The organism is Streptomyces sp. NPDC006872, from assembly GCF_040635845.1.
Taxonomy (GTDB): Bacteria; Actinomycetota; Actinomycetes; order Streptomycetales; family Streptomycetaceae; genus Streptomyces.
In genome coordinates this window covers 1-56,780 of sequence record NZ_JBEYIL010000029.1, presented here as the reverse complement: position 1 = coordinate 56,780, position 56,780 = coordinate 1, and the positions used below count along the sequence as shown (strand labels likewise).

Here is a 56,780-nt window from a genome sequence, read left to right as displayed (position 1 = left end):
TCGTGCGTCTGGGCAGTGAGGCGATTGCCGTGGGCGCCTACGCCGCCATCACCGCCGCCCTGCTGGCGGCCCGCATCAGCGACCCACACCTCGCTCAGCGCGCAGCGGCAGGAGGCAGCGGGGCCGGCGCGGCGTACACCGAGGTCTTCCACCTGCTGATGATCTCTCTGGCGATTCTGACTGTGCTCCTGACCGTAGTCATCAACATGCTCCATCGAGCGCACAAGCGGCCGGTGGAGATCGACGTCGCCGCCCTCACCGACGAAACGCACGACAATGCCGCCCAGCCCAGCGCGCGCTGAACACTCGTTGCCTGGTGCGTGACCGGAGCACACGGAGGCCGCACCACGGCGTCCGGCACCGACGTCAGACGGAACCGCACAGCAAAGCCGCCCGCACCCGCAGGCCCGTTGGGGGCTGCGGTGCGGCGGCAACGGTCGATGGATGGCATTGCAGTTGTTAGCTCATGATGTAAGTTTACATCTGTAACCTTAGTGTCCACGAACCCCGAGGAACCCTCATGACCACGCATGCGCGCCGCGCCCGCATCACCGTCGCCGCCATGGCGACCGCGGCAGCGGCCGTAGCCGGAGTGACCGTCACCGGTCTTTCGCACGCCGGTGCCCAGGCGGACGCTCCGATTTCCAAGACCGTGAAAACAGTGAATGAAGGAGAGGCGCAGCCAGTGACTTACCACCCCCATGACACCCGGCTTCCCCGTATGGTCGCCGCCTGGGCTGACGCCTGGAACACCGCCAGCCCGCGAAAGATGGCCGCCCTGTTCACCGAAGACGGCGTCTACCAGGACAACGCCTTCCAGGTCGCCATGACCGGTCCGGCCGGCGCGGCCCAGTGGGTGACCATCACCGAACAGAGCATCAAAAACGCACACGTGGACGTCGTTGACGCCTTCCGCGAGGGCAACAAGATCGCCGTTCGCTGGAACTTCTCCGGCGCCGACACGGGAGCATTCGCCAAGGACCGGCCCGCCACCGGCAAGTCCTTCAACGTTCCCGTCACCACCGTGATGGACCTCGACGGCGGCAAGATCCAACATCTCACTGACTACTACAACCTCGCCGATCTCCTTCGTCAGGTCGGCCTTCCCGCCGGCGTCTGGACCCCGCCCGGCACTACGGCGCCGGCCGCTTGACCTGCCGCCGAAGAACCCCCTCGACTGGTCCTGCGGTGCCCGCCCGGCACGCCACAGTTGAAGGCTGGTAGTCACCCTGGCCGTGGGCGGCTGCTGTCGGGGCGGCCGCCTGGATTGTCGGCGAGGCCGCTCGGGCGGTGCAAGGCATGGCGCATCCGTCCTTGGCTGCTGTCACGCCCGCGGTTCGGCCTGCGGGGCAGACCTATGCGTCGTCGAGGTGGGCGAGCGTGGTGATGATGCGTTCGGCGATGTCCGGCGGCCACGGAAAGGCAACGGTTGCCGACCGCTGGTGGGCGAGCCCGTGCAGGCCGAGCCACAAGGCGACGGCGTCGGCGGTCAGGTCGGTACTGGTCGCGCAGCCCGCAGAGACGCAGTCGCCAAGGGTGTCCGCGAGCAGCGCCAAGCTCGCGCTGCCGAGCGAGGACACATCGCTGCCGGTGACCGACCCGTTGCCGAGGTCGGGCATCCAGACTCCGCCGAACATCGTGCGGTAGCGCCCGGGATACTTGTCCGCGAAGCCCAGGTAGGCGCCGCACACGGCAAACAGCCGTTCCCTGGCACCTCCGCCGGCGGTGTCCAGGGCGCTGCGCAACTCGGATTCAAGCATCGCGAAAGCCTGCTGAACAACGGCCAGCATGATGCTCGGCTGGTCGGCGAAGTGACGGTAGATCGAGGGGGCGGCGACTCCCGCACGGCGGGCGATGGAGCGCAGAGTGACGCTGCTTTCGTCGCCGGTCTCCTCGAGCAGCTCGACCGCCGCGGCCACGATGTCGTCGCGCAGGCGACCCCCCTCCCCCCTGCGGTTACGGGCCCGGGCGGTCCCCGGCGGAGGCGAGGTCGGCGTCGGGGCGGCTTCTCCCATGGCGTCATCTTACGCAGAAAAACTTACATGTGTTCTCGTTTGCGACAGAAGAGTTAACAGGCGTATCCTTACAAATGTTAGGTAATTGATGGACCTGGAGCCAACCGTGAATGTCAGCACCACCGCCACTGAGATTCTTCTGCCCGGGAAGGTCGAACCGAGCGGCCTCGATGTCCGCCTCCGGGAACTCCCTGCCCCGGCCGAGGGAGAGGCGGTCCTACGGATGGACGCGACCGGCGTCTCGTTCGCCGAGCAGCAGATGCGCCGCGGCAAGTACTTCGACCAGCCGCCCTTCCCCTTCGTCCCCGGGTATGACGTGGTCGGCACGGTGACCGCCGTCGGCTCGGAATCAGACACCCTCCTGATCGGGCGCCGGTTCGCCGCAGTCACCAAGGTCGGCGGCTGGGCCAGTCATCTACTGATCGACACCGCGGACCTGGTGGCCGTGCCGGACGCAGTGGACGCCGCCGCCGCGGAGACCGTGCTGGTCAACGGGATCACCGCCTGGCAGATGCTGCACCGCACCGCCCAGGTGCCCTCCGGCGCGACGATCGTGGTGCTGGGCGCCAACGGCGGTGTCGGCTCCACCCTCGTGCAACTGGCCCGACACGCGGGCATCACCGTGATCGGCACGGCGTCGGCCCGTCACCACGAGGCCGTGCGCGACCTGGGCGCCATCCCGGTCGACTACCGCGACCCGGACATGTACCAGCGCATCCGCGAGATCGCCCCGGACGGTGTCGACGCGGTGTTCGACCACGTCGGCGGGCCCGGCCTGAAGGAGTCGTGGCGGCTGCTGCGCCGGGGCGGGACGTTGGTTTCCTACGGCACCGCCGCCACGAAGGACGAGGACGGCAACTCCCACTTGCCGGTGCTGCAGCTGTTCGCCCGGCTGGTGCTGTGGAACTACCTGCCCAACGGCAAGGGCGCGCACTTTTACAACTTCTGGGCCGGCAAGCGACGCCTGGACGTCTTCCGCAGCCGGCTGCGCGAGGACCTCACCCAGGTGCTGGGGCTGCTGGCCCAGGGTGTGCTCGCCCCGCAGATCGCCGCGCAGTTCCCGCTGGCCGAGGCCGGTGCGGCGCTGGCTCTTGCCGAGTCCCGGACCGTGGCCGGCAAGGTCGTCATCATCTCGGACCCGCACCGGCAATGAGCAGATCCGTCGGCTTCACGGGAGACGATCACCCGAAGAAGCGCTGCGGCGCGGGACGGCTGCTCCGCGCGGAGATCCGGTCCGCCGCCACCGAGCTTCTCGGCTGCCGACGGTGACCAGAAGGCGGGGACGCCGGGCGCCGTTGTTCATAGGGCCGGAACTGCCGGTCTTCGACCTGCCGACACCTCTCCAACCGGACGGACCTGGTGGGGGCGGCACCTGGTAACCGTCCCGCCTGTCTGCTCTATCTCGTATGCCCGTCCCGAAAGAACCGCACCGTCTCCCGCGACTCGCCCATGGCGCTGGCTCAAGTGGCGTGCGTACGTGTCGAGTTGGCCAGCCATCACCCGCAGATGCTGCACCGAGGTGGTGCCGGTGAGGACTACCGGCGACAAGTGACTGGGCGACCCGTCAAAGGTGGCGGGCGAGGGCCCCTTCACCAGGGGGCCGATGTCGCGCTGCCGGCCGGGGCCCGGACCGGCGTCTCCTCCGTCCGCCGCAGCGCGCAACTGGCGGCCCCCCACACCTGGAGTGCGTACCGTTTCGAGGCGACGCCAAGCGGCGGCTGGCGAAGCTCGCGACTGTCGAGGCGGACGCGCTGCTGCTGGCGGCGGCCGGTCTGGAACGTATCGGCTGCAGCGACGCGATCACCGAGGTGCTGTCCGTCGAGAGGATGACGCCGCCGATCGGCGCCGGGATCCTGGCCCTGCAGTGCAGGGAAGGAGACGATGAGGTAATCGCCGCGCTGAGCGACCCGGAGCAGCTTCGGAATCCGCCGCACTCGCCTCCGCCGCTTGGCGGTCGCGCAGACCTGGGCAGGACTCGGGAATCTTCGCCCGCAACCTCCACCGGATGACCGTCCTCGGCCGGTGAACAACAACGGCACCCCGCCCCCGACATCGGGGCCACTCCGCAGCAACGACCCCCGCCACCAGGCCAAACCCCTTTCCAGGGGCAAGTAGCTAGGCGAAACGCTGAGGTGACAGCGGTCCCAGGTGTTCGGGCACGCGACCCGTCGCGAGTGTTTCCGCGACCGCGGCACCGGTGGGAGCCGCCAACGTTATCCCGAGCATCTGATGGCCCGTCGCCACCACGACGTTCTCGTATCCCGGCAGGAAGCCGATGATCGGGAGGCCGTCGGGCGTCATCGGTCGATCGCCGGAGAACGTCTTCAGCGGGGCCGTCGTACGAACCCAGTCGCCGAGCGCCGTTGCGCCGGCGTCGCGGATGCCCGCGATCCGCGGAGCGGAGATGCGACCCGGCCGTGCCCCGATCTCCATCGTGCCTGAGAGGCGGATGCGACCAGGCGTGGGGGACACGGCGACCTTCCGCTCGGTCAGATAGACGGCACGACGAAGAGTCACGGCTGGTGCAGCCAGGTCGATTCCGTATCCCTTGCCGGCGAAGACGGGTAGGGAGCGGCCGAGATGCCGCACGATCCGATCGGTGGTCGCACCTGTTGCGATGACGATCGCATCGCCCTCGACCTCGGTGTCATCGCTCAGGCGGGCGACACTCCAGGTGCCTGCAGACGCACGCATTCCTACGACTGTCGCCGCAAACCGGATGAGGACGCCTGCAGCCGTGCAGGCATCGGCCAACGAACGGACCAGGGTCTCGGGAGCGATGCAGCGCTGCTGGTCGCAGAAGACTCCTCCGGCGAACTCACCGACGAGGGCGGGCTCCAGGTCGCGCAGATCTGACACGTCGAGAAGCTGCGCCTTTGGATCGTGGTGGCGGTGGATCTCCTCAAGCATGTGCCGGGCCTTCTCGCGGTCCGTGCTCGTGAGGATCAGGCCGTCCTTCTGCGACGGCGCGTAGGTGACGCCCTGCGCTCCCCATTCGTCGAGTTCGGCGATGCTCGACTGCGCAAGGGCCGCGAGTGCTGCCACCCCTCTCTCGAAATGGTCGACCGTGCAGTGGCGAGCCAGCTGATAGATCAGCTTCACCGTGCGCGGGTTCAACGTCGGCCTGATGTACAGGGGGCTGGTGCGGTTGAGCATCATCTTGAGGCCCGCCGCGACCATTCCCGGCGCAGGTACCGGATCTGCCATGACGGGCACGACCCATCCGGCGTTGTGGACGCTGGTTCCGCCGAGGCTGTCGGCTGCGGCCTCGACGACGGTCACCCGATGGCCGTCGCGCGCGAGCGCCAGAGCTGAGGCAAGGCCGATGACCCCGCCCCCCACAACCACGACTCTCATGGATCCTCCTCAGCTCGGGGGTGCCGCGACGGGCACGTGCCTACGGTCAGTGTCGGTTGATGAAGTTGTCGATAGCGGCCAGATAGAGCTCAGCCTCCCGCTCGAGCATGTTCACGTGGCTTGAGTTGCCGAAGATGACGAACTCGTTGTCCGGGATGCCGTTCGCCAAGGTTTGGCTGCACGCGACGGTCACCTCGTCGTGGAGGCCGCAGAGAATCAGGGTGGGGGTCGAGATCCGTCCTAGCTCGGCGGTCACGTCCCAGTCGATCAAGGGGCCGGTGCAGCAGAACTCGTTGGGCCCCCACATGCGTTCGTACGCCGCGCCCGGAGTGAAGAGCCCAGCCTCCTCGAGCTTCTCGAATTCCCGCACGGAGCGTTCGAGGGAGAAGGGCCAGGCGCGACGGAGGTGGGTGGCGTTGAGCTCGCGGATGACATCGAGGTATTCAGGGTCGTCGAAGTCCTTCGATGCCTCGGCCTTCATGAGGACCCGATGCTTGTCGACGCCGAGACCGACACGCAGCGCCTGCACGTTCGCGAGGTATTCGGCGATGCTTGCCGAGGTTCCCGAAAGGATCAGCGTTCGGAGGTTCTCCGGATAGGCGAGCGCATAGCTCTGGGCAAGCCAACCACCCCAGGAGTTCCCGAACAGATCGATCTGCCCGAGTCCGAGACCGGTGCGGACGGCTTCCACCTGTTCGACGCACGCGTCGACCGTCCAACCGTCGTACGACTCGGGCACCACCGAGACGCCGGCACCCAGTTGGTCGTAGAACACGACCGTGCGATCGCTCGTGGCGAGCCGATCGAGCGGCTGGAGGTATCCATGGGGCATGCCGGGTCCACCGTGCAGCGTCAACAAGGACCGCGCCCCGTCTCCGTAGGACTTCCAGTACACCTGGTTGCCGTCCGCGTCGACCGGTAGCCAGCCATCGCGCTGCGGTTGAGCCGGCGCGGGAGCATCGATGATGATGTCAGGCATGTAGTACTTCCCTTCGGGGGGCACGTTGGACTCATCAGAGTGGTCGGGTGGGCGGTAGAAAGCTCACCTCGCAGGGGGCGCCGGAGTCCCTCTCATGCGGTTGACATGAGGACAGATTCCGACAAGGCCCTGGCGATGGCCCAGTCCTGGATCGCGATCCCGACCGTCTTGAACACCGTGACGCGCGAGCGTGCGAATCCTGCAACCAGGACGTGTCCGAGCTCGGCCAGATCGCGCTCGGCCAGCACGTTCGCGTGCACCGCATCGATGATTTCCCCCGACTCCTCGAGGACGGCTGCGCGCTCGTCGACGACGACGGTGGCGCGGGCCAGGAGATCGACGGACAGCTCTCGCATGGTCGGCCGGAAGGCACCGATGGCATTGACGTGGGTGTCGGGCGCGACTGCGTCCGCGGAGAACAGCGGGACAGTCGACGTCGTCGCGCAGCAGATGATGTCGGCGCCGCCGACGACCGAGTTCGCGTCCGCGCACACCTCGATCGTCGTGTCGGGCAGCTCGCCGGCCAGAAGCTCCCCGAGCACGTTCGCCCGTGCAGGGTCCCGGTCCACGATCGTCAGCGTGCTGAGCGGCCGTACCTCGTGCACCGCCCGGATCTGGTCGGGAGCCTGCGCCCCGGCACCGATGATGACGCAGTTTCGTGCCCCGGGCGGCGCCAGAAGATCCGTCGCGACACCGGACGCCGCACCGGTTCGCAGTGACGTCACGGCGCCGGCATCCGCGATCAGGTGCTCGGCGTGCGCGACGTCGCTCCACTCGACTGTTCCCGCGATTGCCGGCTGCCGGCCGGCGAAGTTCAGGCTGAGCGTCTTGAACATCGCCGTTCCCGAGGGACGGTGATGGGCGGACATGACGAGGAACTGTCCGTCGCGCAATGCTGTACGGATCGGCATCTCGAACTCGCCTGCCGACAGCGCCACGAATGCGTCACGCACTGAGTCGATCGCGGCGCGCATCGGGACGATGGACCGGATCTCTTCCGGGCCGACAACGGTCACCTTGCTCATCTCGAGTAACCCTTCATACGGAGGACACAGGCGCGGCGAAAGGACGGATCACTCACCGCTGCTCGCGGCCCTCGTGATGATTGCCGAGTGGTCCACGTCGACGTTCTTGGGCGCGTACTTGTGACGGCCGGCGAAGGCGTAGTAGATCGCCCCCATGATGAGCGGGATGCCCACGATCCAGTACGCCGCGCGGATCCCGAAGTGCCAGACCGGGTTGATCGAGTCGCGCGGCCAGAACAGGGTCAACGCGACGAGGAGGGACGTCACGAAGGCGAAGACGGTGATGGGGAGACCCCAGCGACCGAGCGAGAACGCCGCGCGCTCGCCCGGCCATCCGCGCAGTCGAGCGATGATCACGAACACCATCACCATCACGTAGCAGAGGTAGATGGTCGCCGTGGCGCCGATCGTCAGGACCGACACCTGCTGCGAGACGAAGAACGGCAGGCCGGTAAGGACTGCGACGACGACGATCGCGGTCAGGGGCGATCCGTTGCGTGTGCGCGAGAGCTGCTTCGCGAACGGCAGGTGACCGTTGCGCGCCATCGAGAACAGCTGTCGCGAGGTCGCGGTGAAGATCGCATTCGCGTTGAGGATCGTGACGCCGGCGATGAGCGCCAGGAAGAGCTTCGAGAACTCGTCGGGCAGGGCGTGGTTCACGATGTCGGTGATGGGCGTTCCGCTCGCCATGTTCTTCTTGATGTCGGGGGTCGAGAGGATGAATGCGCCCAGGAAGTAGAACCCGACCACGACCGAGCCGATCCACGCACCGATGATCGCCCTGGGAGCAGCACGACGTGCGTCGGCCGTCTCCTCGCCGACCGTGCCGCCGGTTTCGAACATGTAGAGGACCCACAGCGACACCATGATCCCGCCTGCGAACAAGGTCGGGAGCCACTGGTGCAGGCTCGTCGCTGTTCCCCCGGAGGACAGGAAGACGCTGGGGGACTGCGAGTGGCCGAAGATCAGAACGAGCGACGTGATCCCGACAAGCACGATGAGTTCGGCGATGACGCCGAGTTGCGAGGTCCGTCCCAATGCCTTGACCCCGAAGCCGTTGACGAGAGTCGCGACGACGAGCGCACCCAATGCGATCCCTAGCTGCCATGGAAGCGTGTTCGGTAGGCCGAACAGCGGAATCAGCGAGAGCGGCAGGACGAAGTAGACCGCATTGAGAACGGCGATCTGCGCGAACAGGTAGAGCCATCCGACCCACCACCCCAGCCGTTCACCGACCAGCCGCGCGGGCCACTGGTACATCGACCCGGCGAAGGGATAGTGCGACGCGAGCTCCGCGAAGACGAGGACGACCGCGCCCATCTCGATCGCGACAAGCAGCCACCCCCAGATGAAGGCCGGACCCGACGAGCTCAGCGAGAACCCGTAGAGACTGAACAGACCTGCGGTCGCGCCGCAGCTCGCGAACGCGACCGCGGTTGCGCCCCACTGCGTGAGCCTTCGAAGCAGGCCCGTCTCGTTCGCGGCACCTGCTGTCGTTGCCCTAGCCATGGTGTTCCCCTGTCTCCAGCGGCACGCAGGTCGCCGCGCCAGATACGGCGTGTGCCATTGCGCTGTAATATTGCACTGTAATATTGCACAGGTTGCTCATCGTAGGAAGGGGTTCGCTATCCCGCTCGCCACCTGGCCACCCCGAAGAGCGCGCTCGCTACTCTGTCTCCCCCGGAGGTATCTGTGAAAGGTCGTACGGTGTACGCGAGCGTCCCGGCGGAATCGCTGCAACTCGGCACAGTCTCGCGCGTCGGAAGCCTGCGCGAGCAGGTCTCGGCCGCGCTGCGTGCGGCACTGATCGCGGGGCAGCTGCGTCCTGGCATCGTCTACTCGGCACCGACGATCGGCGAGATGCTCGGGGTGTCGGCGACCCCAGTGCGTGAGGCGATCCTCGACCTCGTCCGTGAGGGACTGGTCGAGGTGCAGCGCAACAAGGGTTTCCGCGTGACAGACCTGAGCGAAGAGCAGCTCGACGAGTTCGCGCAGGTCCGGTTGATGCTCGAGGTGCCGACGATGGGTCTCGTCGCGTCCTTGGCCCGGGACTCGGCAGTCGCGGCGAATCTCGAGGGGCTGCGCCCCGGAGCCGAGGGGATCGTCCGAGCGGCCGCCGCGAGCGACCTCGTCAGATTCATCGAGCTCGACACTGAGTTCCACGCCCACTTCCTGTCACTGGCCGGCAACTCCGAGGTCGTTCGCATCGTCCGGGACCTCCGCAACCGGAGTCGGCTCTACGGTCTCGAGGCCGTCGCGCGCGCGGGCATTCTGGGTCGGAACGCCGAAGAACACAGCGAGATGATCGACCTGGCGCTGTCGGGAGATCGCGAGAACTTGGAAGCTCTCGTCGCGCGGCACATCGGGCACGTCAGGAACCTCTGGGCCGGCGTCGCGGACAAGTCGTAGTCACGCGCCGGGAACGGTGGGTGAGGCCGACAGCAGCCGACCTGCCGCATCGACGATGACCTACTACGCCGAGCCGGGCTCGTCGGACATGGCGGCGCCGACCCGGCTGAGAGCTACCGCGGAGCTGCGCACCGACCGGTGACCGGTCGGTGCGGACTCGGTCCACCGGTTCGCGGCTTCGCGAGAGGCGATCCGGTTCGTGCGACCGACCGCGCGGCCCACCGCGTTGCGCACCGCGAGGCCCGGCCGGGTGCGGGGCACCATGAGCCTGGAGAGCAGACCGACGCGTCGCTGCCGCGGACCTACCTCACGGCGGAGCCGCGACTCGTAAGCGGCGAAGGCGCGGGCGTGATCACCGGGATGGGCGGCGAGCTCTTCTGCGAGGGCGTACGCGCCCGCCATCGCCATGCTGGACCCGTCACCCAGCAGGGCTGTCGCCGCCGCAGCGTCCCCGAGCAGCACGACCCGTCCGCGGGACCACGAGGGCACCCGGATGGCGGTCAGGGGGTCGAGGAACGGAGCCGGGTGGTCGAGGAACGCCGCCACGAGTTCCGGTGCCCGCCACCACCGCACGTCGGCGTAGGCGTCGGCCACGGTCTGCTTGTGAAGGGCGATGTTCTTGCGGTCGTGGGGCGCCGGCTGTGCGGCCCGGAAGGTGAAGATCGCGAGCGGAGTGGTCCGCGAGGGGTGGACGACCAGCATGCGGTTCGGCACAGTCAGCATCGTCATCTCGCTCGGGTCCTCGATGGCGTCGGGTTCCAGCGGCACGGTCGCGCCGTACAGGCCCAGGTCGCTCACGAACTGCCGCTCGGGTCCGAATACCAGGCGCCGTACGGTGGAGTGCATCCCGTCGGCACCGACTACCAAGTCGAAGCGCCGCGGCGCGGACCGCCGGAAGGTGACGTCGACCCCATCTCCGTCCTGGTCGAGAGCGGTGACCGTGTCGTCGAACAAGAACTCGGCCTCGGTCTGCGCCGACCGGTGGAGCACCTCGGACAGGTCGGCTCGGGTCACCTCGACCGTCGGCGCCTCGTCCGAGGTGAGCGGGAGTTGCAGGATTCGCCTGCCGTTGGGGTCGAGCAGGGTCAGTGACCGATTGCGGGTGGCGAGCCCGCGAAGCTGCGGGAGGATGCCCATGCGGTCGGCGACCGGGATCGCGGGCCCCTTCACGACGATCGCGCCACCACCGGAGCGCAACTGCCGGGCATGTTCGACGACCGTCGGCCGGTAGCCATTCCGGGAGAGCCAGTACGCGAGTGCGGGCCCTGCGATTCCGGCACCGACTATCAGCACCTCGGGCTTCTTCATGACGATGACCTCTCGGAGTGTCGATGACCAGATCCCCGGCGAGTGCCGGGGACGGGTCTCTGGGCGCGGCGGCACGGGGCAGCACAATCGGACCAAGGTACGAAATATTTCGTACCTCAGTGGAGCACATCCTTCAGGTATGATGCAAGTCGTACCTGAAGGGGGTGCCGCGTGACCGGGAAGAACCTGGTCGGCCCGGAGGCCGATGCGCTCGATCTGGGTGCGGTGTTTCGCGCTCTCGCCGACGAGCACCGTCGTTCGGTGTTGACGCAGTTGGCCGCCGACCGCAGCGACAACGAGCGGGGCTGCAACTCGTTCGATCTTCCGATCTCGAAGCAGACCCAGACCCACCACTTCCGCGTCCTGCGCGAGGCAGGTCTCATTGACGAGATCGCCTACGGCAACCGCAAGGGCATCCGTCTACGACGCGCGGACATCGAGAAGAGATTCCCCGGGCTGCTCGCCCTCCTGGGGGCAGAGCCTCCGGGCGATACCGCTCCTCGCTAACCACAGGTGAGCACAAGTGTTCGCCCTGTGGTCCCTCGGCTCCGGGATTGCGTGCTTGATCCGTCTTCGCGCAGACAGCGCCTGTTACGGCGAGAGTCGTACGCCTTGTCACCGCTGACGTGACCGGGCCGGATGCGGGCCTGCTCGCCCTGCGGGCGAATACTGCAACTCTCGAATACTGACACTCCACCAGTGCCTCTACCCGGGCGACGATCCGGCGGAGCTCATCCCTCGCATCCCACGGGCAGTTCACACGTACGGCGTCTTCTTACGGCACCCACCGCCTTGTGCATAGGCGGTCAGTGACCAGTCAGTGGTGCCGGGGATGCGGGGTAAGTGCGTGGAGGTTGATGGTTCCGCTCTGCAGTTTCGCGTCGTGGGGTGCGTTGAAGCCGGCATTGGCGATGAACAGCTGGTTGCCGCGTACGGCGGTCGTGGTGGGTGAGGCGAGGCCGTCGTCGACGGTCAGGGCGGTCTCGTGGGTCCCGTTCGGGTGCACGACGCTGACCCGGTCGGTCGGGTCGTTCTGCGCGGCGAAGACGGTGTCGGAGCGGTTGTTGAGGAAGGCGAAGTCGTCGAAGTCGGGGATGTTGTCGGCGACGGTGTGGATGCGGCCGGGCGTCCCGTGGGCGGTGACCGGGATGCTCAGCAGCTTGCCCTGGCTGTAGTTGCTCACCCATACGGCGCCCTTGTGGAAGCGGACGCCGTTCACGCCCAGCGGCAGGGAGCCGTCGGGGTCGGCTGCGAGGGCCGGGCCGCTCAGCCAGACCCTCGCCGGGCCGCCGGAAATGGGCACGGCCCACACCGTGCCGTTGTAGCTGTCAGCGGCGTAGAGGGTACGGCCCGCCCGATCGATCGCCAGGCCGTTGGGCAGGCCATCGGGAAGGGCTGCCAGACGCTGGGGGCGGCCGTGCGGGGGCAGTTTCCAGGTCCCGTTCCGGGAGGCGTCGTCGGAGTCCACGTTGTAGTAGACGGTGCCGTCGCTGCCGCGGGTGTTGCCGGTGATCTGATCGCCCAGGTGCCCGTCGACGAGGGTGGTGCGCTGCCCGGACGGCGTGATTCGTATCAGCTTCGGCGGCTTGTTCGCGGGGACGCCCAGCAGGGACACGGTCAGTGAGCCGTCCGGGTTGACGTTGATGTTCTCGGGTGAGTCGCCCGCGGCGAAGTCGAACGCGGCCGCGGTCTTCACCTGGGTGATGACCGGCTGCGCGGGGCTCCCTCCGGGGGCCGCGGACGCGGACGGGGTCGAGACGAGAACGGCCGCGAGAGCGGGGATGGCTGCGGCGTGAGCCAAGCGAATGCGCATGGTGTTACTTCCTGTGAAAGCGGCTGGAGGACGACGGAGTGGTGCCGTACGTCTCCGGGCCGAGCGGTGCCCCGGCCGACCACCTGGTGGCCGGGGAAGGGACTGCGGGCGGGTGACTACCGGAGGAAGGCGCGGCGCGGCAATCCAGGACCACGGAGTCCAGGACCACGTCGGCTGCGGGCAGCGGAGTCTCCAGATGCTGGAGCGTGCGCGGGCCGATGAGGACCGAGACGACCGCGGGATGGTCGCCGGACGGGGAGGGCCCGGCTCCCCAAGCGGTGTCAGCTCCGCGCTGATTTCGTCTTGCGGTGGGAGGCGGCCAGGAGGCCGAGGGGCAGCAGGGCCGCGAGGGCGAAGGCGAAGCCGACTATCGACGGGCCCTTGAGGCCCAGGCTGGAGGTCAGGGCGATGCCGCCGATCCAGGAACCCGTGGCGATGCCGATCTGGAACGCGGACGTGGCCACGGCCATGGGCAGGGACCGGCCAGCTCCGGCGATGCGGACCACCTCGCCGACCACGATGGGGTTGTTGGCGAAGCCGGCTGCGCCGAGCAGCACGACCAGGACGACAGCCGCGACGCTGTTGGTCGCCCACAGGGTGATGGCGCCCAGGATCGCGGCCGTGAGGGCAGTGGCCGGGATCAGCGTGGTGTAGGGGCGACGGTCGCCGAGGCGTCCGCCGACGGTGGTGCCGGCCAGCGCGCCGATGCCGAAGCCGAGCATCGCCAGCGGCACCACGGCCGTCGCGATCCCGGCCCGCTCGGTCAGCAGCGGGGCGACGTAGCTGTAGGCACCCATGATGCCGGCCTGGATGAGCGCGGTGGCCAGGTAGACCAGCCACAGGCGCGGATGCTTGAGCGCGGCCGTCTCGGCGCGCAGGGAGGTGTCGGCACGTGTGGTGTCGGCGGGCACTCGGCGGGCCACCACCACGGCGGCGGCCACGGCGAAAGCGGCGAGCATCCAGAAGGGGGTCTGCCAGCCGCCCAGCTGACCGGCTGCTGTACCGAGCGGGACGCCGACGATGTTGGCGAGGGTGATGCCGCCGACCATGACGCCGGTGGCGCGGGTGCTGGCGGCCGGTCCCGCGGCCGCAGTCGCCACCACCGCGCCCACGGCCCAGAAGGTGCCGTTGCCCAGCGCGGAAGCGAGCCGGCCGACGATCGCGAGCCCCATGTTGGAGCTGAGTGCGCTGACGACGTGGCCTGCGGCGAAGACCAGCAGCGCGGCGACCAGGGCCGAGCGACGCGGCAGGCGCTGAGTCGCAATCGACATCACGGGCGCGCCGATCATCATGCCGACGGCGAAGGCCGTGATCAGCATCCCGGCGCTGGAGACGCTGACACCGAGAGTGACGGAAATCTGCGGCAGCAGGCCGGAGACGACGAACTCGCTGGTGCCCATGATGAAGGCGATGCCACCCAGCAGCCACACCACCGGCGGCAGCTTGACCTTCCCGGCAGGCGCTGCCGTGCCGCCGTCACCCGTGAGGGGTGCGGCGGCCGAGGGGTCCGGCTTCGTGGACGAGGGGGAACTCACTGACGATCCTTTCAAGAGAGCTGGCGCGGGCCCCGGTCATCCGGAGGCGTTCCGGCAAAGCGGCATACGCGCCGAAAGTCGTGCGAGCGGAGCACTTCAGGCCCGCCGCAATCCACGAAACCAGCAGCCGAGTCCGGCAGACAGTCACGCTTGTGAGGGGTAACAGCAGGGACCCCCTTATGCCGAGAGCGTGAGCGTGTACACGGCGAACCGGGGTAAACGGCCGCGGCACGGGAAGTGGGCGGTCTCGATGGCCGGAGCTGACGCGACGCCGGGAGCGGCGGGCGTGAGATGCAGAGGGCCGACCGGCGTGAGGGCGGTGCTGAGGCGGGGAGTCCCGAAGGTGCTGGCTGGGGTCAGTGCTCGGTGTCGGCCTGAGAGGCGGCCGCGTCTCGGTTCTGGCTCGCTGCCCAGCTGGCGAGGAGCTTCAGAGCGTCTGCGGCCGGGGTGCTGGGATCGGCGCTGTAGACGGTGATGGACAGTCCCTGTTCGCCGGGCAGGTCCAGACTTTCGTGGACCAGCTCGATCTCGCCCACTGCCGGGTGGTGGAACCGCTTGGTTCCCTCGGTGAAGACGTGCACGTCGTGCGTGCCCCACAGGGTGCGGAAGGCGTCGCTGCGGGTGGACAGTTCACCGATCAGGTTCGACAGCTCCCGGTCGTAGGGGTTCTTGGCGACCTCGACCCGCAGCACCCCGACTCCGTCGCGGGCCACGCGTTCCCAGTCGGGGTAGAGCCGGGTGGCGCGGGGGTCGAGGAAGACGAAGCGGCAGGTGTTGGCCGGCTCCATCTCGAACACCTCGCTGAGCAGAGCGCGGGCGAGCGGATTGGCCGCCAGGAGGTCCATGCGGTTGTTGCGCACGTACGCCGGCTGGTCGTGCAGGCCCTCGACGATGCGCAGCACGCTGGGCCGCACAGTGGCCTTCTTCGGGCGGCGTCGGACCCGGGCCGGACCGGTGTTGGCCGCCCGGGCCAGGGCGTAGAGGTGATCCCGCTCGGTGTCGTCCAGCCGCAGCGCCTGGGCGAGGGCGTCCAGGACGCTGTCGGAGACCCCGCCGAGATTGCCGCGCTCCAGGCGCGTGTAGTACTCGACGCTCATCCCGGCGAGCATCGCAATCTCACCGCGGCGCAGCCCGGGCACCCGCCGCTGCCCGTACACCGGCATGCCCGCCTGCTCGGGTGTGATCTTGGCGCGGCGGGACTTGAGGAATGCGCTGACTTCGGCCCGGTTGTCCATGGATCCCAGCGTAGGAAGACGAGGCGACCAGTGGGGGTCCCTGTCAGTACCCCTCACAGCACAGACCCCATTCTCCTCCCTCCCAGGGCCGTGATGGTGGTTGTGCGGCCCTCGAACCTGGTGGCGCCCGCATGGGTGAGCCGGACCGGCTAGCCGGCGCAGACGGATCGGCGAGAGTGAGGGCGAACGGTCCAGTCGGGGAAGCGAGCAGCCAGCCACCGACCGGTTAGGGTCCGCGGGTGTTGAGCAGACCCAGGTGGACGGTGCACTTCGTGAGCCGTGACTTACCCGTGCCCACGGTCGTCACTGACGAACGGCGCCTGAAACGGATCATGGAACGGGAAGACCCCGCCGTCTATCCCGGCACCTACATCACCTGCGTCCACGACCACAGCAAGGCACTCTGCGAACGAGCCCGCAGAGGCCGCTTCGAAGGGCTGCCCGATCACGGCCAATGCCAACCCCTCGCCTGCCGGAACGTCGCTCTGACCAGCAGCAACACCGAAGCCTGGCAGTCAGAACTCGACCGCATCGACCGACGCCTGGCAGCACGACCGCCGCTGCCGCCCCTCATGCAGCACCGCCTCGCGTCACGACGGGCCGAGATCACGGCATTCCTCAGTCGCAACACCAGCAGCCCGGAGACCACATGACCCGCCGCGTTGACGCACCCCCCGAATCCCGGGTCCGGGCAGCACTGGACGAACTCCGCCAGCGAGTGGGCGACAACGGCACCCATCTGAGCGTCCTGGCCCTGGCAAGCAAGTTCGGCATGAGCAACACGACCTTCCGCCGCCACTTCCCTGACATCGCACAGGAGATCGCCGCCTTCCGATCAGCACCGCCGACGCCAGGAGCCCCAAGCGAACCGACCCGCTACGACAGGCTCGTCGCCCGAAACGCCAGGCTCAAGCGTCACAACCGCGAGCTCACCGAGACCCTCACCCTCGCCGCCTGCCACATCCAGCGAATCACTCTGGAGAACCAGAAGCTGAGAGAAGAACTCGAAGCCGCCACGGGCGTCGCTCGCCTGACCCCGATCCCCTCCAGGAGGTCGGCAACTAGCTGAGGAAGCGGTCAACGGTCAACCGAAAACCCTGGCCACAAGCACCCGGACCACCCGTGCGGCTGTGAGTGGGAAGGCGCCTGGCGCCTGGTCTGGGCACCCGAGACCGAACCCGGCGCCGTCCCGATCACCGCCATGCGACACCCCGCCGCCCCGGCGGCGGCTGCCGGCCTTCCCAACCCCGATCACGACGTGCACTCGACCTGGGCACCCTGAGCCTGAGCAACCGAACCCAAGAAGGCCCGTCTCTCCGCCGTTCAAGGCGGGGAGACGGGCCTTTTTGCGTTTCAGGGGACCCCACGGCAGATGCTTGTCGTCCGGCCTCGCCCGTAGGCCTCGCAAGCTCTGGGTGCTTACCGGGTAAGCACCCAGACGTAGAGGAGCTAACGTCAGGACGGGTGAATACTGGACCATTCTGACGTCTGCCGATCTCCAGCGGCAGTATGCTGCCGCGCATGGCATCTCCGACATCGGGAGGTGAGCGGGAGAAGCTCGTGTCAAAGCTGCCCGCCTCCCTCCGACAAGCCCTCAAAGTCCGGGCGGCGCAGCTCAGTACAGACGTTCAGGACGCCGTCACTGCCGGCATCAAAGCATGGCGTGCCCACCCGGATCCGCTCCCCGCAGTCGACACGGCAGGAGCCGAGTCATTCGGAACCTGGCTGCCCGAAGGCCTGTACGACGACTTCAAGCAGGACTGCATCGCCCGTAGCGTCTCCTACATCCAAGGCCTCGCCCAAGCCGTCGCCCTCTGGCTTGAGCAGAACCCGGCAGACGACGAGACCGCCCCCACGCGGCGCATCATCGTCTGCAACCAAAAAGGCGGAGTGGGGAAGACCGCCGTCACGGCCGGCCTCGCCCAGGCGCTCGCAGAAGACCCCCAGCATTGGTCAAGCAAGGCCGGCGATGCAGAGGACCTAGCCCGGTGGGCAGCCCGGCTAGGGCTTCGCGTCCTCATGGTCGACTACGACCCCCAAGGACACCTCTCCCACCAACTGGGCCTCAAAGCCATCCCCGCCGGCGGGGAAAGCCTCATCACACACATGCTCAACAGAGAGCAGGCGCGCACCGCCCTGATCGACCTCACCGTCGTCATAGACGAGCCACGCTTCGGCGACCGGCTCCGCATCCTGCCCGCAGCATTCGACGCCTTCCTGCTCGACTCCGGCCTCACCATGTTCCGAGGCCCCCGGCACGCCGCCCTCGAACGGGCCCTGGCGCCGCTGGAAGAACACTTCGACGTCATCGTCATCGACTCCCCGCCCAGCCTGGGGCTCGCCATGGATGCCGCCATCTACTACGGCCGACGCCGCGACGGAGAAAAGCCCAGCTCCTCCGGCCTGGTCATCCCTGTCGAAGCCGAAGACACCTCCGCACAGGCCTACGGCATGCTCATCAACCAAGTCGTATCCCTCGCCGCTGACTACGACATCGAGGTTGAGCAGCTCGGTCTCGTGGTCAACAAGTACGACTCGCGCCGCGGCTACATCGCCACTTCCTCACTCGACAAGTGGAAGAGCCTCGGAGCACCGCCCGTCCTCGCGGTCATCGGCGACCTGAAGGAGCAGCGGGAAGCCGTACGTCTTCAGAAGGCGCTTCTCGCCTACTCTCCCGAATCTGACCAGGCCCACCACATGCGAGAGATCGCCCGGAGGCTGACATGAGCAAAGCCGACGCCCTCGGCGGCTCCGCCACGTTCGACGCCGTTGCCCAGCCCATGAGCAGCCGCGCCGCCAGTTTCGCCGCCTTCTCCGGACAGGCCAGCACACCCGTCACAGGCCATAGTTCACCCCAGACACCGAAGGTCCCCGTCGACCAGCTGGCGGCGAACCCCTACAACCCCCGCGCCACCCTTGCGGCCATAGAGGAGATGGCGGACAGCCTCGCAAGCAGAGGCATCATCCAGCCCCTCACCGTCGTCACTCGCGAAGCCTTCCTGGCAGCACACCCCAACCACGCCTCAGACCTCGCATCAGCGAACTATGTCGTCGTCGACGGCAACCGCCGCCTCGCTGGCGCCAAGCTCGCGGGTCTTGACGACGCCCCCGTCCATATCGACGACACCCTCGCCCAAGACGCCGACACTCTGCTGGAAACTGCCCTCACCGCAGCCGTCCAACACGAAGACCTGGAACCGCTCGACGAGGCCAAGGCACTTGAGCGGCTCGTTGAAGTGCACGGTTCACAGCGTGCGGTGGCACGGACGCTGGGGAAGTCCAGTGGCTGGGTCACCCAGCGCCTCGCCCTTCTGAAACTCACCCCAGAGCTGAAGAAAGCCCTCGAGGACAAGACGCTCCCTGTGAAGGTTGCCCGCACGGTCGGCCAGCTCCCCGAACAGCAGCAGCAGAGCGCAGCTGACGAAGCGCTGGCGCAGCGAGCGAAGCAGAAGAGCGAGTCCGCAAGGAAGCCGAGGAGTGCTTACCCGGTAAGCACTCCTACGGCCTCAAATGCCAGTGCTCCTCAAAGCAAGACTGCCAGCCCTCCCGACGGCACGCCCCCGGAAGACAACCTGATGGCCCTGGCCACAGAACTGAAGCGACGCCTCACCCCCCAGCAGCTCGAAGAACTGGCTGAGCTGCTCCTCAGCTAAGGATCGTGGCCAGCACGAGGACAACAAGATCAACAGGTGCTTACCCGGTAAGCACCTAGGGGAGCTGCAGACACTGAACGCCAAGAACAGTGAGGGGCGGCAGCCGGAAGAATTCGGCTGCCGCCCCTCAGCGTGAGGGCCAGGGCCGGGACCAGCCGAGGTGCAGGCGCTGGTGAAAGCTGTGGCGCCGGGCGAGGGCGAGGCGGTAAAGGCCATCGATGCATGGGGACAGCGACGACTTCGTTCTCACTCCCGCGTCAGCCGACGCTCTTCCCCATCTCGCTGCACGCCGCACTCAGCGATCTGCCTGCCGACGAACTGCCATGTGGGCTCTCGCTGGCCCTCAGGCACGGGCCTGCCCATCAGCCCGGCGAGCAGATCGAGTGCTTCCTGGCTGACGTAACGGTCGGGGTCGGGAGACTGGAGGTGACGGCGCAGCAGGTCCGCGTCCAGTCCTTGCTCCTGGAGATACGCGGCCAGGGTGCCGATCAGCAGGAAGTTGTAGGCGAGAGCGTCGGTGAGGGCGTAGAGCACCAGACGGTGCCAATCCCCCGGCCGTTCGATGTGCTGGTGTGCCGCGCGGACGGCGTCATCCAGGTGTCGCTGGCCCCAGCGAACAAAGTCCTGGACAAGGGCGATCAGCTCTCCCGGTACAACCGTCGCGCTTGCCTCGCTGCGCGGCACCCTTGCCGCGGTTCGGGCCTGCGGAGTGGGCGGGAGAGTGTTGCGGATGTCCTGCAGCGCTGCCCGACGGTTCACCCCAGTGAGACTTTCCTGCCGTCGCGCCGCGTTCTTCCGTGCGTGTGATGCCATCGTGGTCCTCGTGCGCGATCCCATGACATGGCGCGGACAGTGGCTAGCCACGAACCCTCTGCTGCGATGACGCGGCGCGTCTAGGGCCTACAAATCCTCCGGTCATGGGCCGGAGGATCTCAGCCGGGCACCGTCGCGGCAGCGTCAGGCGGCACCAGCGACCTCAACGAGCTGATGCCGCATGGGTCACGGAACCCGAGATTCGAAGTAGAGGCCTGGCGTGTGGCGGCATGAAGGATGATCGGGCCATGCCCAAGAAGCCGCCGCCCCCTACTTACGTCGACCAGCTGCTGTCCGAGCTGGTGGACATCGAGACCTCCTATGCCTCGATCCTGGGCGACTCCCAAGTGCGAGAGCGGCAGTTGGATCTAGGGGCGGTGCAGGTCTTCGGTCATCCATGGGCCTGGGTGCCAAGCACTCCCGAGGTCGAGGCCAGCCGGATGGAACTCCTGCGGCAGGTACGCGACTGGGCACCGCGGTTCCGGCTTCTCTTCCCTCATCCCACGCCAGCTGTACAGCGCAGCATGGACGACGGGATCCGGCTGCTCGAGGACTGGCTGGTCCGCGAAGGCAGAGTGAAGAACCGCGCGCCCAAGGACATCCCCGGAGCAGTGACGCGGCTAGGGGAGACCATGGCCGCACTGCGTGGGCTCGTTGAGCTGCTGCCGCAGGACGACTGGCCGGTGCGGCTGGTCGTTGACACCAACGCCTTGATGGATGACCCCGACGTCACGGTCTATCAGGACGTCGTCGATAGCCCGCGCTACATGGTGCACCTCCTGCCCGTGGTGCTCCGCGAGATCGACGACCTCAAGCGCAGCAACAACCGCCCCGAGCGCCGGGAGGCCGCGAAGAAGGCTGACCGGAGGCTGAAGGCGATGCGCGACAACGGAGACGTCCGCAAGGGTGCCCGCGTCGCGGGCGACGTCTACGCCGTCTTCGAGCACATCGAACCCCGCGCCGACGGGCTCCCCACCTGGCTGGACTTGGACGTCCCCGACGACCGCTTCATCGCCTCCGCACTGCTGCTGCAGTCCGCACACCCCGGCTCCAAGCTGTACGCCGCGACCAGTGACATCAACCTGCAGACCAAACTCGCGGCGGTCGGCCTCCCCTACGTCGAGGGTCCTGCCGCCACGTGAACCGACGGCTGACTGTCGTCAGGACGCCTACCTGACCACCATCAACTTCGAAGGAGCAGCTCTCGCATGGGCGAACCGATCCCCACGGATCGCGATCGGGCGATCTACCACCGCACCGGCCACTACCTGACCGACGTCGCCGAACTCCTCCTGCGCGACGGCTACCCCGTGATCCATGCAGGCTCCTGCCAGCCCGAGCACATGAACGACCTCGAAGATGACGGCGGCGGGTACGTCGACCTCGCTCCCGAGGTCCTCGCCCAGGTGAACGGGGCGCAGCAGAACGCCATGGAGCTGCACCTTGCATGGGACACCAGCAGCGGCTGGGCCCTCGTCACGGAGATCCCTAAAGCCAAAGACGTCACCCGCTGGATGGGAGCCGGCCTCACCCCGGCCCCCGCGAAGGTGGCTGGGTTCTTCCTCGCCGGCCTCCTGGACTTTCACAGCGCTGGCAGCGACGAACGCCCCTACTACCGGAAGCCCGGCCACGACCTCGACGGCCTGGCCGAACGCCTCGCGCCCTTCGACAGGAAAGGCTCCTTCAGGGATCGCTTCCACCATGCGCGGAACGCCGCAGCCGAGCGCCTGGCCATCGACGCCATGCTCTCCGAAGACACCGTCGTCTCCATTCCAGTGCGCGCCGGGGAACTCAAGGCCCTCCAGCAGCTTGCCCAGTTCGTCGATATGAGCGAGGCACTGCGCGGTGTCGCCGTACAACTCATCGCGGACCTGAAAGCCAGAGCGTCCTCAACGAGCGACGAGGGCCAGATCGAGTCCGTCAGGTCACACAGCACCGGGGTGGCACAGGCCAAGGAGATACGTCGGATAGGGCGCGGTCGTGGCTGATCCTGCCGCAGCGCAGTATTCGCACGGACCGAACCCAGCCGCGTTCGGTCCGTGCGAAGCGCTCCAATTGGTGGGCTCCTCTTCGCCCTGAGCTCAGGGGCACGACTCCGCACGGGGCGTTGGCCACCCGTCCACGGCTGGCGTGACGGCCCGCCTGACGGGCGTGGCAGTAAAGATCTGGTGATGGTCTCCCGCCCGGCGGGAAGGACCCCGGATCGCGCTTTTTCGCACGTCAGCGCCGGGGTTCCATGGGCCGATGATCAGCCAAACGAAGATCCGTCCGGGAGACGGGCGCTATCTCTTCTGCGGCGTGATGGTCGGAGACGGCCACCGTGCTGCGGGCACGTCGCTGCGCGCCGCCCAGGACGAAGCCGGTGTCCCGCCCGGGATCTGGAAGGGCCAGGGCCTGGCCGCAGTCGGTCTCAAGGCCGGGGACGTGGTGACCGAGCGGCAGGCCGAACTGCTCCTGGGGGAAGGCCGGCACCCGGACGCCGACCGGATCGAGTCCGAGCTCCTCGCGCAGGGCAAGAGCCCGTCCTATGCCCGGCGGGCGACCGTGCTGGGCAGGCCCATCGAGCACAACCGCTCACCCGAGACCGACAAGGCCAAGGAGCGGATCCCCTGGCTCGGCATGCACCTGGTGTTCCGGCCCCCGCCGACGGCCCACATCGCGTGGGCGCTGATGGGTCACGAGATCCGCCTGGTGCTGGAGCTGTGCCAGGACATCGCCCGGGACAAGACGCTGGCGTGGCTGGAGGATGCAGTCGCTCAGATCCGCTGGAAGGGCGGCGGCAAGCACCGGGCCGGTGTCCGGGACGGGCTGATCGTCGCGGTCTTCCGGCACTACGAGTCCAGAGCCGCGGAGTCGAAGCCCCTTCTCCACGATCATGCGCTGGTCTCGATCCGTGTCCGGCGGCCGGACGACAAGGGAACGTGGGGCAACTTGTCGGCGGATTCGATGCTGGCCCACATCGTCGCGGCCGACACCCTCTACACCCTGTACTTCATGGAGGAGGTGTCCGCCCGGCTCGGGTGGGCGTGGGAGCCGCGCGAGGTGACGCCCGGCCGCAGGCCCGTCATGGAGCTGGCGGGCATCGACCAGCGGCTCATCGACTGGCAGTCGACCCGCCGCCAGCAGATCGAGGACGCGCTGTCCGTCCTCACCGCCAACTACGAGAAGAAGCAGGGGCACCCGCCGGGGGAGCGGGCCGCCTACGCACTGGGCTGCCAGGCCGCCGACCGGACACGTCCGCCGAAGCGCACGGAACTGCTGTCGCTGACCGAGCTGCGCGAGCGATGGCGCGACTCAGCGATCCGGGCCCACGGCGTCGACGTCATCGACCGGCTGGCGGAGCGGGCGCGGGCGGTGGCCGCAGCGGTGTGGGCGCGGGTCCGGCCGGTGGTCGACATAGCGCTGGCCGCCGTCGACGTCGTCGCCGTGGTGTACGTGATGCGCGGCGCGTTCAAGCGCCACCACCTGCTCGCCGAAGCCCGCCGCCATCTCTCCTACGTCATGCGCGGCCGACCCCACCGGCCCGGCGTGGACGAACAGATCGTGCAGACCGTCGTCGACGACTACACCCGCCCCGTCGGCCGGGGCCGGATGATGACCGCCGACCTGCGCGCCCTGTACCCGCGCGACACCGAGGACCAGGCCGTGCTGCGCCCGCTGACCCGCAAACGGACCGCCCCGCCGTACGAGCGGGCCCGCCTCGCCGCCGGTGCGCTGAGGGCCAGGGTCCACGCGGTGCGCCGCGCTGACCGCCTGGGCTCCCGCTCCAGGCCGCACGCCGTCGCCGTGTCCGCTGCCCCAAGGTCTCCTCTGCGGCCGACCCGTACGGACCGGAAGGCCGGCCGCGTCCCCGAGCAGGCGACTGACGTCGCCGCGATGGATCAGACCCGCCGGACGTTCGAGGCCGCCGCCGCCAAGATGGCCGCCAAGCTCAACGACGGCGTCCGGGAACGCGCCGTCGCCCACGGCCCCCGACCGCAGCCCACCGCGCCGACGACCCCGCCGACGCACACCCAACAGCCCGGCGCTCAGCCCCCGCCGGGCCCGACCCCAGGAGGAGTCGCATGAGCACCCCGGAACAACCCAGCTTCGAGGACGCCCTCGCTCGCGCCCGCGAAGCCTCCAAAGAACTGGCCGCCGTCCTCGATGAGCCGCCGCCGTGGGAGCCGGTCTGGAAGCGGCCCCGGAAGCCGAAGTCGAAGGCGGAGAAGAAGCGAGAGCTGCGCAAGCAGCGCAGGCGGCTCCAGGACGCCGGCCGCCGCCGCCTCGCCGCCGGAGAGTCCCGCCGGCCCCGCGCCCGGCAGGGCCGGATCGGCAACGCCGCCGCACGCCGCGACGCCCGCGCCCTGTCCCGGGTGCGGCACTCCACCGCCTGGTTGTGGTGACGATGCACGACATCGTCCACCGAGTGGAACCCGCGATGTCCGGCATCCAGTGGCGAACGACATCGAGTGGAGCCCACTCAGTGGAGCCCACCGAGTGGACTCCACTACTTCGGTGCGCACCGTCGATGTCCGCCATCGCACCCGGTGCGCACCTGCGCGCGGCGCCGCACCGGATGCGCACCGCCCGACCTGGGTGCCCGGCCCGACCTTTACCAGGTCGGGCCGGGCACCCGTTTTTTCTAGACCATCCTCGCTACCCGGCACGTTTCCCCTTGACAGCTCCCGCCACAGCCGCCGAAAGGGTCACGGACAAGGGGGTGTGTGATATGGGCACCCGGCCGGGTTCCGGTGCGCACCAGGTGCGGTGCACGGTGAGGCTGGTGCGCGAGTGCGGTGCGGACGATGCGCACCATGCGCCGCACCACCTGGGAGTGGCGCGCACCCGATGCGCGCGGCGCGGCGCACGGTGCGCATGGTGTGCCGCGCCGCCCGGCGGTGGGGCGCACCATGCGCGCACCACCGCCGTCCCGGATGCGCTCTACGCGGTGGTCCGGCGCACCGGGTGCGCTTCCATCGCCTGCTCCATCCCGACGGCCTCCAACTGGCGGAGCACGTCGGCGACGTCGCCGTGCTCCTCGGTGAGGATGTTCTCGGTGAAGCGGACGATGGTCTGGGCGATGCCCGGCGGGAAAGCCGGGCAGGCGCCGTCGCCGTGGCACAGGACCTCCAGGAGCAGTCGCCCGAGCGCCGCTGCCAGGAAGGAGTGCGCACACGGCTCCTCGTCACGGTCGTCCACGGCGGTGATCGGGATGAAGATGCGCGCGGCTACGTCCAGGAGCAGCCGGCGCATCTCTATGCCCGTGTCCTCGATGACCGCGCAGGCGGTGTCGATGTCCCCGGCCTGCATCGCCCGGATGTAGGCGAAGGCGCTGGCGATGTCGTCCGGTGCCATCGGAGCGAGCGGCGTGGTGACGGTGTTCTCGGGCATGACAGCTCCTCACGTACGGGCCGCCCCGCTGATCGCGGCGACCTTGGAACCGATGCTCGGGTCGCGGCCCTGTGGACAGAGTCCGCGCACCGTCGGTGAGCGCCACCTTGTGGCTGTCGCGCCGCGTTTCTCCTTGACCTGGTCCGCTACGTGCGACATACCGCCCATTTTGATTGGGGAGAAATCTCCGTCCCGGCACGCTGAGCGACGACCGAGGAAAAGCCGCTGCCGGGCGGGGCGCGCCGCTGGGAGACTTCGGGGATGACCACGCAGCGGCTGCCGTTCCCGGTCCCGGACGAACGCGCCCACCTCTTCGTCGACAGCTACGCCGACATGCACGACCTCGTTGAGGACCTGGTCGTGCCCGCCGGCGTACCCGAAGCCGCGGCGACGGTCCTGCACACGGCCCGCGAGCTGCTGCGCCAGTCGTACTACTGCTACGAGTTCTCCACCGTGGCGGTCAGCACTCCCTGATCGCGGTGGAGATCGTGCTGCGCGACCGCATCCCGGACGCGGGCAAGAAGCCGCTCTACCAGGTCATCAAGCAGGGGGCCGATGACGGGATCCTGACGGCCCGGCAGGCCGAATACCTCGACTACGGCCGCCAGATCCGCAACGGCATGGCACACGGCCAGACCACGCACACGGTGATGCCCCCGGCCATGGCGGTGCCGATGGTGACCACCTCGTTCACGATCGTCACCGAGCTCTGTACCGCGCCCGCCTGATGATCACGTCTGGGTAAAGGCGTCCGATGGAATGTCACACGAGCATGATCATCCGGACCTTTATGAGGTGACAGCGGATCTCTGTCGGGAGAGCCGCGCACCTGATGAGGAGCTCCACCGTGACGTACACCAGCAGCGCCCGGCAGCCCGAACCGGAGCCGCGCCCCACCTCGACAAGGGGTGCTGAGCACCCGTTGGGCGGCGCGGGAAGCAGTGCCGCGTCCAGTGCCGCGAACGATTCCAACGTCGTTCCCATCACCGCAGCTCACACCGCCCGCCAGGGTCTCCACCGGCACGCCGACACCTCTCTCCCTTCCCCTGAAGAGTCAGCGAAGGGGAAGAAGTCCACTCCCACGGCCGTGAAGGTTCGGGCCGACGCGCTGCGGATGCTGGGGTGCGTGCGGATAGCCACGGTGCAGCAGATGGCTCAGGTGATCACGGCAGAGGACAAGGACGGCCGGTCGTACGTGCGCAGGGCGATGTCGAAACTGGCGGAGCTCGGACTGGCGGAGACGAACGGCAAGGACGGCAAGCACCCGATCTGGAACCTGACTCCGGCGGGGCAGAAGGCTCTGGCCGACGGCAACGAGCTGCCGTCCCGCCCGAAGGCCGGCACCGGAGCGAAGGCCGTTCGCGCCGGGTTCGGCCCGCACGGCGTCGCGGTGACCGACACGATCCTCGCCTACGGCAACCGGCGCTCCCTGACCGACTGGCAAGTGGAGGTGAACCACGCCATCAAGGAGATCGGCCTGAGCTTCAACACCGACGCAGTCCTCGCCCAGCCCACCGCGACCAGCGAGGTCCGCCTCTTCGAACTCGACAACGGCACCATGTCCCAGGCCCGCCTCGCCCGTGAGGTCTGGGACTACGAGCGCTACGCCGGGCACCGCGTCTGGGAGGGAGCCCGCGGCACCAACGGCCGCACGTTCCCGTTCTGGCAGCGCCACCGCTACACCCGCTCCGAACGCTTCCCGCGGCTGCACGTCGTCCTGGCGGGCAAGGAGGAGCACCTGCTCGACAACCGCCGCCAGGCGCTCACCGCCGACGTCCAGGGCATCGCCATCGCGGTGTGGGTGAACACCCTGCCCCGGCTGCAGCGCGGCGAGCCCTGGTACGAGATCGGCGTCGACGCCCCGGACCGGCGCCGCGAGCGATACCCCGAGCCCGCCGGCCGCTGACGCCGCACGCGACGCCGGGCACGCCCTCGCTGCGAAGGGGGCTGTCCGCTGTCCGGCCCGGCGGGCGGAACGGGCACCGAAGTCACCGTGCCACCGCGCGGGACGACCGGGATCCAGGCACGCACTGTGCCCCGGCCACGGCGTACCAAGGAGACGTCGACGCAATAGCCAGCTGAGGAGACCCGTGAGCATCAGGCGCAACAGGCGGGACAAGCACGAGGACATCGGGGCCGCGGCTGCCTGGCCGTACGGCCCAGGCACCTACATGTGGAACGCGCTGGCACGGCTGCGCAGTACGCACAGCGACCCTGTCGTCGGCCTCGAGCCGTTCGCCCTGCCGGCGGGTGCCCTGTCCTTCGTCCAGGCACCGGACGTCGTCCTCGCGTCGCGGATACAGCTGACCGGGACGCAGACCACCAGCGACCTACACGACATGATCTCCACCGCCACGCGCGGCATCAGTTGGGACGCCCGGACCCTCGGGCCCGATGTGGCGCTGGACATCATGGTGGGCAGGCGCCACGACCTCGCCCTGCACAAGGACCATCTGACCGGCCTTACCCGGCTCCTGCTGGACGCCGCCGACACCATCGGCACGCCGGGAACTGCCCGTTCGGGCCGCTGTTTCCACTGCGGCGGGAGCGGGCTCGCCCGCCCGCTGTGGAAGCGGTAGTTGTCAGCCGGTCACGACGTCGCGTAGTTCCCGTACGGCGCGTTCGCGGTGGTGCTGGGCGGGGATCGCTTCGTACAGGTCCAGGGCGCGGCGGCGGACCAGGCCGGTGCGGTAGTCCACGGGCAGTGCGGTGAGGGCGTCGACCGTACGGCGGCACGCCTGCTCGGTGTCGCCGTCGTGATGGGCACAGGCGGCGCCGTCGATGTTCAGCAGAGTGCGCGTCATGGCGCTGGTCGGCGCGGACAGCTCCAGGGCGCGCTGATGGCTCTCGTTCGCGCGGCGGGTGTCCCCGAGGGTGGTGAAGGCGTGGCTGAGGTGGACGTGGTGTTTCTGCTCGCCGTACGTCAGCCAGGTGTCCGACCGCTCGCTCTCGGGGAGCCGGTTCATGAGGGCGTCGGCGGCCTCGAGCGCGGCGCGGGCCTGCTCGCTCTGGTGGTTGAGGGCGTAGGCGCGGGCGGCGACGGCGGCCGCCAGGGTCGCCGCAGCGGTGGGCCGGTGCCCGGCGACGTGACGGGCCCGTTCGGCGAGGCCGGCCGCCGCCTTCGGGGCACCGTAGTTGAGCGGGACCATCGCCTCGCGGGCGAGGACCCAAGCGTGCAGCTGGTCGTCGCCGGATTCGGCGGCGGCCTGGGCGGCGGTCGCGAACCAGGCACGGGACTCGCGGCGGCTGCCCAGGTCGTGTAAGACGATCGCGGTCATCCCGGCCATCTGTCCGGCCGTGCGGCACAGCCGCGCCCGGACCGGTGCGGGCTGCGGGACGGTGAGCAGCGGGCGCAGGGTTGTGAAGTCCGTGACCAGGTCGGCCAGCACGCTGTTGGGCTGCTGGCCGTGGTAGCCGTACCCGTAGCTCTCGGCAGCGGCCTCCAGGTCGGCCAGGTCCTGGGGAACGTCGGGGGAGATGATCTGGTCGGCGGCGGTGAGGGCGGCGAGTGCCGGTGCGGTGAGGCCGGCGGCCAGTGCGCCGCGCAGCAGGTTGCGGCGTTTCATGGGGTCATCTCCATGGTGGGACTCCGTTGAGAGCCGTAGGTGCTCACTCGGTGTCGGTGTAGTCCAGGAAGTCGGCGACGGCGGGGATGCCGCGACGGCGGGTGAGCTTCTTGCGCAGGTCTTCCAGCGTGCTGGTGCCGCGCGCGGAGGTGACGCCGCCCATCCGGTCGACGGCATCGTGCGCGGTGGCCACGGCGGCGTCGACGTCACCGAGACCGAGGTGCGCTTCGGCGAGCCGGGCCAGGTAGATGGCGTGACCTCGCGGGAAGGCGTCGCCGTTGTACGCCTCCTGGCTGGTGTGGACAGTAGAGGCTTCCAGGAAGTGGACGACGGCACGCTTGGGGTTGCCCAGATTGAGGGCGGAGCTCCCGATGAGCTGGTGGGCCTCACCGAGGTTGTACCAGTACACGCACGGCAGATCGTCCTCGATGGGAGCGGCGCTCTCGTAGGCGTCCAGGGCGGCGTTGGCGGACCGGTCGGCGGCCCGGGCGTCGCCGGCGTGCGCGTGGGCCCGGCAGGCGCGGGCGTGCAGCATGGAGGTCAGGCGGGCTGAGCCGGTCTTCGGCGCCTGCGACAGGGCGGCTTCGACGAGGTCGACCGCGCCGCGGGGGTCGCCGGTGGAGTAGTGCTGGATGGCCCAGAACGCGAGGGTGTTCGCCGCGACCACGTGATCGTCGGCGCTGGCTGCGGCCCGCAGGGCGGTGGAGTAGTGGCGTTCGGCGGCAGCCGCCTTCCCGCTGTCGTAGGCCGTCCAGCCCGCGCTGCGGGACGCTTCGGCCGCCGCGGCGAACAAGCGGCGCTCCACACCTTCGCCGAAGGACGCGTTCTTGAGGGTGGCCCTGATCATGCGGAGTTCGGTGCGGGCCGCGTCGTAGACGTCGCCGGATCCGACGGTGTCATCGAGCCGGCGCAGGCTCTCAAGGCGCCGCTCGAAGTGGTCGGGGACGTCCGTGCCGATCCGGCTGCCCGCAGTGGGGGCAGCCCCCGCCGGTGCGGCGGCTGACCATTGGGCCACGGTGGTGCCCAGGGTGACGGATGTGGTGATCAGAAACTTCCTGCGGTCCACCGGACCTCCTGTGATCTCCAGTGCCTGCACCGCCCCCGAGGTCGTCCACGGGAGGGTGAAGAGGGTGTGGTCCGGCACGGCCAGCAGCAGCCAGCCCGGCCAGCCATGGGCGTGGATCGCCTCGGGCGGGATGCCTTCCAGCGCGGCCATGGCGAGCTGGGTGTGGTAGCTGGGCGCGTAGACGCCCGCGATCCACCGGGACGCCTTCTCCTTGCGGTACGCCATCTGCCCGTACCCCATGCGCTGGTGCTGCTCGGCAACACGGAGCAGGTACGCCTCGGCCTTCGTCCCGCGCACGGCCAGCAGGTAGGCCAGCGGGTGGCGTTCAGCTGCGTCAGTGGTCACGGACCCATCCCTTTCGCGGGCGCGGGCGACACCAGTCTTCCGGCTCCCGGCGGGCGGGGGAAGGCCGCCCGGGGTGAACGGCAACCGGCGGCAACGACCCGCAACAGGCGGCAACGCCACCGCTCTGTGAGGCAGTTGGCGCCTGCGGTGTCCTTGCACGGCTGCCCGACAGGGCCGCGCTTCGACGACGTGTCAGGAGGACCCGATGGCGACCACATTCCCCGCAGCCGTCACGGCGGCGCAGACCGGCCCCGGGCGGGCGGAGGTGCTTGACCAGGTCGCCCGGCTGGTCGACCTGGAGGAGTCCGCGATCGAGCAGATGCGGGCTGAGGCGCTGGGAGCGCCGACGCGCGGCGTCGTCGCGTACGGCGAGTACCAGTCCGGCGGCTGGTGGACCACGTCGCTGATGAACCACTCCGACTCCGGTGACCCGCACGACGTCGTCATCGGCGACGGACGCCCCCAGCCCACCTCCTTACTCAAGGAGATGCCGGCCACCGCGCGGTTCCTCGACTCGCTGGGGCTGAACTTCATGTACGTGCGCCTGGCACGCCTGGAGCCGCACTCCTACCTGTGGGAACACCGCGACTACGCGGAACTTCTGGAGACCGACCGGCACCGCCTGCACATCCCGCTCGTCACCAACCCCTCCGCCGTCCTGGTCACCGCCGGCGCCCGGGTCCACATGGCGGCCGGATCCCTGTGGCGGCTGACGCCCTCGCAGGCCCACGGAGTCTGCAACACCACCGGCCCGGACCGGCTCCACCTGATCGCCGACGTCTACGCGGACGACGCCTACCAGGCCCTCGCCGCCCACCCGCACCTGCGCGACGGGGACACCGCCGACCTGCCGGAGATGACGGCGGCGGAGCGGGCCGGGCTCCTGGAGAAGGCCGGACAGCTCGCGGAGCTCGGCTTCACCGTCGCGGCGGAACAGACGCTGCTGCGCGCCTTCTACACCCACGCCCTGCCGGAGGGCGGCGCATACGACCTGATCGCCGAACTCCACGCGGGCTGCCGCGCGGACGCCGACGTGAGCCGCTGGCGGGCGGCGAAAGCGCACCTGCTCGCCCGCCCCTGACTCCGCCCCGATCCCTTCACCTGAGAGGACACCGCATGCCCACCGCCGTTCTTCCGCCCACCGAGCTGACACCGCTGGAGGAGCTGGCTCACGCCCACCGGCCTGCGCAGCTCGCCGTCCTGGGCGACCTGGTCCAGGCCCTGTCGGCCACCACGGCCGTGACGCACCTGCTGGTACGCGGCTCGCTCGCCACCGGCACCGCGGACCGGTTATCCGACGTCGACCTGGTCGTCGCCGTCCGCGACGACCGGCTGCCCGCCCTGATGGACAGCCTGGACGCGCTGATGTCCACCACCTTCGGCACCCTGCTGCCCGGCTGGCGGGACACCATCGTCGGCAACCTGGGCGGCGCCGGGTTCGTCTACCTGCTGCCCAACGACGGCCACCTGCTGCAACTGGATCTGTACCTGTGCCCGACCAGCGGGGTCGGGGCGCTGCGCCGCAGGATCGGCCCCCGCCTGCTGTGGCAGGGCCCCGGCGCCGACGACACCGCCGACGCCGACACCCAGCAGCGCACCGCGCAGGAACTCGCCCGCGCCGCACAGACGCCGACGGACTGCGGCCATCTGCTGGTCCAGGCGATGGTGCTGCACGCGATGCTCCGCAAGCGCCTGGCCAGGGGCCAGCAGTACATCGCCTACGGCCTCCTGCACGACCTCAACGCCACCTGCCGGGACGTGATCCGCACCGCGCTGGTCCCGCACTCCCGGCACCACGGCTGGTACCACCTGCCCGACGAAGTCGGCCGGACCGCCACCGGCCGGGAGTGCCTGACCGAACTGACCGAGGCGCTGACCAGCCCGCCGGTCCCCACCGTGGCGCAGGCAGACGACGCCCTGGACCGCATCGTGCGCCTCGCGCAGCGGATCGCCCCGCACGCCACCGACTTGCTGACCAACGAGATCACCGCCTACCGCGCCTACCAGCAGCACGAGGAAGGACTGGCATGACCCGCATCGACCACGCCCCGGACCTGACCGTGGCCCTGTTCGCCGGGGTCGTCCCGCCGGACGGCGAGGAACCGTTAGCGCAGGCTGCCGGCGCCGCCCTGGCCCAAGCCGGGTACGCCCTGCGGCACGGCGGCTACAACGGACTGATGGAGGCCGCCGCGCGCGGCGCCGCCCGCCACCACGTGCCGGTCACCGCGATCACGCTGGCCGACCGGCCCGACTGGGGAGCGCTCAACCCGTTCGTCACCACCACCGTGTACTCCCCGACCATGGGGGCCCGGCTGCACGCCTACCTCGATGACGCGGACCTGGTTGTCGCCATGGGTGGCGGCGTGGGCACGTTGCACGAAATCACCGCCGCCCTGTACTACGCCACCACGATCCGCTCCCTGCCCGTACGGCTGCTCGGGCCCGCAGCGTGCCGCCTGAGCACGTTCCTGCGGGCCGAAGGCTGGCTGACCGAGAGCCCCACCCGGCCCCTGGGCTTCCTGCGAGAGCTCCCCGACGCCGAAGCGCTCGCCGCCGATCTCAAGGCCCTCGCCGCCAGGCGGTGCGCGTCATGAACCCGCATGCCACCGCCCCGTTCGCGGAGAAGATCGCCACCGTCGCCTACCGGCCGGGCCCCTACCGGCTCCCCGACGGCGGCACGCTCGACAGCTACTTCGACCCCTACCGGCTGGCCGGCGACCCTCAGCTGCTGACGGAGACCGCGGCCGCGCTCGCGGATCTGCTGCCCGCCGGCACAGAGGCCCTGGCCGGTCCGGCGCTGGCCGGGGTCCCGCTGGTCACGGCGGTGTCCCTGCACACCGGTCTGCCCGCCGCCTTCCTGCGCCCGGCACCGAAGGACCATGGGACGTCGCAGCAGATCGAGGGCGCCGACCTGGGAGGCCGGCGGACCGTCCTGCTGGACGACACTGCCCGCAGCGGCGCCAGCCTCCTGTGCAGCGCCCGCCTGCTGCGCATCGGCGGCGCGCTGGTCGGCACGGCCGTGTGCGTCCTGGACCGGGACGCGGGCGCCGCCGCCCTGCTCGCCGACCACCACCTGGTCCTGCGCGCCCTGGTCCGAGACCCGGACGGTGCCCGGTGACGGACTCCCGTAGCGCGGCACTGTTCGACCTGGACGGGGTGCTCCTGGACAGCGCCGACGCGGTGTGTTCCACCCTCGCGGCGGTCGCCACCTGCGCTCTCGGGCGCCGCGTGACGCCGGGCGACCTTCCGCCCGGCGCGCTGCGCCGCCCCCGCATCGAGGTCCTGGCGCTCCTGGACGTCACCGATCCCGACGACGCGTGCGACCGCTGGTGGGACGGCGCCATGTCGGCCACCCCCATCGAGCCGTTCCCCTGCGTGCTCTCCGGCCTGCTGGCCCTGCGCGCGCAGGGCACGGCCACCGGCGCGGTCACCCTCCAGGACCCCGACCGCCTGCGGTGGCTGCTGCCGCCGACGGTGGCCGAACTGCTGGACGTCGTCATCACCCGCCAGGACACCCGGCCCAAACCGGCCCCGGACGGACTGCACGCCGCCCTGAGCCAGCTGGACGTCCCACCGGAACGCGCGGTGTACGTCGGGGACAGCCCCACCGACATGACCGCGGCCCGCGCCGCCGGAGTCGTCGCGCTCGGAGCAGTGTGGGGCTGGCACCCTCCCGCAGCCCTGCGCGCCGCCGGGGCCGATCACCTCCTGCCCGAGCCCGCCAGCATCGGGCCATCCCTGCTGCACCACCTGCCCCTAATCGGCAGCACGTGACCCAACCGGGCCACTACAGTGGAGGGGCGCCCCTGCGGGCGCCCCTTTGCACTTCTGATCCAGAGGACACAGGCGAATGCGCGTGATGCGGCGACGAGCACCCGGCGTCGAGCTGGAGTACTGAGGACCTCGTTCCTCAGCCCGACTCGCGGTCCGGCTCGGCGCGCACCCCATCACCCCGCCACCCGTTTCCCGGACCTCTGAGAGCTACCCCGATGCCTGTACCGCCCACCAGCGGCCGTCTGCAATGGACCGACGTCCCCACGCCCCTGCGCGCCCGCCTCGAAGACGCCCTCGGCGCACCCGTCACCGACACGGTCACCCCCTCCGGCGGCTTCGGCCACCAGCTCGCCGCCGCGCTCACCCTGGCCGACGGCACACGGGCCTTCGTCAAGGCGGCCCCCGACGACGACCCGCTGACCGACGCCAACGTCCACGAGGCCGCCGTCCTCGGCTCGCTGCCGCCCGGCGCCCCGGCCCCGGACCTGCTGGGCATCCACCGCGCCGCCGACTGGACCGCCGTCGTCATCGCCCACCTGGACGGCCCGCACCCCGACTTCTCCCCGGCCTCCGGCGACGCCGAACAGACCTGGGCGCTGCTGGACAAGCTCACCTCCAGCCCCGCCCCGGCCCCGTACGCCGCAGCGGTGAACAGCACGCCCTCCACCACGGCGGCCCTGCACGGCTGGGACGAACTGCTCGCCGATCCGCCGGCCGACCTCGCCCCCGCCGCCCGTGAGCGCCTGGAGCAGTTCGCCGAACTCGAGGCGGCCTGGCCCGGCCTTGCCCACGGCGACCGCATCGTCCACGGCGACCTGCGGGCCGACAACATGGTCCGCGACCACCACCTTGGCGTGACTTTCGTGGACTGGGCACACGCCACCACCGGTCCGGCCTGCATCGACGCGGCCTCGCTAGCCCCGCAGCTCATCCTCGCCGGACACGCGCCCGCCGACGTCGCCCGGCTGCTCCGCGACCACCCCGCCACCGCTGGCAGCCCCGAGACCACCACCGCATTCCTCGCCGCGCTCACTGGCCACTGGCACCGCAACGCCCGCCAGCCCGCACCCCCCGGCGCCCCCGGACTGCGCACCTACCAGCACCGCGCTGCGGCAGCCGGCCTCGCGCTCCTCAGCTACCGCTTGGGCTGAAACCGCGGCTGTCACGCTCTCGTGTCAGTGGCCAGTCGGCCCCGTGTCAGCGACGTGGGCATCTCGTGTCAGCAGGGCGTCAGCCCACCCACCCGATGTCACGGACCTCGATCGCTCCGGCGTTCGGCATGAACTGGATCCAGCACCGCCGCCCAAACGCCTCCCGGATCTCCTCCACCGAGCCGACGTCGCGCACATCGGGCCAGGCCCGCGGATCCAACCGTGCGACCTCCACCAGCGCCATCACCTCCCGCCGGGCCCGGTCGTCCGGAAGCTGCGCCATGACCTCCACAGCGAGTTCCTCCACCACCACGCCGTACCGCATCCCGCACACCCCCGTGTGATCGACTGGGGCAGCAGCGTACGAAGGAACCGCCGATCGCGTTCCGGCCTGTGGATAACCCGCGTCCGCGCTGTTCAACGGCCCGGAGCGCGGCCTTGATGGCGGCGACGTGGGGCCGGATGAACGCTTGCGCCCGCTGTTCGGCCTGAGCGTGCTCTTCGTCGCACAGGACCCGCCGTACGCGCAGTTCGGTGATCTCGACTTCGTACGTGCGGTAGTCGTCTGCGGGCCGGAGCAGCGGCGAACATCGCCACGACGTCCGCGTCGAGGCGAGGGTCGCCCGGGGCCGACTATCGCTACACATGGCCCGATACCGCTAAGAAGGGACCCGCGCCGCGTCGCAGGACGGACGCGAACTGCGGCTCGCCCCGATGACGTCCTGGACCCGGTCGTGCGCGCGGCCAGCGACCAGCTCCAGACCGTGGTCACCGATCGCAGGGCGACACGGTGACCATTCCGCCCGGCAGCCGCTTCACCTCACAAGGCCCCGTGTTGCGCTAGGTGTTGCGGTAGAGGTTGCGCCAAGTGTTGCGCTGAGTGTTGCGGTAGGTGTTGCGCCGACCTCCACAGCACCCTGGAGTCCGCGCAGGTCACCACGGGCGTACGGCGTGGTCGGGCCGCTGACATCCCCGTTGCGACCCCCTTCGACCATGCCCTGGCTGGAGTTGAGGATGAGGGAGGGCGGGATTGGGCGGCGCGGAACGTCCCGGGGATCGGGGCGCGCTCAGCCGGTTGCGCGTCGGCGGGGCCGCCGCGCCTGGCCGCCGTCAGTGCGGCGATGACGTCAGGCGGGGGACGTCGGCGGGGGAGAGGTCGGGCCGGGCACGGTGCCAGCGTGCGGGATGTCGCCACCGGCCAGAGGTGTCGCGGGCGACGTCGACGCCGACTTCTACCACCAGCTCGGGTTCCACCAGCGTGACGACCAGTTTTTCCTGGCTGCCCCACCCGGCGGAGAACGACCAGCCTGTCCACGGATGACCACGTCGCCCGGGAGCGAGCAGGCCGGCGACCGCAGCACCCGCCGTCCGGGCGAGGGTGGTGGTGCGGCCGACGTACTGAAGGCGGCCTTCGGTGCCGTACCTGCCGAGCAGCAGCGTGCGGGGAGCGCCCAGGGAACCGGTGACCGCGCCGACGATCGCCTCGCTCGTCTCGCGGACCTTGTATTTCTCCCAGCCCCTCACCGACGGGCGGTAGGCGTCGTCCAGCCTCTTGAAGACCACGCCCTCCATCCCGACCGAGGCCCACGTCAGCCACTCGCGCACGACGTCGGCCCGGGTGGTCGACGGGCACAGCGCCCACGGGGCAGACAGCCGGCGGGCGGCGAACACGGACTCCAGCGCGGCCCTGCGCCGCCGGTACGGCCAGGAGGTCGTGTCGGTCCCGGACTGCCGCAGCAGATCGAACGCGACGAAGTGGGCCGGCCACTCTTCCGCAGCCCGGGCCGCCCCGCCGCCGCGCCGGGCAAGCCGGTTCTGCAGCCGCTCGAACGCGAGGCGGCCCGCGGCGTCCCATACGACCAGCTCGCCGTCCAACGCGGTCGCGTCCGGCAGTTGCACGGCCCCGGCCACGACCTCCGGAAACGACGGACCCATCTCGGTACCGCGCCTCGAGCGGAGCACCACCCGGCCCGCGTCGACGGAGACGAGAGCCCGAAATCCGTCCCACTTCGGCTCTGCAGCACGGCCAGGCTGCAGATCGGGTACGGGCACGGGGGTGGTCAGCATCGGCTCGGGCAGCGTCCATGTCACACCCGATCCCTTCCACCAAGAACTCCGATGCTGTCCTGCTGCTACCACCAGACCCAGCTGGAGCGTGCACGTTGCGTCTCCCGGCCTTCACGCTGAGCAAGCCGGGATGATATGACTACGTTGCGTGATCTTGCGGGACGGATCAGTGTCGGGGGGCGGTGAAGTGTGGCTGGGGAGCTGGAGCCAGGCAGTGATGGGACGAGGCCAGTCTTCGAGAACATTCCGGAGCCGGCCTCGCCTCCGGTGGTGGTCACCACTCCGCAGGGCGCTCCTACTTTCACCCCGCAACAGCTCCTGGCCCACGTCTACAAGGCCGACGACTGGGAGGACTTCACGGTCGAATGGGTCCGGGCATTCGGCCTATGGAACGGGCGCCCCTATCTGCGGGTGAAGAGAATGGGCGGGGCTGGCGACCGAGGAGCGGACGTCGCGGCCTGTCTGACTCCGCAGGGCACCGCCGGTGAGTGGCATTGCTACCAGTGCAAGCACTACAGCAAGGCGCTGACGCAGAGCGATGCGTGGCCCGAGATGGTCAAGATTTTCGTGGCGAAGGTGCTGGGCGAGTACGAGCTGCCCACTCGGTACGTCTTCGTGGCACCGAAGATCGGCCAGACCCTTGATCGGCTCCTTCTCCATCCTCCGAAACTGAAGAAGGACTTCCTCGAAGCCTGGGACAAGGCGGACTCCAAACTCGGGACGGACCTTGACCCGGCCGTGCGGCAGGCGGTCGGGGACCTCGCTCGGCAGACGGAATTTTCGATGTTCGAGGCCGCAGACATCGACAACATCCTTGAGCTGCACGCGACGACCCCGCACCATGTACGGCGCTTCCCGGAGCGGCTCAGGCCGCGTCCAGATGCCGATCCGGCGCCTGCAGAACAGAGAGCCGACGAGGCCGTGTATGTGCAAAAGCTCCTGGACGTCTACAACGAGAAGTACGGCCTCAGCCTGGAGACCCTTGCCCAGGCTCGCGAACACGAGCGGATCAACCGGCACCTGGCTCGCCAGCGCGAGGCGTTCTTCCACGCAGACGCGTTGCGGGTCTTCGCCCGCGAGAGTGTCCCCGAGGCCACCTACAAGAAGATCGAAACGAACCTGTACAACGCCGTAGTCGACATCGAGGACCGCGACTACAACTGCGGACACGAGCGCCTGGACGCCGTGCTGGACGCCGCCGCAGCCCACCAGCCCAACCCACACAACATCCTCGCCCCCGTCGTGGAAGTCCTCGACCTCAAGGGCCTCTGCCACCATCTGGCGAACGACCACAAGCTGACTTGGTGCAAAGAGGAGTCCGCGTGAATCCTCTCAACAGCCCCCTGGAAGTAGGCGTCCGCGCCCTGGTCCTGCTGTCCGAGACCTTCCCCCGCCGCCTGGACGTCGCCCAGCTCGTCTACCTCGACCACGCGATGCTCCACAGCGGCGACCTCACCGACGGCCCGTCCAGCCTCCACCCCGAGCTTCCCATCGGTCCCGGCGAACTCGGCATGCGCCGGCGCCTCATCGAACAGGGACTCGTCGTGCTGATGCGAGCCGGCCTGGCCGACATGACCGCCACCGACGACGGCTTCCTCTACGGCGCCACAGAGGAAGCCGCCAGCTTCCTCAACGTCCTGGAAGCCCCCTACGTCGGGCTGCTCACGGAACGGGCCTCCTGGCTAGTCAGCACCTATATGCACGAAGAAACGGACGTCCGCGACGGCATGAAGCAGATCACCCAGCGCTGGTTCGACCGCCTCACGGCTGACACTCCACACCCAGCCGAAGGGGACGTGCTGTGAACAGGCTGACGCTGGTACACCTGACATTCCTCGGAGTGGGCAAGCCTCCCGCGACTGTTGAGTTCAGCCCGGGCCTGACGGTCATCTACGGCGCTTCTGAGCGTGGCAAGTCCTACGTAGAGAAGTCCGTGGACTACATGCTCGGTGCCAGCGAGCTCAAGCCCATCCCGGAGGACGAGGGCTACAGCCGCATCCTGCTCGGGCTGCGAGCGGACGACGGCAGGGTCCTGACCCTCTCCCGTGGGCTCGCGGACAGCACCATCGACGTGTTCAACAGCGATCTGCGCCAGCTCACCACGGCGCCGGCCGACGCCACGCTCAGCTTCAAGCACAGCCCGACCTCCCAGCGGAACATCTCCCGATACCTCCTCAAGTTGCTGGGAATCGATGGACTGAAAATCCTGCGGAACTCACGCGGCGAAGTACGACTGCTCAACTTTCGGGACCTGGCTCGGCTGTCCGTCATCAATGACTCGCGTATGGGCGGTGAGCGGTCTCCGGTCCTCACTACCGGGCTGCCGCAAAACGAGACCGGGGAAAAGTCAGTCCTCAAGCTCCTCCTCACCGGCCAGGACGAACCAGTCGGCCCGACCGCGCCCGGCACTGTGGAGAAGAAGATCGGCAAGGGCCAGGTCGAGATCCTCGACCGCCTCATCGACGACAACCGCGAAAAGCTCACCCTCGCCGCAAATCAGTCCGAGCTACGTGAGCAGTTGGCCCGCCTGCAAAGCTCACTGGACACCGCCACTTCCCGCTCCAGTCAGCTCACCGCTTCCCGCGCCGCCCTCCTGCACCGTCGCCGCGACCTGGAAGCCAGCGACAGCACCAATCGGCAGCGCGCCAGCGAAGTGCGTCAACTTCTAGCCCGGTTCGCACTGCTACGGGACCAGTACGAGTCGGACCTCGAACGCCTGCGCATGGTCGGCGAAGCAGGAAATCTCCTGGGCTACTTCCAGACCGGAACCTGCGTCTTTTGTGGTGCAGAACCAGAGCATCAGCACCCTGGGCATCACCTTGCTGAGACAACGCAACTCGTGGCAGCTGTAGCCGCCGAGACCCGGAAGACCACCGAGCTGCACCGCGACCTTCTCAGCACGATCGAAGACCTTGAGGCTCAAACGGCAGACTTGAACGCGGAGAGCGCCCTCCACACTGACCAGCTCACAGGCATCGACAGCGAACTGCGCGCCCTCGATGAGCAGCTCGAACCACTCACGACAGACACCAGCGAGGTCCTCGCGGCTCGTTCACGCCTGGAGCAGGAGCTGGCCATCCACGCCCAGATCGAGCAGCTCGAGGAGATGAAGGCATCACTGTCGAATGTCCTGCCCGCCCCGCCGCCGGTCAGGCCAGACGGCATTCCCGCTGCTGACATTTCAGACTTCGAGCAGGCGATTCATCAAACGCTCCAAGCCTGGCATGTCCCCGGGGAGAACCGGGTCACATACAACCCGACCAGTGCAGAGATCGCAGTCGACGGGCGCCCCCGGGGTAGCCGAGGCCACGGCATGCGGTCCATCATCCATGCGGCTTTCGTCGTATCACTGGCACGCCGCAACCGAGCTCGCGGATTCATCCACCCTGGATTCGTGATGCTCGACTCGCCCGTCGTCACTTTCCGACAGGCCGAAAACCGGGAAACCGATCCAGAGCTGATGACCTACGACGTAGTCGAGCACTTCTACCGAGACCTGCTCGACAACCCCCCGGGACAGGTCATCATCATCGAGAACGGCACTCCGCCCGCCGCCGTCACCGAACGTGCCAGGATCTACGCCTTCAGCGTCGACGGTTCAGAGCGTCTCGGCTTCTTCCCACCACGAGATCACACATCGACGGACTGAACACCAGATTTGGGGTGCGGCCGACCACTGTCTGCGGCGTCCAGCTGACGCTCGGAGGGGGGTTTGTTGGTGTACGGGGTGGCGGCTGACCTGGTGTGTTGCTGGTTTTTTGAGAGGCAGTGGTTGGTGGGCGGACGGGGAGAGCGGGGTGTATGAGCTGGGGTTGTGTGTTCTGGGCGGAGAGGAGCTGGCGTCGTTGTAGGTATCCGTAGGGCCAAAAGGATTGGTGTGTATTTGTGCTGGTCAGGGCTGTTTGAGTGGTGTCGTCGGTGATGGCTGCTTGGTGTGTATCCGCTGGGTGGTGATCGGCTTGTGGGGCTGCCGGATCGGTGCCTGCTACGTTTCCGGCTCGTAGAAGAACATGTCTGTCTCTGATCCGATGTCGGATGAGTGCCAGAGCGCGCGGATCTCCCCGACTGGGCTCGTGCGTGGTGGCGTTGTCTCGTCCCGGAGGTAGGCGCCCAGGCAGGCGATGGCGTCACGGCAGAGGTGGATCGTGTCGACGCGTCGCTGCTCCCAGGTTCTGGTGTCGTCGGGAAGCGAGAGTGGCATCAACAGGCAGTTTTCTCTCACTCGGTCACGAAGGCCGGCGTCGGGAACGCGCTGCATCAGGACTTGGATGCTCAGTATGCGTTCGTGGAGCAGGTGACTGCGGGCGTCGTCGTTGGGGCCGGCTCGGCGGGCGTCGCGTTCTATTTCGAGCAGTTCGGTCAGCGCCGCCTCAGCTGCCGTGGCTGCACGGGTGTGCCGTTGATCGTCACGGGCTTGGGCTGCCTGCCGTCGCTGGGCGATGGCTGCGGACCAGATCGAGAGGGTTCCTCCGATCATGGTTCCTGCCAGGCCGAGCAGCGCCCCCACCCACGCCGATGAGTCCACGCAGGCGTTCTTCCCGAACGGCGGGAGGCTGACTCCTGGACGGGCTGGACTGGCCGAGGAACGGGGGCGGGTCCTTGGCGGCCGGTCGGCGCGTTGACGCTGCGACGGGCATTCCGTCTGGTGGGGCGGGGGTTATCGGTTGCGGGGGCGGTGGTGGGTTTCTGCGAGGTGGTCGAGGCGGATGGTGTCGAGGAGGGTTTTGGTGATGCGTTCGGTGCCGTCGCAGATGGCGGTGATGGCTGCTTGGCGGATGAGTCTGGTGAGGCTGCCGATGCGGCCGGCGGTGCGTTGGTGGAGGTAGGTGTGGTGGCGGGGGAGGGTGCCGGGTTTGTGGTGGTGGAGGTCGAGGTTGTTTTCGATGTCGGTGATGACGTCGGTGAAGGGGCGGGTGCGGCCGTGGCGGGCGGGGAGGGGGCCGCAGGTGATGAGGGTGGCGCGTCCGGCGAGCTGGGCGCCGCGGGTGCCGGAGAAGAGGGGTGTGTCGGTGACGTCGATGCCGGCGTAGACGAAGGTGGCCCGGAGGCGTTCGGTGAGGTCTTTCAGGAGGTCGGCTGCTTGTGCGCCGGTGGTGGTGCGGGGGTTGAGGCGGTGGATTTCGTCGATGAGGACGAGTTGGACACCAGCCTGGGTGTAGGTGTGGCAGACGGCGTCGGTGATCTGGGTCTGGGTCATGCGGGCGGTGACGGGGATGCCGAGGTAGCAGGCGAATTCGGTGATGAGGGTTTTCGCGGTGGCGCCGGGCGGGACGAGGACGTACGCGACGGGTACCGCGGCGTGTGCTGATCCGGGCGGTGCGGGGTGTTTGCGGGTGTGGGCGAGGTGGCAGGCGCGGCCGACGTGGAGGAGAGCGGTGGTTTTCCCTGCTGCGGCGGGTCCGGTGACGATCAGGGAGGGGCGTGCGGTGGCCTGTTGGTGGCGGCCGAGGATCATCAGGGTGCGGACCTGAACGGCGAGGGTGCTGATGGCGGGGGTGCGGATGGTGACGAAGCTGGAGTGGTAGGCGAGGCGTTCTTCTGTGGTGCGGGGCGGGTCGTCGGGCTGGGGCGGGGCGGGCGGGTCGGTGGTGGCGAAGCGGTGCCAGCCCTGCCAGGTGGTCAGCGGCCAGGACGGCTCGGCCACGCCGCCGGCGTTGGCTGCTGTGCTGCTCGCGCTCTGCGGGCGGGGGCTCACCACTTGTCGGCTTCCGCGTATGCGTCGTAGAGCCCGAAGCCGGTGGCCGCGGCGGGACCGGGGCGCTCGTCGGGGCGCTCGTCGAGGTCGTCGATGCTGTCGTCCTCGTCCCACTGCGCTGGGTCGTCGGAGCTCTGGCCGGTGTCGTGTTCTGGGCGGCGGGCCGCGGGGAGGGGGACTGTGGCGGTGCGGGCCACGAGTGCCTGTTCGGTTTTGGTGGCGTGGCCGCTGTGGACGCGGCGCATGAGCTGGTCGAGGGCGTCGGCGAGGTCGGCTTCGTACTGCTCGGTGTCGCCGTGGTTGCTGTGCAGGGCGAGGGTTCTGATGTGCTGCCAGGTGCGGTCGTTGAACGGCTCGTGGACGTGGTCGCGGTGGATCCAGCCGATCTCGGTCAGCTCGCCGTCGGGCAGGCGCACCCAGATCTGGCGGACGTCGTGGGGGTTGTAGTGGATCTCCCATTTGCCGCCTCTGCTGGCGGCAGGGGAGGGCTGGCCGCGGTAGGGGGCGAGGAGGTCCGCGTCGTAGGTGCGGTGGTGGATGCGGATGCCGGAGGCGGTGATGGCCTGCCAGCGCACGGGCAGCAGCTCGAGGTAGTCGCTGCGGGTGAGGGGGACGGGCACGTGTCCGGCGACGGCGACCAGGGCGGCCCACATCTGGTTCGGGGTGAGGGCTTTGCGGGGCATCATCGGGTGGCGCAGGCCTTCGTGGGGGCGGTGGTGGTAGTGCACGAGCCATTCGTCGAGGAGGTCCTGCAGGTGGGGGACGCTGTAGCAGGCCTCTTGCTCGGTGTCGGGGCCGCGGCGGGTGACGTCGGATCCGGTGTAGCCGGGCAGGTGCTGGCAGAACAGCGCGTTGATGGTGCCGAAGGCGCGCTCCACGATGCCTTTGGCGGTGGGAGCGTGGGGCGGGGCGGGCTGGACGCTGATGCCGAGGGTCTCGCAGGCGGCGGTGAACGCCCGGGAGACGAAGACTCTGCCGCGGTCGACGACGATCGTCTCCGGCAGGACGACGGGCCGGGCCGCCGCACCGGCCAGACGCTCGTCAAGTGTGGTCAGCCGCTGGTGGGGGAGTGAGGGGGCGTGGTCCATGCGCAGGATGTTGGGCCAGGTGGGGCGGGCGGGGTGCGGGACGGCCATCTCGGCCAGGAGCAGGGCCGCGTCGACGGCTTTGGTGGCGTGCGGGCACAGGACGGCGGCGAGGATGGCGCGGGTGGCGACGTCGATGGCGATGGTGAGTTCGGGGCGGGCGAGGGTGCCGTCGTCGAAGAGGGCGAGGACGTCCAGGCGGGTGGTGTCGACCTGGACCTGCTCGCCGGGCCGCAGTGCCGTGGTGGGGGTGAAGGCCCGCCCGTCGAAGCTCGCCGGGGTCTGCCGGACGGGGCCGGAGGGCAGTTCGCCGGGGCGGGCGAGCGTGGTGACGAGCCGGTAAAGCGTGGCCTGGGACGGCGCGGGCACAACGCCTGGGCCGTGCCGGTCCTCCAGAATCTGGTGGATCAGCGGGAACAGGCCGTTGATGGTGCCCTTGGAGCGGCCGCGCCGGCGGCGCAGCGCTTCGCGGACGGCGGCGACGACCCGTTCGTCGGCCCGCCCGGTGGGGCTCGCGGCGCGGGTGGTGCGGTGGTCGAGGAGCCCCCACAGGCCCTGCTTGCGGTAGGCCAGGCGCATGCGCTGCACCGTGGTGCGCGAGACGCGGCCGAAGCCGAGCGCGGTCAGCTCCTCGGCCTTGGCCTGCTCCCGCTCGGCCAGTGTGTGCCGCTCGGGGTCGTACTGCGGCCGCAGGGTTCCTTCGCTGCCGGGCCCGCCGGCAAGGCCGCATTCGACTTCTCTCACGTGCCGCTGCCAGGCCAGTGCCTTCTCGCGCGCCGCGGCGGGGGCGGTCTCGAACAGCCCCCACTGCGGGGCCGCCTGGGGCACGTCGGCCCCGATGACGGTGAAGCCGGGGTCGGCGAACAGGTGCCCGGCGAGCACGGCCTCACCGCCGCCGTCCGGGCCGACGAGGTGGACGTCCTGGCCGGACAGGGCGACCACCTGCCACCTCACGCCGCGGAAACGGACGTGCGCCCCGACCCTGACCGTCGGCCGGGCATTGCGCCGCGCGGTCACCCGGTGCCTCCCGTCTCTCCGGAGCCGCTCCGACTCCGCGGGCCGACGAGGACGCGTTCGTGCAGCGGTGTGTCCAGACGCGTCGTCAGCTGTCGGTGCCACAGGGCGTGGAAGACGGCGGGGAGGACCTCGATCGGGTCTCCGGCCGCTTCGGCGCCTTCGATCAGCGGTCGCGGCTGCGCGAACGCCTCCAGGAGGGCCGCCGTCAGGCCGGGCCGGCCGGCGCTGCGGGGGTGGCGGTAGCCGGCCAGCCATTTCAGGTTCGCCGCCAGCGCCTCATCCAGCGGCGGAAGCCGCCGGTAGGCCCAGCCGATGTGCGCGCACGCCTCGGTTACCGCCTGGGCGGCGTTGAGGGCGCGGTCGCTGCCGGCGTCGGGGTGGCTGGGGCAGTCGGCGAGCAGGGCGGTGCCGTCGGTGTAGCGGGCGAAGATCTGCGGCACCCAGGATCGGACCTGTCCGCTGTGGTTGCGCCACAGCAGCCGTACCGGTCGCCCCGCAAGCCCGGTCACGCGCGGATCGCGGTCCAGGGCCATCAGCTGGATGCGCATCGCGTTGGAGCCGGTAGATACGTGTCGCCCGGTCGTGGCCGACCACCACAGGCCCGGTCCCCACCGCCGCCCCGGCACTGCCGGGAACGCGGAGACGGGCGGGAGGTCCTCGAAGGCCACCGCCAGGGCCGCGTCCGCCCACCGCTGCTGGACCGCCTGCCCGACGGGATCGAGGAAGACCGCCTCGAACCCCGCGCCCCGGTCCGCCTTCACCCGCTTCGCCCGGCCCCCGGGCCGGGCTGCACCCGCGTTGATCACCTGCTTCAGACAAGCCGTATCCGCGTGCAGTCACGGTGGTTTCCTGGATTCCTGCCACGAACGGGTACCGCGTGCGCTATCGGTTGACGAGGCCCTGCCTCCCGCCCGCTCGCTGCCCGGTCTGTCAGTCGCCGTCTTCCTGGCCAGGTGCCAGCATGCTCATCAAGGCGTCGGCGGGCATTCCCGCCCACTGGGCGACCTCTTCCAGGGGTATTCCGGCGTTCGCCGCGCCCAGGGCAGTCCGCTTCCAGGCGTTGTCGATCAGGTCGGCGCTGTGGCGGAGGCTGAGCAGGAGCTGCCGGGCGACGTCGGCGGTCGGCCCGGTCTGCACTCCGCGCAGCTGGAGCAGCTGTTCCTCGGCGCTCTCGATCGCCCGGGTGATCAGCGTGCGCTGTTCGGCGGGCACCGCCGCGCGCCACATCCTCCCCGAGCCGGGCGCCTTCTTCTCCTTGCCCAGCACCCGCAGCTGGCCGGCCATGGTCGCGCTCTGGTGCTCCTGGCGCACCCACCACGGGTCGTTGTCGTATCCGGGCGGCCCGCCGGCCCCGCGGCGCAGGCGGATGACGCTGCCCATCCAGGAGGTCAGCGGGCCGCCGTAGTCGGTCGCGGCCAGCGGCCCCAGCCACTCCCGCCCGACCCGCTCGCCGAGCCGGCGGCAGAACATCCCGTCGGAGGGCAGCGCCCGCGGCCTCCCCGCTCCGCTGTCCGTCCACGCCAGCTGGGCCATGGCCGGGTCCAGCAGCGCGTCGGCGACGGCCACCACCTCGGGGAAGACGACCGCGTTCCGCCCCACGATCCGCCACCGCTCCAAGTCCGTACCGGCGTCGCCGCCCGCGACCTGGTGCAGGCGGCGCGGCCAGATCGTCTCCCGCTCCCAGCCAAGGGCCTGCTCCCACCACCGGGCCACCACCGCGTGCGCCAGCGCGAACACCCTCTCCGGCCCCGCCCCGGCCCGCACCGCACGCCGCGCCACCCCGGTCCACCGCCGCTGGGCCGCGGCCACCTCCGGAAGATGCCGCACGTCCAGATCCTCAAGAGGCTGATCGGCGTCCGCGTCCAGAAGCCACCGCCCGTGCTGCGCGCACACCCGCTCCCACTCCGGCGCGTACCGCACCACCCGCACGACCGCGCCTGTGCGCCGTGCCACGCACAGGCGGCAGCCGAACGACACCGGCCCGGCGACCGCGCCGCCGATCCGCCACGCCGCCGCCGGCGCTCCGTCCTCTGCGGCGGGCAGCTTGGCGTCCTCCTGTCTCCAGGACGGCAACGCCCGCGCCAGCGTGCCGTCCTCGACGCCGCACAGCCTGGCCAGGAGTTGGCGTCCCGCCGCATTCAGCAGCACCTCGGCGTCGGCTCGCGCGCCCCCGCCGTCGTGCCGGGGCTGGTAGTTGCGCCAGTGCCAGCAGGACCGCAGCGCTTTCGCCTCGAGCCCGTAGCGGGCGGCGACACGGTGGATCAGCGACGACGTCGTCTCTCCGGTGACGGGGACGACGCGGAAGGCGCCGGCGGGGTGGGGGATGCCCGTGTGGGCCGTTTCCGGAAGGCGGAGCATGGCGGCCTCAGCTTCTGGCGGCGGGGTATGCAAGGTCGCCCCGCACCCCGCCTGCGCGGGTGGGGGGCACGGGTCGGTCGGCTGCCGGTTCAGGCGGCGCTGCGCCGGTCGGAGATCCTGCCCCGGCACAGCGGGCACGCCTCCTCTTGAGAGCCCGGCGCCTGAGGGACGTGCGGGCTGGGCACGGCGGTTGTGCGCGGGGTCCAGCCCGCGAGGCTGCGGGACGGGGCCTGCGGTGCGGGCAGGCCGGATCCGCGGCGGGGCTCCCGGCGTGCGGCGGGGCTGCCGTCGTCGCCGGGCGGACTCGGCGAGGCCTTGACGGCCCCGCCGGCCTGCGGCCCGCGTCCGGGGCCGGAGGCGCTCTTCGTTTCGAACACCGTGTACGTCCCGTTGTGCTCCACGAAGAAGTCCGGCGTGAATTTCTGGACGGTCGTGCCGTTGCGGGCGGCTTCCGAGGCCAGGTAGCTCTGTGTCCCGCTGACGATGATCTCCTCGACCGCCACGGGCGGCAGCAGATCCATGAACTGTTTCCACTGCGGTTCGCGCTCGCGGGCCTGTTCCCGCCGCGCCGTCAAGCGCAGCAGCCGCCGCGTGGCGATCCGACGACTGACGGCGACCAGATCGTTCACCGACATCTGCACGGCCGCGGCCGGACTGGTGATCTTGCCGAAGGCGGTCGTCCACACGGCGTGCTGCTCGGGCGGGACGCCGCAGCCGGTCAGGAAGGCCCGCAACTGCTGCTCGTCGGCGGGGACGGTGTCGCGTTTGACGATGCGGGCCGCGCTGCTCAGGGGCAGGGAGAGGGGGTTGCCCGAGCGGTCCCTGATCTGGCGCAGGCTCGGCGCGCCGGCCCGCTCCCACACCGCCTCCAGCGCCCGGCTCAAGTCGGCGGCGTCCGCGATGAGTTCGGGCCGGGGCGCGTGCGCCAGCCGGCCGCGTTCTTCGATGCGGGCCTGGCGCCACAGCGCGTGCGCGGCGCGCACCGCGTCCTGCCCGCCGCCGCAGCCTTCCACGTAGGCCTCGGCCGTCGCGCGCTGGGGCACGACGGCCCCTGACGCGGCCCGCTTCAGCGTGGCCGGCGACAGCCCCGTGCGGCGGGCCAGCGTCTCGTAGGTGATGCCGGCCGTCTCCCGCCAGTGGCGCAGGTGTTCGGCCAGTCGGCCGCGCGCGGGCCGGCTGTGGTCGACGGGCTTGTCTCTGCGTCCCATGCGGCGGCCGCCTACTTCCCGGCGGCGGCGCGCAGCATCGCGCCGGCCAGCGAAGCCAGGAGCCGGCGGCCGCCGCCGACGGCCACGACCGCTGCGGCGCCCAGGGCGCCGCAGCCCCCCAGCAGAAGGAAGATGTCCTGCAGGGGCATCCCGGTGACGTGCAGGGCCACGCCCAGGACGGGGAAGGAGACGGCGGTGAACGCCTGCGGCGCGCCGAACCGGGGCGGGGGGTCCGCCTGGCCCGGCTCAGTGCGGGGCGCAGGGGAGGTGTCGGTCGACATGCGAAGTCCTCTCGGCATGCCCCGGCGCCGAGGCGCGGCGGACCGGGGCGGGTGAACTGCTACTGGCTGCAAGTCCCGTGGGCACAGAGGCGATTGGCGTCGCCGTCCGCGCCGGGCATGTCTCCATCATTCCAGTCCCGGGCCGATCTCCGCAGATCGATCGCCGACCGTAATGCCCTGTATTGGATGAATGACCTTTTTTTGGTTCGCTGGTGTCCAAGGGAGCGGTTCTCACCCCCTCACCCCGCCCGGACGCCTGAACAGGACTGCAGCCACGAAGGCGCATCCGCCGACTGCCTCAGGCGCGGGGATGGTTCATCCGTGTCCATGCTCGGCTTGCCGCAGTCCCTGTCTATGAGTGATGGTGGGCCGCAGAACACGACGAGGCCGGTTCTCCCGGCCCGCGAACGTCCTTGAACTGCTACTGGCTGCAACCGACGCTGACAGGGACACCCGGCAGACCACGTTGGCGCGTGATCTGCCCGTACCAGGCCGGTGCCCCATCAAAACGGGCGCCGGCTTCGTCGTACCCACGCCCCCCCGGCATTGCACTTCCTTGCGGTGGCGTGCTCTCACAGCCGGTGTTCCACTGCCCGCCCGCGAGGAGAGGGCACTGCCCGCTGAGCGCGAGCGGGCCGGGGCAGCCGCTGGCGGCGGAAAACGCGGCAGCGCCCTCAGCCGCGGCTGCTGAGGCGGTCGGCGAGGGCGGTCTGCCATACCTGGTCTGAGGGCGGCAGCGTGGTGGTGGCGACGCGGTGCAGGGTGCCGTCGGCCAGCCAGCGCCGGTAGCGGCGGTAGCAGGTCTGCCAGGGCCCGAACCGGGTGGGGAGTTCTCGCCAGCTCTGTCCGGTGCGGGCGATGTGCGCGATGCCTTCGACGAGCGGGCGGTGGTCGCGCCAGCGGCCCCCGGCCCTCTGGTGGGGCATGAGCGGGGCGAGGACGTGCCAGGCGTCGTCGGACACCTCCCGGCCCCAGGTCGCCGACGGCGGTGTGCTCTGGCGGTCGGTGTGCTGCTTGAGGTCGTCCAGGAGCTGCTGCTGGCCGGCCTGCAGGAGCGCTCGGCGGGCGTTTTGCCGGTGCAGCCAGCTGGCGGCGTGTTCGGCGTCCGGGGCGCCGGGCCACCACAGGCAGCCGTGGGGGAGCCCCGTCAGGTGGTGGCGGGCGGCCCACCAGGCGCGCTGCCAGGCGATGGGCCAGGGCGGGTTCCACCACACGTCCAGAGCGGTCAGCCGGCGCCCCAGCCGGGTGGGACGGCCGGTGCTGCGCTGACGGCAGCGCTGGGCGTTGAGCCAGGCTCCCAGAGCGAAACCGCCCGCGGCGGTCGTGGGGCGGCCGACCGCGAGGTGGCCGTGCCGAGATGCGTAGGCGCGGGCTTCTTCTAGACCGTCGGCAGCCGGCCTGCGCCGTCCGGGCCAGGCGTGAAACCGCTCGACCTCATCCTCGCTGAGCCCGATTTCGGCGAGCAGCCCCCGCTGGCCCGGCTGCAACTGCGGGTAGCAGGCGATCTGCTGGCGCAGCCACCGCTGAAGCCAGTGCGCCAGGCCTTCCAGGTTGCCCCCGCCGTGGACCGCCCCGCGCTCATGCACGTGGACGCGGGCGCGATGCCAGGCACGCTGCCAGTCCACGGGCCACGGCGGATTCCACCACACGTCCAGCTCACGAAGCTGCCGCTCCTGCTCACCCGTCAGCGACGCCGCGTTCGCGCGCCGGTTGGCCAGCCACCGCCCCAGATCGAACCCGCCATGAACACGGCCACCCGTATGGGTCAGAGCCAGATGACCGAACCGCTCCACATGAGCGCGGGCCTCGTCCAAGCCGTGCGCGAACAACTTCTCGTGCCGCAGTGTCAGTCCCGCCCCATTCCCGGCCCTGCGCGGCACCGCCGGCTGAGCCCGCCACACGCCCAAAGCCGCTGCCGCTCGGCCGGCGCTGCCGCCTGCCGCGGCGGGCACCGCCTCTGCCGGCCGAGCGCCCGAATCCCCGGACGCCGTCAGGCGACGCAGACGCTCGCCGACCTCCACAGGCCGGTGGGCGCTGTGCACCCACCACAGCCCACCCCGCCCCTGCCGCGGCGGCGCCCCCACAGGCCGACGCCGCTCGCGGGCCACCGCCTGCACCCACCCCGCCAACGGCCCGGCACCGCCCGCCTGCTCGACCTCGCCCAGCCAGGCACGCCCCAGCCGCTCGCCCAGCGCGGCCACCACCCGCTCACCGCCTGCGCCGCGCACCATGGCACCGCAGCCCTCGACAGCCAACCGCTGAAGCTGCGAACCGGCCAGAGCCTGAGCCACCCCCATGACCTCGGGGAAGACCACCGCGTCGCGCACCAGCAGCCGCCATTGCTCCTCGCCCCAGCCCTCCACACCCGACGACCGCAGCACAGAGGCCGCCACGGCCCGATCCACACGCGCCGCCCACACCCGCTCCCGCACCCAGAACTCCTCCCGCTCCCACCATCCGCACACCACCGCCCGCGCCAGCGCGAACACCTCCTGCGCCACTGCGCCACCGCCCGCGACGTCCCGTGCCACACGTCCCCAGCGCCGCTGCGCCCGCCCCAACTCCCCCCGGAAACCGCCGACATCGACGCACTCCCACGGATGCCCCTCACCCACGTCGAGCAGCCACCGGCCGTGCCGCACACACAAGCGCCGCCACCGCTGCCGGTACACCCACACCCCTGGGCCCCGCCCAGACTCAGCCGCACACAGCCGACAGCCGAACACCACCGGCCCCCATTCCCCCACACCCACCCGCCACCGTGCCCACCCCTGCCCGTCCTCGCCTCGGCTGGCCAGCGCCTCAGAGCCCGTCGACCACGACGGCAACGCCCGCGCCAGATGCCCGCCCGGCACACCGCACCAGCCGACCACCTGCTCCTGCGCCACCGCACCGAGGAACACCTCACCGTCCGGGCGTACACCGCGGCTCTGGTGCGCAGGATTCACCCACCGCCACCACCCCGCCAGATCGGCGGCCCGCAGCCCATAGGCGGCCGCCACCCGGTGCAGAAAAGACCACGTCGTCTCGCCCTGAACGGGCCTCACCCTCAGGACTGCGTCCATCGCGTCGCCTTTCGCCCGCCGCCTCCGTGGACAACTGACGTCCTCTGCGGCGGTTGCGGCCCCGGGCGCGATCATTCGCCGACCACCGCTTCCGCACGCCTGTCAGGGGCGGCCGGATTTGTCAGTGCCCGGCGACGAGCACGGCCTTGCCCTGGACTTCTGGCGCTACGAAACCCGCGCCTTTTACCGCTGGCCCGATACGACGCGAAGAGCGCCCTTAGTCAGCAACTGCTTTCCCACCCCGTGGCCGACGCCTGACACTCGGAGGCCCGCTGCGCGACGTTTGTTGGCCGCGCGGTGTCGCGAGCGACCGGAAGGGGCTGGGGACCGACCGGTGCCTAGAAGGCGGCAGGTGGTGCTACCGCCTCATCCTGGCAGGCCCTGCAAGGCCGCGCACCTGAACCTTCAGGAGGCGACCCGCGCCACCGGGTTCGCCGGTACCAGCGGAGCGCCGTACACCAGTGACCGATCAGAACCCTTCCCGCCCGGTGAGGCATCGCTCGCCGAGGCAGCGCCAGGTGATGTCGCCCTCTGGGTCGAACTCGGCGGTCATGCCGGGGTGCTCTTTCCAGTGACCCCGAACTGGGGCTCGGCAGTCGGGGCAGAGTCGGCGGGGGACGAGGCGCTTCTCAGATCGGCGGTAGATCCGTTGTACATATTCCATGCGGAGACCGTGACACGTTTCTGACGTCCTGTCCGAGCCGCTATCCCCTGTCGCCGTCAGCCTGCAGTGCCATGGTCACCACGTGGCAGCGGGCTGTGGGATGGCCGTGGGTGGCATCCCACGAACGCTGAGTCCACTGCCTGTTGCGCCGCTTCCCCCTCCATACCGAGGGCAGCCGACGGCTGGAGCCTACGGGGTGCGCAGGGCGGCTAGGCCGGGGGTGGCGTCACCAGCTTGGCGGTGCTGGGGTCGACGTCGGGGGCGCAGGTAAGGGTTGGAAGGTCGTGGTAGGGCAAGCCGTTCATTTCGACGGCGGCCTGGCTGAGCAGATGTGCGGCCTGTACGGACTGGCCTTCGGCGACGGCAGCGTAGAACCGGGCAGCGTAGGTGATGGCGTCGACGTCGCCGATGGAGTCGGACATGCCGATGGCGAATGGGACGGTGTCGACCAGATTCGCGGTCTGGGCTGCGGAGTGGCAGGAGTTGAGCAGCACGAGCAGCGGCTTGTCGTCCACGCCCGCGATGGCCCGGGCGAAGGCGCCGGCACTGACGATGGCGCTCTGGTGGAAGCCGTCGACGTCCTTCTCGAAGGCGATCAAATCCTGTGTGCTGTGGCCGGAGAAGTGCACAACGTGCGGGCGGAACCGGGGCAGCGCGTCCAGGAACACGTCCGCTGTCGCGGCCGGATGGACATCCAGCTCGACCAGATCCCGGTGCGTTGCACTCTGCACGGCCGCACGGATCCTCTGCTGCTCCCGTCCCACTCGCAGATCACCGTCCGAGGAAGCGCCCAGCAGCAGCACCCGCAGCTTCTCCGGCTTGGGGGCTCGCAGCTTCCTCAGCACGCTGCGCACCTGTCCCTCGGCCGTCGACAGAGTCGTCAGCACTCCACGTCCCAGCCCCCTTTCACGCCGCCCAGTTGAGTCCGAGGATGGCGAGGGCGGCGAGTTTGTCGGGGGTGAGCTTCGCGCGGCGTCCCTTCTGATTCATGATCCACACTCCGAGTTTGACCTCGATCCCGTCCTCAAGCTGCTCTGTGTGGCCCCTGGGGACGGCCACCGAGCCCGTGCGGGCCTTGTACTGCGCCAGGGCCGCCACGCCCCGCTCGAAGGCCCCCAAGGGCGTCGTGGACGGCTTCGGGAGCTCCGGGGCCGGAGGCGTGATGCCGAGCTGCTCCAGGCGTCCGCGCTGCCCATCCGTCAGGGCCTGCCAGATCTCCGGTTTCCGCTGCCGGGCCAGCCACTTCCCGATATCCATGCCGTGAACCGTGAAGCCGGGAAGGACGTCCGCCTGGCCCTCTTCGTCGGCGACCAGCTCCCGCAACGCGGCGTAGTGCCGTTGCCATTCGGCCGGCCACTGCGGGTTCCAGTCCGGGTCGATCTCCTTGAGTGCCGTGTCCCACTCCGGGTGCCCGTCCAGCGCACCCGCTCGGCGCAGGTTGCTCAACCACTGTCCTACCGGCTTGTCCAGGGCCACGGCGGACCTCGGAGCACAGAGGGTCCAGTGGTCTTCGTAGTACACCCGGGCCGCCGCCAGGTTCTCCTGGAAGCGCTCATCCGCGACGGACCACACCATGCCGAGCTGCTCCAGCCGTCGGGCCCGCAGCCCGGTCATCTGCCCCGCCCCATAGGCCCTTCGCTGCTCTGCCACCCATTGCCCAAGCGGTGTCGCGCCCTCTCGGTGTTCGTAGGGCACGCGGGCATGATGCTCACGCTCCGTAAACGCCTTCAGCTTCGCCCAGCCGCGCGCCCAGTCCTGCCGTTCCGTGTCGATGACGTTGAAGGAAACCCAGTCCGCGACCATCACCGGGTCACGCGGAGCCGCAAAACGAAGCAGAAGACGCGATTCATCCTCGCCCTTCTCGGGTGCCGTGCCGATGTTCGTCGACGGCTCCACCATGGCCTTCTGAGGCTCCTGGGGGATCGCCAGCAGCTCCACGGCCTCTTCATCATGAGCCCGAAGACCTTCGAGAACCTTCACCAGAGGGCGGTAAGACCCGGAGGTGAACATATCCTCGGGTTCTTCTCCCGGCTGCAAGAAAATCGGCACAATCAGAGAAGCCAGCTTGCCCTGTCCGGGTTTCTGCCGAAGAGCGCGCCCAATGGCCTGCACGATATCGTGCGGCGCTCCCTTGGGATCCAGAAGGGCCACGGAATCCACGGCGCGAATATCAACGCCCTCACCCAATACTCGGCAATTCGAGAGAATCGCACGCAGCGCCGTGGACCCGAACTTGCCCAGCACTCCCCGCCGGCGCTCGGGCACGTGCTCCCCACACAGCCAGTCCGCCCAGATCTCCGCCGGGTACCGCTCCGGCTGATCCTCGTGCAACCGAGCCGCCACACGCTCCAGGCCCTCCGCATAAGCCTGAGCCTCTATGGTCCGGTGATGGAAGGTGATGCACGTCTGCAGAGAATGCCTGGCCATGGTGTGCAGCAGCGCTGCCTGGAGCGCCCCCAGGCGCTGCCCGCGCACCTCCTCGCTGCGCCGGTCCTCGCCCATCAGCCGCTCGGGCGTGACGACCGGGTCCTGCAGCTCCAGCACGATGATCTGATACCGCGCCAGCAAGCCACGGGACACGGCCGACGCCAGCGACAGCTTGTACAGAACGGGCCCGAAGACGTCCTCATCGTCCATCGAGGCCGCCATCTCTCTGGGCAGTGCGTCCCGCACACCCTCGGCAACCTCCCAGCTCGGGGGCCGCTCCTGCCAGATCCGCGGCGTCGCCGTCAGATACAGCCGGCGCGCCCCAGGGATGATGTCCTGATCGTGCACGGCCGCCCACGCCTTACCCATCGAACCGCTGGTCCGATGAGCCTCATCGACACACACCAGGTCCATCACACCGAGCTGCTGCCCGTACACGCCCTCGAAGGCCTCCGCGAGGACACCGAGGCTCGCGTACGTGGCGAAGATGACGACCTGCCCGGTGCCGTGCCACAGCGCCAATTGCACGGGATTGGTAGTGGACCGGACTTTCAACACCCACAAATCCGGGTCGTCCTGGAGCGAGCACACCGCAACCGCAGGCCCCGTGTGCCCGGCCGCATTCCATGCCTGAACCGTCTGGCTCAGCAAATCCAGCGTCGGCACCAAAACGAGAATGCGCCCCTTGGGTGCGAGCCGCTTTGCCGCCGTAGCCGCGATGATGGTCTTTCCCGTCCCGCACGCGGCATGCACCTGACCGCGCAGACCATTCACGGGGATACCGCCCGGCGGGATATCGAGGCCTCGCACAATGGCAGCAACGGCCTCAATCTGGTGTTCACGCAGTTTCACAGCCATTCCCGTGTTCTCCTCTTCGCGGAATGCGGCCCGCAATCTGAAAGGGAATCCCCGAGGGTGAGGGGGCTAGGATGGTGTTGCTGTCTGTCCCCAGACTCTACACAGCTAGCCCACGTGATGCATCATCCTTACAAAAGGTTCGCCCTCCAGGATGATGCTTGCCCGATTCTTCCCCATGACGTCAGGTCAGAGTGTATGCTGACGGGGTGTCTCCGGATCGGCCGTTCGGGCAGTTGAGAGCAGGGGAGGGGTTCGGGTGGAGCGCAGCGGAGCCCGGTCACTGCGGCGGGGGCCGGCACCTGTCAGGCCGACAGTCCGTCACATCCATTGCGGAGGTGGTGGCCTGGAACCCCAGTAGCTACACAGGCCCGCGCGTGATGCACCTCCCCTTGCTGCGAGCCCCGGCGACCGCGCTTGCGCGGGTGCCCTCAATTCGCGCTTGCGCGAATTGGCATCCCGTCAGAATTCCGTTTACGGAATTCTATTCCCGCGTTTACGCGGGAATTCGAATTGCGCTTGCGCAATTCGCGCTCTATGCCCTGCGCCAGCAGGGCATATCCCGCTCCGCGCCGGCCCCTGATTGAGGCCATGCCCGTGGTTGTGGCCGGGAGCGTGACCACCGTTGAAAGCGTGGTCCT

Annotated in this window: 52 protein-coding genes and 3 pseudogenes (1 of these 55 running past the window's edge); 27 read left to right on the top strand and 28 right to left on the bottom strand. The window is 69.6% G+C overall.

Annotated elements, in window-relative coordinates:
* Positions 1-302 carry the final stretch of an MFS transporter gene (locus ABZ725_RS48465; RefSeq protein WP_358808772.1) on the top strand. It extends 1,054 nt beyond the left edge of the window, so the window shows 302 of its 1,356 coding nt (coding positions 1,055-1,356); its start codon lies off the left edge, out of view; its stop codon occupies positions 300-302.
* Between the two features lie 218 nt (positions 303-520).
* Positions 521-1,153 carry an ester cyclase gene (locus tag ABZ725_RS48460; RefSeq protein ID WP_358808771.1) on the top strand — a complete coding sequence of 211 codons (633 nt, stop codon included), beginning with the start codon at positions 521-523 and terminating at the stop codon, positions 1,151-1,153.
* 202 nt (positions 1,154-1,355) lie between these two features.
* On the opposite strand, the gene ABZ725_RS48455 is transcribed toward ABZ725_RS48460, so the two are convergent.
* Positions 1,356-2,015: a TetR/AcrR family transcriptional regulator gene (locus ABZ725_RS48455; RefSeq protein WP_358808770.1), complete on the bottom strand. Its 660-nt coding sequence runs from the start codon at positions 2,013-2,015 to the stop codon at positions 1,356-1,358.
* Between the two features lie 106 nt (positions 2,016-2,121).
* On the opposite strand from ABZ725_RS48455, the gene ABZ725_RS48450 reads away from it, so the two are divergent.
* Both ABZ725_RS48450 and ABZ725_RS48445 read left to right on the top strand, forming a co-directional pair.
* Positions 2,122-3,168 (top strand): medium chain dehydrogenase/reductase family protein, encoded by a 1,047-nt coding sequence (locus ABZ725_RS48450; RefSeq protein WP_358808769.1) that lies wholly within the window; start codon positions 2,122-2,124, stop codon positions 3,166-3,168.
* Positions 3,169-3,694: 526 nt separating this feature from the next.
* A pseudogene (locus tag ABZ725_RS48445) lies at positions 3,695-3,847 on the top strand (hydroxymethylbilane synthase); the annotation flags it as partial.
* Positions 3,848-4,130: 283 nt separating this feature from the next.
* On the opposite strand, the gene ABZ725_RS48440 reads toward ABZ725_RS48445, so the two are convergent.
* The 4 genes from ABZ725_RS48440 to ABZ725_RS48425 form a co-directional block, all read right to left on the bottom strand.
* Positions 4,131-5,372, bottom strand: coding sequence for an FAD-dependent oxidoreductase (locus tag ABZ725_RS48440; RefSeq protein WP_358808768.1), 1,242 nt, complete (start codon positions 5,370-5,372; stop codon positions 4,131-4,133).
* A 46-nt stretch (positions 5,373-5,418) separates the two neighbouring features.
* Positions 5,419-6,351, bottom strand: coding sequence for a proline iminopeptidase-family hydrolase (locus ABZ725_RS48435; protein WP_358808767.1), 933 nt, complete (start codon positions 6,349-6,351; stop codon positions 5,419-5,421).
* 92 nt (positions 6,352-6,443) lie between these two features.
* Positions 6,444-7,376: an ornithine cyclodeaminase family protein gene (locus tag ABZ725_RS48430; RefSeq protein ID WP_358808766.1), complete on the bottom strand. Its 933-nt coding sequence runs from the start codon at positions 7,374-7,376 to the stop codon at positions 6,444-6,446.
* Positions 7,377-7,424: 48 nt separating this feature from the next.
* Complete coding sequence (locus ABZ725_RS48425; protein WP_358808765.1) at positions 7,425-8,885, bottom strand: amino acid permease; 1,461 nt, start codon at positions 8,883-8,885, stop codon at positions 7,425-7,427.
* Positions 8,886-9,083: 198 nt separating this feature from the next.
* On the opposite strand from ABZ725_RS48425, the gene ABZ725_RS48420 reads away from it, so the two are divergent.
* Positions 9,084-9,785 carry a GntR family transcriptional regulator gene (locus ABZ725_RS48420; RefSeq protein ID WP_358808764.1) on the top strand — a complete coding sequence of 234 codons (702 nt, stop codon included), beginning with the start codon at positions 9,084-9,086 and terminating at the stop codon, positions 9,783-9,785.
* Between the two features lie 63 nt (positions 9,786-9,848).
* On the opposite strand, the gene ABZ725_RS48415 is transcribed toward ABZ725_RS48420, so the two are convergent.
* Positions 9,849-11,093 (bottom strand): FAD-dependent monooxygenase, encoded by a 1,245-nt coding sequence (locus ABZ725_RS48415; RefSeq protein ID WP_358808763.1) that lies wholly within the window; start codon positions 11,091-11,093, stop codon positions 9,849-9,851.
* A gap of 171 nt (positions 11,094-11,264) precedes the next feature.
* Here ABZ725_RS48415 and ABZ725_RS48410 point away from each other — a divergent pair, with 171 nt between their 5' ends.
* Positions 11,265-11,600 carry a winged helix-turn-helix domain-containing protein gene (locus ABZ725_RS48410; RefSeq protein ID WP_358808762.1) on the top strand — a complete coding sequence of 112 codons (336 nt, stop codon included), beginning with the start codon at positions 11,265-11,267 and terminating at the stop codon, positions 11,598-11,600.
* A gap of 18 nt (positions 11,601-11,618) precedes the next feature.
* Here the strand turns inward: ABZ725_RS48410 and ABZ725_RS48405 are convergent.
* The 5 genes and pseudogenes from ABZ725_RS48405 to ABZ725_RS48385 all read right to left on the bottom strand — a co-directional run.
* Positions 11,619-11,749: pseudogene (locus ABZ725_RS48405) on the bottom strand (IS5/IS1182 family transposase); the annotation flags it as partial.
* A gap of 161 nt (positions 11,750-11,910) precedes the next feature.
* A complete protein-coding gene (locus ABZ725_RS48400; RefSeq protein ID WP_358808761.1) occupies positions 11,911-12,906 on the bottom strand; it encodes a hypothetical protein in 996 nt (331 codons plus the stop codon).
* Between the two features lie 142 nt (positions 12,907-13,048).
* Positions 13,049-13,150: pseudogene (locus ABZ725_RS48395) on the bottom strand (aldo/keto reductase); the annotation flags it as partial.
* Between the two features lie 37 nt (positions 13,151-13,187).
* Positions 13,188-14,441 carry an MFS transporter gene (locus ABZ725_RS48390; RefSeq protein ID WP_358808760.1) on the bottom strand — a complete coding sequence of 418 codons (1,254 nt, stop codon included), beginning with the start codon at positions 14,439-14,441 and terminating at the stop codon, positions 13,188-13,190.
* Between the two features lie 356 nt (positions 14,442-14,797).
* A complete protein-coding gene (locus ABZ725_RS48385) occupies positions 14,798-15,676 on the bottom strand; it encodes a helix-turn-helix transcriptional regulator (RefSeq protein WP_358808759.1) in 879 nt (292 codons plus the stop codon).
* Between the two features lie 290 nt (positions 15,677-15,966).
* On the opposite strand from ABZ725_RS48385, the gene ABZ725_RS48380 reads away from it, so the two are divergent.
* The 4 genes from ABZ725_RS48380 (at position 15,967) to ABZ725_RS48365 (ending at position 19,329) form a co-directional block, all read left to right on the top strand.
* Positions 15,967-16,329: a hypothetical protein gene (locus ABZ725_RS48380; RefSeq protein WP_358808758.1), complete on the top strand. Its 363-nt coding sequence runs from the start codon at positions 15,967-15,969 to the stop codon at positions 16,327-16,329.
* Positions 16,326-16,745: a hypothetical protein gene (locus ABZ725_RS48375; protein WP_358808757.1), complete on the top strand. Its 420-nt coding sequence runs from the start codon at positions 16,326-16,328 to the stop codon at positions 16,743-16,745. The genes ABZ725_RS48380 and ABZ725_RS48375 overlap by 4 nt, the downstream gene beginning before the upstream one ends.
* A 452-nt stretch (positions 16,746-17,197) precedes the next feature.
* Entirely contained in the window at positions 17,198-18,403 is a 1,206-nt protein-coding gene (locus tag ABZ725_RS48370; protein ID WP_358808756.1) for a ParA family protein, read from the top strand.
* On the top strand, positions 18,400-19,329 hold the full coding sequence (locus ABZ725_RS48365; protein WP_358808755.1) for a ParB/RepB/Spo0J family partition protein: 930 nt from the start codon (positions 18,400-18,402) through the stop codon (positions 19,327-19,329). The genes ABZ725_RS48370 and ABZ725_RS48365 overlap by 4 nt, the downstream gene beginning before the upstream one ends.
* A gap of 246 nt (positions 19,330-19,575) precedes the next feature.
* On the opposite strand, the gene ABZ725_RS48360 is transcribed toward ABZ725_RS48365, so the two are convergent.
* Positions 19,576-20,142, bottom strand: coding sequence for a hypothetical protein (locus ABZ725_RS48360; RefSeq protein WP_358808754.1), 567 nt, complete (start codon positions 20,140-20,142; stop codon positions 19,576-19,578).
* A gap of 248 nt (positions 20,143-20,390) precedes the next feature.
* On the opposite strand from ABZ725_RS48360, the gene ABZ725_RS48355 reads away from it, so the two are divergent.
* The 4 genes from ABZ725_RS48355 to ABZ725_RS48340 all read left to right on the top strand — a co-directional run bounded on the left by ABZ725_RS48355 (position 20,391) and on the right by ABZ725_RS48340 (position 24,527).
* Positions 20,391-21,284: a PIN domain-containing protein gene (locus ABZ725_RS48355; RefSeq protein ID WP_358808753.1), complete on the top strand. Its 894-nt coding sequence runs from the start codon at positions 20,391-20,393 to the stop codon at positions 21,282-21,284.
* A 66-nt stretch (positions 21,285-21,350) separates the two neighbouring features.
* On the top strand, positions 21,351-22,130 hold the full coding sequence (locus ABZ725_RS48350; RefSeq protein ID WP_358808752.1) for a DUF6292 family protein: 780 nt from the start codon (positions 21,351-21,353) through the stop codon (positions 22,128-22,130).
* Between the two features lie 256 nt (positions 22,131-22,386).
* Positions 22,387-24,210 (top strand): MobF family relaxase, encoded by a 1,824-nt coding sequence (gene mobF, locus ABZ725_RS48345; RefSeq protein WP_358808751.1) that lies wholly within the window; start codon positions 22,387-22,389, stop codon positions 24,208-24,210.
* A complete protein-coding gene (locus ABZ725_RS48340) occupies positions 24,207-24,527 on the top strand; it encodes a hypothetical protein (protein WP_358808750.1) in 321 nt (106 codons plus the stop codon). Before mobF ends, ABZ725_RS48340 begins: the two co-directional genes overlap by 4 nt.
* Before the next feature lie 538 nt (positions 24,528-25,065).
* Here ABZ725_RS48340 and ABZ725_RS48335 read toward each other — a convergent pair.
* Together ABZ725_RS48335 and ABZ725_RS48330 are read right to left on the bottom strand one after the other, a co-directional pair.
* The gene (locus ABZ725_RS48335; RefSeq protein ID WP_358808749.1) at positions 25,066-25,515 is read right to left on the bottom strand and encodes a hypothetical protein; all 450 of its coding nucleotides are present in this window, start codon (positions 25,513-25,515) and stop codon (positions 25,066-25,068) included.
* 9 nt (positions 25,516-25,524) lie between these two features.
* Entirely contained in the window at positions 25,525-25,674 is a 150-nt protein-coding gene (locus ABZ725_RS48330) for a hypothetical protein (RefSeq protein WP_358808748.1), read from the bottom strand.
* A gap of 102 nt (positions 25,675-25,776) precedes the next feature.
* On the opposite strand from ABZ725_RS48330, the gene ABZ725_RS48325 reads away from it, so the two are divergent.
* The 4 genes from ABZ725_RS48325 to ABZ725_RS48310 all read left to right on the top strand — a co-directional run bounded on the left by ABZ725_RS48325 (position 25,777) and on the right by ABZ725_RS48310 (position 28,094).
* Positions 25,777-25,989 (top strand): hypothetical protein, encoded by a 213-nt coding sequence (locus tag ABZ725_RS48325; protein ID WP_358808747.1) that lies wholly within the window; start codon positions 25,777-25,779, stop codon positions 25,987-25,989.
* Positions 25,990-25,994: 5 nt separating this feature from the next.
* Positions 25,995-26,243 carry a hypothetical protein gene (locus ABZ725_RS48320; protein ID WP_358808746.1) on the top strand — a complete coding sequence of 83 codons (249 nt, stop codon included), beginning with the start codon at positions 25,995-25,997 and terminating at the stop codon, positions 26,241-26,243.
* A gap of 359 nt (positions 26,244-26,602) precedes the next feature.
* The gene (locus ABZ725_RS48315) at positions 26,603-27,421 is read left to right on the top strand and encodes a replication-relaxation family protein (protein ID WP_358808745.1); all 819 of its coding nucleotides are present in this window, start codon (positions 26,603-26,605) and stop codon (positions 27,419-27,421) included.
* Positions 27,422-27,605: 184 nt separating this feature from the next.
* Entirely contained in the window at positions 27,606-28,094 is a 489-nt protein-coding gene (locus ABZ725_RS48310; RefSeq protein ID WP_358808744.1) for a hypothetical protein, read from the top strand.
* Positions 28,095-28,097: 3 nt separating this feature from the next.
* Here the strand turns inward: ABZ725_RS48310 and ABZ725_RS48305 are convergent, their stop codons facing one another.
* Together ABZ725_RS48305 and ABZ725_RS48300 are read right to left on the bottom strand one after the other, a co-directional pair.
* Complete coding sequence (locus ABZ725_RS48305) at positions 28,098-29,081, bottom strand: hypothetical protein (RefSeq protein ID WP_358808743.1); 984 nt, start codon at positions 29,079-29,081, stop codon at positions 28,098-28,100.
* A 43-nt stretch (positions 29,082-29,124) separates the two neighbouring features.
* Positions 29,125-30,492, bottom strand: a complete 1,368-nt coding sequence (locus tag ABZ725_RS48300) for a transcriptional regulator (protein WP_358808742.1) — start codon at positions 30,490-30,492, stop codon at positions 29,125-29,127.
* A gap of 205 nt (positions 30,493-30,697) precedes the next feature.
* On the opposite strand from ABZ725_RS48300, the gene ABZ725_RS48295 reads away from it, so the two are divergent.
* The 6 genes from ABZ725_RS48295 (at position 30,698) to ABZ725_RS48270 (ending at position 35,417) form a co-directional block, all read left to right on the top strand.
* Positions 30,698-31,573 carry an aspartyl/asparaginyl beta-hydroxylase domain-containing protein gene (locus tag ABZ725_RS48295; RefSeq protein ID WP_358808741.1) on the top strand — a complete coding sequence of 292 codons (876 nt, stop codon included), beginning with the start codon at positions 30,698-30,700 and terminating at the stop codon, positions 31,571-31,573.
* Between the two features lie 35 nt (positions 31,574-31,608).
* Positions 31,609-32,523 (top strand): nucleotidyltransferase domain-containing protein, encoded by a 915-nt coding sequence (locus ABZ725_RS48290; RefSeq protein WP_358808740.1) that lies wholly within the window; start codon positions 31,609-31,611, stop codon positions 32,521-32,523.
* A complete protein-coding gene (locus ABZ725_RS48285) occupies positions 32,520-33,086 on the top strand; it encodes an LOG family protein (RefSeq protein WP_358808739.1) in 567 nt (188 codons plus the stop codon). Before ABZ725_RS48290 ends, ABZ725_RS48285 begins: the two co-directional genes overlap by 4 nt.
* Positions 33,083-33,610 (top strand): phosphoribosyltransferase family protein, encoded by a 528-nt coding sequence (locus tag ABZ725_RS48280; RefSeq protein WP_358808738.1) that lies wholly within the window; start codon positions 33,083-33,085, stop codon positions 33,608-33,610. The genes ABZ725_RS48285 and ABZ725_RS48280 overlap by 4 nt, the downstream gene beginning before the upstream one ends.
* Entirely contained in the window at positions 33,607-34,266 is a 660-nt protein-coding gene (locus ABZ725_RS48275; protein ID WP_358808737.1) for an HAD family hydrolase, read from the top strand. Before ABZ725_RS48280 ends, ABZ725_RS48275 begins: the two co-directional genes overlap by 4 nt.
* A 215-nt stretch (positions 34,267-34,481) precedes the next feature.
* Positions 34,482-35,417, top strand: coding sequence for a phosphotransferase (locus tag ABZ725_RS48270; protein ID WP_358808736.1), 936 nt, complete (start codon positions 34,482-34,484; stop codon positions 35,415-35,417).
* Positions 35,418-35,496: 79 nt separating this feature from the next.
* Here ABZ725_RS48270 and ABZ725_RS48265 read toward each other — a convergent pair whose 3' ends face one another.
* Both ABZ725_RS48265 and ABZ725_RS48260 read right to left on the bottom strand, forming a co-directional pair.
* A complete protein-coding gene (locus ABZ725_RS48265) occupies positions 35,497-35,742 on the bottom strand; it encodes a hypothetical protein (protein WP_358808735.1) in 246 nt (81 codons plus the stop codon).
* A 785-nt stretch (positions 35,743-36,527) separates the two neighbouring features.
* Positions 36,528-37,508, bottom strand: coding sequence for an ATP-dependent DNA ligase (locus tag ABZ725_RS48260; protein ID WP_358808734.1), 981 nt, complete (start codon positions 37,506-37,508; stop codon positions 36,528-36,530).
* 246 nt (positions 37,509-37,754) lie between these two features.
* Here ABZ725_RS48260 and ABZ725_RS48255 point away from each other — a divergent pair, with 246 nt between their 5' ends.
* Genes ABZ725_RS48255 through ABZ725_RS48245 form a run of 3 tightly spaced genes read left to right on the top strand, consistent with a single transcriptional unit; the run spans position 37,755 to position 41,133 of the window.
* The gene (locus ABZ725_RS48255; protein WP_358808733.1) at positions 37,755-38,810 is read left to right on the top strand and encodes an ABC-three component system protein; all 1,056 of its coding nucleotides are present in this window, start codon (positions 37,755-37,757) and stop codon (positions 38,808-38,810) included.
* A complete protein-coding gene (locus tag ABZ725_RS48250; protein ID WP_358808732.1) occupies positions 38,807-39,289 on the top strand; it encodes an ABC-three component system middle component 2 in 483 nt (160 codons plus the stop codon). Before ABZ725_RS48255 ends, ABZ725_RS48250 begins: the two co-directional genes overlap by 4 nt.
* Positions 39,286-41,133, top strand: coding sequence for a hypothetical protein (locus ABZ725_RS48245; protein ID WP_358808731.1), 1,848 nt, complete (start codon positions 39,286-39,288; stop codon positions 41,131-41,133). The genes ABZ725_RS48250 and ABZ725_RS48245 overlap by 4 nt, the downstream gene beginning before the upstream one ends.
* Before the next feature lie 336 nt (positions 41,134-41,469).
* On the opposite strand, the gene ABZ725_RS48240 is transcribed toward ABZ725_RS48245, so the two are convergent.
* The 10 genes from ABZ725_RS48240 to ABZ725_RS48195 form a co-directional block, all read right to left on the bottom strand.
* A complete protein-coding gene (locus ABZ725_RS48240; RefSeq protein ID WP_358808730.1) occupies positions 41,470-42,009 on the bottom strand; it encodes a hypothetical protein in 540 nt (179 codons plus the stop codon).
* A gap of 132 nt (positions 42,010-42,141) precedes the next feature.
* Positions 42,142-43,107, bottom strand: a complete 966-nt coding sequence (locus ABZ725_RS48235; RefSeq protein ID WP_358808829.1) for a TniB family NTP-binding protein — start codon at positions 43,105-43,107, stop codon at positions 42,142-42,144.
* Positions 43,108-43,175: 68 nt separating this feature from the next.
* On the bottom strand, positions 43,176-45,281 hold the full coding sequence (locus ABZ725_RS48230; protein ID WP_358808729.1) for a Mu transposase C-terminal domain-containing protein: 2,106 nt from the start codon (positions 45,279-45,281) through the stop codon (positions 43,176-43,178).
* On the bottom strand, positions 45,278-46,042 hold the full coding sequence (locus ABZ725_RS48225; RefSeq protein ID WP_358808828.1) for a TnsA-like heteromeric transposase endonuclease subunit: 765 nt from the start codon (positions 46,040-46,042) through the stop codon (positions 45,278-45,280). The genes ABZ725_RS48230 and ABZ725_RS48225 overlap by 4 nt, the downstream gene beginning before the upstream one ends.
* Positions 46,043-46,211: 169 nt before the next feature.
* Positions 46,212-47,639, bottom strand: coding sequence for a DNA-binding protein (locus tag ABZ725_RS48220; RefSeq protein ID WP_358808728.1), 1,428 nt, complete (start codon positions 47,637-47,639; stop codon positions 46,212-46,214).
* 89 nt (positions 47,640-47,728) lie between these two features.
* Complete coding sequence (locus tag ABZ725_RS48215; protein WP_358808727.1) at positions 47,729-48,847, bottom strand: helix-turn-helix transcriptional regulator; 1,119 nt, start codon at positions 48,845-48,847, stop codon at positions 47,729-47,731.
* Positions 48,848-48,858: 11 nt separating this feature from the next.
* Complete coding sequence (locus ABZ725_RS48210; RefSeq protein ID WP_358808726.1) at positions 48,859-49,128, bottom strand: hypothetical protein; 270 nt, start codon at positions 49,126-49,128, stop codon at positions 48,859-48,861.
* Positions 49,129-49,802: 674 nt separating this feature from the next.
* The gene (locus tag ABZ725_RS48205) at positions 49,803-52,193 is read right to left on the bottom strand and encodes a transposase (protein ID WP_358808725.1); all 2,391 of its coding nucleotides are present in this window, start codon (positions 52,191-52,193) and stop codon (positions 49,803-49,805) included.
* A gap of 873 nt (positions 52,194-53,066) precedes the next feature.
* Entirely contained in the window at positions 53,067-53,744 is a 678-nt protein-coding gene (locus tag ABZ725_RS48200; RefSeq protein WP_358808724.1) for a CHAT domain-containing protein, read from the bottom strand.
* Positions 53,745-53,763: 19 nt separating this feature from the next.
* On the bottom strand, positions 53,764-56,142 hold the full coding sequence (locus ABZ725_RS48195; RefSeq protein ID WP_358808723.1) for a Helicase associated domain protein: 2,379 nt from the start codon (positions 56,140-56,142) through the stop codon (positions 53,764-53,766).
* Between the last annotated feature and the right edge of the window lie 638 nt (positions 56,143-56,780).

Excerpts from the sequence above, each read along its gene's own strand:
- ABZ725_RS48460 (WP_358808771.1), top strand. The coding sequence starts at position 521 with ATGACCACGCATGCGCGCCGCGCCCGCATCACCGTCGCCGCCATGGCG.
- ABZ725_RS48455 (WP_358808770.1), bottom strand. The coding sequence starts at position 2,015 with ATGGGAGAAGCCGCCCCGACGCCGACCTCGCCTCCGCCGGGGACCGCC.
- ABZ725_RS48440 (WP_358808768.1), bottom strand. The coding sequence starts at position 5,372 with ATGAGAGTCGTGGTTGTGGGGGGCGGGGTCATCGGCCTTGCCTCAGCT.
- ABZ725_RS48435 (WP_358808767.1), bottom strand. The coding sequence starts at position 6,351 with ATGCCTGACATCATCATCGATGCTCCCGCGCCGGCTCAACCGCAGCGC.
- ABZ725_RS48430 (WP_358808766.1), bottom strand. The coding sequence starts at position 7,376 with ATGAGCAAGGTGACCGTTGTCGGCCCGGAAGAGATCCGGTCCATCGTC.
- ABZ725_RS48425 (WP_358808765.1), bottom strand. The coding sequence starts at position 8,885 with ATGGCTAGGGCAACGACAGCAGGTGCCGCGAACGAGACGGGCCTGCTT.
- ABZ725_RS48415 (WP_358808763.1), bottom strand. The coding sequence starts at position 11,093 with ATGAAGAAGCCCGAGGTGCTGATAGTCGGTGCCGGAATCGCAGGGCCC.
- ABZ725_RS48400 (WP_358808761.1), bottom strand. The coding sequence starts at position 12,906 with ATGCGCATTCGCTTGGCTCACGCCGCAGCCATCCCCGCTCTCGCGGCC.
- ABZ725_RS48385 (WP_358808759.1), bottom strand. The coding sequence starts at position 15,676 with ATGGACAACCGGGCCGAAGTCAGCGCATTCCTCAAGTCCCGCCGCGCC.
- ABZ725_RS48375 (WP_358808757.1), top strand. The coding sequence starts at position 16,326 with ATGACCCGCCGCGTTGACGCACCCCCCGAATCCCGGGTCCGGGCAGCA.
- ABZ725_RS48370 (WP_358808756.1), top strand. The coding sequence starts at position 17,198 with ATGGCATCTCCGACATCGGGAGGTGAGCGGGAGAAGCTCGTGTCAAAG.
- ABZ725_RS48365 (WP_358808755.1), top strand. The coding sequence starts at position 18,400 with ATGAGCAAAGCCGACGCCCTCGGCGGCTCCGCCACGTTCGACGCCGTT.
- ABZ725_RS48360 (WP_358808754.1), bottom strand. The coding sequence starts at position 20,142 with ATGGCATCACACGCACGGAAGAACGCGGCGCGACGGCAGGAAAGTCTC.
- ABZ725_RS48355 (WP_358808753.1), top strand. The coding sequence starts at position 20,391 with ATGCCCAAGAAGCCGCCGCCCCCTACTTACGTCGACCAGCTGCTGTCC.
- ABZ725_RS48350 (WP_358808752.1), top strand. The coding sequence starts at position 21,351 with ATGGGCGAACCGATCCCCACGGATCGCGATCGGGCGATCTACCACCGC.
- mobF (WP_358808751.1), top strand. The coding sequence starts at position 22,387 with ATGATCAGCCAAACGAAGATCCGTCCGGGAGACGGGCGCTATCTCTTC.
- ABZ725_RS48340 (WP_358808750.1), top strand. The coding sequence starts at position 24,207 with ATGAGCACCCCGGAACAACCCAGCTTCGAGGACGCCCTCGCTCGCGCC.
- ABZ725_RS48335 (WP_358808749.1), bottom strand. The coding sequence starts at position 25,515 with ATGCCCGAGAACACCGTCACCACGCCGCTCGCTCCGATGGCACCGGAC.
- ABZ725_RS48330 (WP_358808748.1), bottom strand. The coding sequence starts at position 25,674 with ATGTCGCACGTAGCGGACCAGGTCAAGGAGAAACGCGGCGCGACAGCC.
- ABZ725_RS48325 (WP_358808747.1), top strand. The coding sequence starts at position 25,777 with ATGACCACGCAGCGGCTGCCGTTCCCGGTCCCGGACGAACGCGCCCAC.
- ABZ725_RS48305 (WP_358808743.1), bottom strand. The coding sequence starts at position 29,081 with ATGAAACGCCGCAACCTGCTGCGCGGCGCACTGGCCGCCGGCCTCACC.
- ABZ725_RS48295 (WP_358808741.1), top strand. The coding sequence starts at position 30,698 with ATGGCGACCACATTCCCCGCAGCCGTCACGGCGGCGCAGACCGGCCCC.
- ABZ725_RS48290 (WP_358808740.1), top strand. The coding sequence starts at position 31,609 with ATGCCCACCGCCGTTCTTCCGCCCACCGAGCTGACACCGCTGGAGGAG.
- ABZ725_RS48285 (WP_358808739.1), top strand. The coding sequence starts at position 32,520 with ATGACCCGCATCGACCACGCCCCGGACCTGACCGTGGCCCTGTTCGCC.
- ABZ725_RS48280 (WP_358808738.1), top strand. The coding sequence starts at position 33,083 with ATGAACCCGCATGCCACCGCCCCGTTCGCGGAGAAGATCGCCACCGTC.
- ABZ725_RS48270 (WP_358808736.1), top strand. The coding sequence starts at position 34,482 with ATGCCTGTACCGCCCACCAGCGGCCGTCTGCAATGGACCGACGTCCCC.
- ABZ725_RS48265 (WP_358808735.1), bottom strand. The coding sequence starts at position 35,742 with ATGCGGTACGGCGTGGTGGTGGAGGAACTCGCTGTGGAGGTCATGGCG.
- ABZ725_RS48220 (WP_358808728.1), bottom strand. The coding sequence starts at position 47,639 with ATGCTCCGCCTTCCGGAAACGGCCCACACGGGCATCCCCCACCCCGCC.
- ABZ725_RS48215 (WP_358808727.1), bottom strand. The coding sequence starts at position 48,847 with ATGGGACGCAGAGACAAGCCCGTCGACCACAGCCGGCCCGCGCGCGGC.
- ABZ725_RS48210 (WP_358808726.1), bottom strand. The coding sequence starts at position 49,128 with ATGTCGACCGACACCTCCCCTGCGCCCCGCACTGAGCCGGGCCAGGCG.
- ABZ725_RS48205 (WP_358808725.1), bottom strand. The coding sequence starts at position 52,193 with ATGGACGCAGTCCTGAGGGTGAGGCCCGTTCAGGGCGAGACGACGTGG.
- ABZ725_RS48195 (WP_358808723.1), bottom strand. The coding sequence starts at position 56,142 with ATGGCTGTGAAACTGCGTGAACACCAGATTGAGGCCGTTGCTGCCATT.